The organism is Chitinophaga filiformis (genome assembly GCF_023100805.1).
Lineage (GTDB): Bacteria > Bacteroidota > Bacteroidia > Chitinophagales > Chitinophagaceae > Chitinophaga > Chitinophaga filiformis_B.
Genome location: NZ_CP095855.1, coordinates 1,614,799 through 1,672,469 on the forward strand (window position 1 = coordinate 1,614,799; position 57,671 = coordinate 1,672,469).

The 57,671-nt window shown below is 45.9% G+C and carries 50 protein-coding genes and 2 tRNA genes (2 of these 52 only partly in view); 21 read left to right on the plus strand and 31 right to left on the minus strand.

The window, feature by feature from the left end:
- The 6 genes from MYF79_RS06745 to MYF79_RS06775 form a co-directional block, all read right to left on the minus strand.
- A protein-coding gene (locus tag MYF79_RS06745; protein ID WP_247813141.1) for a SufE family protein crosses the window boundary here: on the minus strand, positions 1–72 show its beginning. 354 nt of this gene lie to the left of the window's left edge; the window shows 72 of its 426 coding nt (coding positions 1–72); the start codon lies at positions 70–72; its stop codon lies beyond the left edge, outside the window.
- 158 nt (positions 73–230) lie between these two features.
- The gene (locus MYF79_RS06750) at positions 231–1,121 is read right to left on the minus strand and encodes a DUF4349 domain-containing protein (RefSeq protein WP_247813142.1); all 891 of its coding nucleotides are present in this window, start codon (positions 1,119–1,121) and stop codon (positions 231–233) included.
- A 66-nt stretch (positions 1,122–1,187) separates the two neighbouring features.
- A complete protein-coding gene (locus MYF79_RS06755; protein ID WP_247813143.1) occupies positions 1,188–3,323 on the minus strand; it encodes a type IA DNA topoisomerase in 2,136 nt (711 codons plus the stop codon).
- Positions 3,324–3,368: 45 nt separating this feature from the next.
- Entirely contained in the window at positions 3,369–5,039 is a 1,671-nt protein-coding gene (locus MYF79_RS32465; RefSeq protein WP_317233107.1) for an FAD-dependent oxidoreductase, read from the minus strand.
- 54 nt (positions 5,040–5,093) lie between these two features.
- Entirely contained in the window at positions 5,094–6,500 is a 1,407-nt protein-coding gene (locus MYF79_RS06770; RefSeq protein WP_247813144.1) for an ATP-binding protein, read from the minus strand.
- A 298-nt stretch (positions 6,501–6,798) separates the two neighbouring features.
- Positions 6,799–7,803: an alpha/beta hydrolase gene (locus tag MYF79_RS06775; protein ID WP_247813145.1), complete on the minus strand. Its 1,005-nt coding sequence runs from the start codon at positions 7,801–7,803 to the stop codon at positions 6,799–6,801.
- Between the two features lie 419 nt (positions 7,804–8,222).
- Between MYF79_RS06775 and MYF79_RS06780 the strand changes: the two genes are divergently transcribed.
- On the plus strand, positions 8,223–9,320 hold the full coding sequence (locus tag MYF79_RS06780) for a radical SAM protein (RefSeq protein WP_247813146.1): 1,098 nt from the start codon (positions 8,223–8,225) through the stop codon (positions 9,318–9,320).
- A 3-nt stretch (positions 9,321–9,323) separates the two neighbouring features.
- Complete coding sequence (locus MYF79_RS06785; protein ID WP_247813147.1) at positions 9,324–10,370, plus strand: Gfo/Idh/MocA family protein; 1,047 nt, start codon at positions 9,324–9,326, stop codon at positions 10,368–10,370.
- Here the strand turns inward: MYF79_RS06785 and MYF79_RS06790 are convergent.
- The 4 genes from MYF79_RS06790 to MYF79_RS06805 form a co-directional block, all read right to left on the minus strand.
- Positions 10,358–11,746, minus strand: coding sequence for a porin family protein (locus MYF79_RS06790; RefSeq protein WP_247813148.1), 1,389 nt, complete (start codon positions 11,744–11,746; stop codon positions 10,358–10,360). The two genes, MYF79_RS06785 and MYF79_RS06790, sit on opposite strands and share 13 nt — an antisense overlap.
- A complete protein-coding gene (locus MYF79_RS06795) occupies positions 11,733–12,737 on the minus strand; it encodes a FecR family protein (RefSeq protein WP_247813149.1) in 1,005 nt (334 codons plus the stop codon). Before MYF79_RS06795 ends, MYF79_RS06790 begins: the two co-directional genes overlap by 14 nt.
- 26 nt (positions 12,738–12,763) lie before the next feature.
- On the minus strand, positions 12,764–13,318 hold the full coding sequence (locus tag MYF79_RS06800) for an RNA polymerase sigma-70 factor (protein WP_247813150.1): 555 nt from the start codon (positions 13,316–13,318) through the stop codon (positions 12,764–12,766).
- A gap of 111 nt (positions 13,319–13,429) precedes the next feature.
- Positions 13,430–14,767, minus strand: coding sequence for a Gfo/Idh/MocA family protein (locus MYF79_RS06805; RefSeq protein ID WP_247813151.1), 1,338 nt, complete (start codon positions 14,765–14,767; stop codon positions 13,430–13,432).
- Between the two features lie 199 nt (positions 14,768–14,966).
- On the opposite strand from MYF79_RS06805, the gene MYF79_RS06810 reads away from it, so the two are divergent.
- Positions 14,967–15,740, plus strand: a complete 774-nt coding sequence (locus tag MYF79_RS06810) for a CHAD domain-containing protein (RefSeq protein ID WP_247813152.1) — start codon at positions 14,967–14,969, stop codon at positions 15,738–15,740.
- Positions 15,741–15,796: 56 nt separating this feature from the next.
- On the opposite strand, the gene MYF79_RS06815 is transcribed toward MYF79_RS06810, so the two are convergent.
- Complete coding sequence (locus MYF79_RS06815; RefSeq protein WP_247813153.1) at positions 15,797–17,689, minus strand: chloride channel protein; 1,893 nt, start codon at positions 17,687–17,689, stop codon at positions 15,797–15,799.
- 109 nt (positions 17,690–17,798) lie between these two features.
- On the opposite strand from MYF79_RS06815, the gene MYF79_RS06820 reads away from it, so the two are divergent.
- Positions 17,799–18,470 carry a Crp/Fnr family transcriptional regulator gene (locus MYF79_RS06820; protein ID WP_247813154.1) on the plus strand — a complete coding sequence of 224 codons (672 nt, stop codon included), beginning with the start codon at positions 17,799–17,801 and terminating at the stop codon, positions 18,468–18,470.
- A 150-nt stretch (positions 18,471–18,620) separates the two neighbouring features.
- Here the strand turns inward: MYF79_RS06820 and MYF79_RS06825 are convergent, their stop codons facing one another.
- The 5 genes from MYF79_RS06825 to MYF79_RS06845 form a co-directional block, all read right to left on the minus strand.
- The gene (locus MYF79_RS06825) at positions 18,621–19,220 is read right to left on the minus strand and encodes a hypothetical protein (protein ID WP_247813155.1); all 600 of its coding nucleotides are present in this window, start codon (positions 19,218–19,220) and stop codon (positions 18,621–18,623) included.
- Between the two features lie 136 nt (positions 19,221–19,356).
- Positions 19,357–20,031, minus strand: a complete 675-nt coding sequence (locus MYF79_RS06830; protein WP_247813156.1) for a Crp/Fnr family transcriptional regulator — start codon at positions 20,029–20,031, stop codon at positions 19,357–19,359.
- A gap of 94 nt (positions 20,032–20,125) precedes the next feature.
- On the minus strand, positions 20,126–20,920 hold the full coding sequence (locus MYF79_RS06835) for an SDR family NAD(P)-dependent oxidoreductase (RefSeq protein ID WP_247813157.1): 795 nt from the start codon (positions 20,918–20,920) through the stop codon (positions 20,126–20,128).
- Between the two features lie 657 nt (positions 20,921–21,577).
- Positions 21,578–22,168 (minus strand): hypothetical protein, encoded by a 591-nt coding sequence (locus MYF79_RS06840; protein ID WP_247813158.1) that lies wholly within the window; start codon positions 22,166–22,168, stop codon positions 21,578–21,580.
- Between the two features lie 482 nt (positions 22,169–22,650).
- Positions 22,651–22,725, minus strand: a tRNA-Glu gene (locus MYF79_RS06845).
- Positions 22,726–22,825: 100 nt separating this feature from the next.
- Here MYF79_RS06845 and MYF79_RS06850 point away from each other — a divergent pair.
- Together MYF79_RS06850 and MYF79_RS06855 are read left to right on the plus strand one after the other, a co-directional pair.
- Positions 22,826–23,212, plus strand: coding sequence for a response regulator (locus MYF79_RS06850; protein ID WP_199654944.1), 387 nt, complete (start codon positions 22,826–22,828; stop codon positions 23,210–23,212).
- A gap of 486 nt (positions 23,213–23,698) precedes the next feature.
- Positions 23,699–24,997 (plus strand): hypothetical protein, encoded by a 1,299-nt coding sequence (locus MYF79_RS06855; RefSeq protein WP_247813159.1) that lies wholly within the window; start codon positions 23,699–23,701, stop codon positions 24,995–24,997.
- Positions 24,998–25,083: 86 nt separating this feature from the next.
- Here the strand turns inward: MYF79_RS06855 and MYF79_RS06860 are convergent, their stop codons facing one another.
- Positions 25,084–25,926: a dienelactone hydrolase family protein gene (locus tag MYF79_RS06860; protein WP_247813160.1), complete on the minus strand. Its 843-nt coding sequence runs from the start codon at positions 25,924–25,926 to the stop codon at positions 25,084–25,086.
- Positions 25,927–26,073: 147 nt separating this feature from the next.
- Between MYF79_RS06860 and MYF79_RS06865 the strand changes: the two genes are divergently transcribed.
- Positions 26,074–27,681 carry a PAS domain-containing sensor histidine kinase gene (locus MYF79_RS06865; protein WP_247813161.1) on the plus strand — a complete coding sequence of 536 codons (1,608 nt, stop codon included), beginning with the start codon at positions 26,074–26,076 and terminating at the stop codon, positions 27,679–27,681.
- 4 nt (positions 27,682–27,685) lie between these two features.
- Here the strand turns inward: MYF79_RS06865 and MYF79_RS06870 are convergent, their stop codons facing one another.
- The 4 genes from MYF79_RS06870 to MYF79_RS06885 form a co-directional block, all read right to left on the minus strand.
- A complete protein-coding gene (locus MYF79_RS06870) occupies positions 27,686–28,090 on the minus strand; it encodes a response regulator (RefSeq protein ID WP_247813162.1) in 405 nt (134 codons plus the stop codon).
- Between the two features lie 176 nt (positions 28,091–28,266).
- Positions 28,267–29,058 carry a DUF5995 family protein gene (locus MYF79_RS06875; RefSeq protein ID WP_247813163.1) on the minus strand — a complete coding sequence of 264 codons (792 nt, stop codon included), beginning with the start codon at positions 29,056–29,058 and terminating at the stop codon, positions 28,267–28,269.
- Positions 29,059–29,179: 121 nt separating this feature from the next.
- Positions 29,180–29,953, minus strand: a complete 774-nt coding sequence (locus tag MYF79_RS06880; RefSeq protein WP_247813164.1) for a glycoside hydrolase family 16 protein — start codon at positions 29,951–29,953, stop codon at positions 29,180–29,182.
- Positions 29,954–30,427: 474 nt separating this feature from the next.
- A complete protein-coding gene (locus MYF79_RS06885; protein WP_247813165.1) occupies positions 30,428–30,991 on the minus strand; it encodes a Crp/Fnr family transcriptional regulator in 564 nt (187 codons plus the stop codon).
- Between the two features lie 125 nt (positions 30,992–31,116).
- On the opposite strand from MYF79_RS06885, the gene MYF79_RS06890 reads away from it, so the two are divergent.
- Together MYF79_RS06890 and MYF79_RS06895 are read left to right on the plus strand one after the other, a co-directional pair.
- Positions 31,117–31,899, plus strand: a complete 783-nt coding sequence (locus MYF79_RS06890) for a type 1 glutamine amidotransferase domain-containing protein (RefSeq protein ID WP_247813166.1) — start codon at positions 31,117–31,119, stop codon at positions 31,897–31,899.
- Between the two features lie 326 nt (positions 31,900–32,225).
- A complete protein-coding gene (locus MYF79_RS06895) occupies positions 32,226–33,815 on the plus strand; it encodes an RICIN domain-containing protein (RefSeq protein WP_247813167.1) in 1,590 nt (529 codons plus the stop codon).
- Here the strand turns inward: MYF79_RS06895 and MYF79_RS06900 are convergent, their stop codons facing one another.
- Positions 33,816–34,316 (minus strand): hypothetical protein, encoded by a 501-nt coding sequence (locus MYF79_RS06900; protein ID WP_247813168.1) that lies wholly within the window; start codon positions 34,314–34,316, stop codon positions 33,816–33,818.
- A 71-nt stretch (positions 34,317–34,387) separates the two neighbouring features.
- Complete coding sequence (locus MYF79_RS06905) at positions 34,388–35,533, minus strand: papain-like cysteine protease family protein (protein WP_247813169.1); 1,146 nt, start codon at positions 35,531–35,533, stop codon at positions 34,388–34,390.
- A 399-nt stretch (positions 35,534–35,932) separates the two neighbouring features.
- On the opposite strand from MYF79_RS06905, the gene MYF79_RS06910 reads away from it, so the two are divergent.
- Both MYF79_RS06910 and MYF79_RS06915 read left to right on the plus strand, forming a co-directional pair.
- The gene (locus MYF79_RS06910; protein ID WP_247813170.1) at positions 35,933–36,697 is read left to right on the plus strand and encodes a DJ-1/PfpI family protein; all 765 of its coding nucleotides are present in this window, start codon (positions 35,933–35,935) and stop codon (positions 36,695–36,697) included.
- Between the two features lie 209 nt (positions 36,698–36,906).
- The gene (locus MYF79_RS06915) at positions 36,907–37,365 is read left to right on the plus strand and encodes a DUF6934 family protein (protein WP_247813171.1); all 459 of its coding nucleotides are present in this window, start codon (positions 36,907–36,909) and stop codon (positions 37,363–37,365) included.
- Positions 37,366–37,756: 391 nt separating this feature from the next.
- Here the strand turns inward: MYF79_RS06915 and MYF79_RS06920 are convergent, their stop codons facing one another.
- Positions 37,757–38,566, minus strand: coding sequence for an alpha/beta fold hydrolase (locus MYF79_RS06920; protein WP_247813172.1), 810 nt, complete (start codon positions 38,564–38,566; stop codon positions 37,757–37,759).
- A gap of 79 nt (positions 38,567–38,645) precedes the next feature.
- On the minus strand, positions 38,646–39,665 hold the full coding sequence (locus MYF79_RS06925) for a helix-turn-helix domain-containing protein (RefSeq protein WP_247813173.1): 1,020 nt from the start codon (positions 39,663–39,665) through the stop codon (positions 38,646–38,648).
- A 102-nt stretch (positions 39,666–39,767) separates the two neighbouring features.
- On the opposite strand from MYF79_RS06925, the gene MYF79_RS06930 reads away from it, so the two are divergent.
- Positions 39,768–40,001 carry a hypothetical protein gene (locus MYF79_RS06930; RefSeq protein WP_247813174.1) on the plus strand — a complete coding sequence of 78 codons (234 nt, stop codon included), beginning with the start codon at positions 39,768–39,770 and terminating at the stop codon, positions 39,999–40,001.
- A 245-nt stretch (positions 40,002–40,246) separates the two neighbouring features.
- On the opposite strand, the gene MYF79_RS06935 is transcribed toward MYF79_RS06930, so the two are convergent.
- A tRNA-Glu gene (locus MYF79_RS06935) sits at positions 40,247–40,321 on the minus strand.
- Positions 40,322–40,489: 168 nt separating this feature from the next.
- Here MYF79_RS06935 and gap point away from each other — a divergent pair.
- The 4 genes from gap (at position 40,490) to MYF79_RS06955 (ending at position 47,332) form a co-directional block, all read left to right on the plus strand.
- Complete coding sequence (gene gap, locus MYF79_RS06940; RefSeq protein WP_199654962.1) at positions 40,490–41,506, plus strand: type I glyceraldehyde-3-phosphate dehydrogenase; 1,017 nt, start codon at positions 40,490–40,492, stop codon at positions 41,504–41,506.
- Positions 41,507–41,622: 116 nt separating this feature from the next.
- Entirely contained in the window at positions 41,623–42,819 is a 1,197-nt protein-coding gene (locus MYF79_RS06945; protein ID WP_247813175.1) for a phosphoglycerate kinase, read from the plus strand.
- A gap of 82 nt (positions 42,820–42,901) precedes the next feature.
- Positions 42,902–44,164, plus strand: coding sequence for a C4-dicarboxylate transporter DctA (gene dctA, locus MYF79_RS06950; RefSeq protein ID WP_247813176.1), 1,263 nt, complete (start codon positions 42,902–42,904; stop codon positions 44,162–44,164).
- A gap of 15 nt (positions 44,165–44,179) precedes the next feature.
- Positions 44,180–47,332, plus strand: a complete 3,153-nt coding sequence (locus MYF79_RS06955) for a sensor histidine kinase (protein ID WP_247813177.1) — start codon at positions 44,180–44,182, stop codon at positions 47,330–47,332.
- Positions 47,333–47,395: 63 nt separating this feature from the next.
- On the opposite strand, the gene MYF79_RS06960 is transcribed toward MYF79_RS06955, so the two are convergent.
- From MYF79_RS06960 to MYF79_RS06970, 3 genes are read right to left on the minus strand one after another with little or no spacing between them, the layout of a single operon-like run.
- Entirely contained in the window at positions 47,396–48,193 is a 798-nt protein-coding gene (locus MYF79_RS06960; protein ID WP_247813178.1) for a TPM domain-containing protein, read from the minus strand.
- A 37-nt stretch (positions 48,194–48,230) separates the two neighbouring features.
- Positions 48,231–48,686, minus strand: a complete 456-nt coding sequence (locus MYF79_RS06965) for a TPM domain-containing protein (protein ID WP_247813179.1) — start codon at positions 48,684–48,686, stop codon at positions 48,231–48,233.
- A 12-nt stretch (positions 48,687–48,698) separates the two neighbouring features.
- Positions 48,699–49,289: a LemA family protein gene (locus MYF79_RS06970; protein ID WP_247813180.1), complete on the minus strand. Its 591-nt coding sequence runs from the start codon at positions 49,287–49,289 to the stop codon at positions 48,699–48,701.
- A 427-nt stretch (positions 49,290–49,716) separates the two neighbouring features.
- Here MYF79_RS06970 and MYF79_RS06975 point away from each other — a divergent pair, with 427 nt between their 5' ends.
- Entirely contained in the window at positions 49,717–50,181 is a 465-nt protein-coding gene (locus tag MYF79_RS06975; RefSeq protein ID WP_247813181.1) for a response regulator, read from the plus strand.
- Positions 50,182–50,193: 12 nt separating this feature from the next.
- On the opposite strand, the gene MYF79_RS06980 is transcribed toward MYF79_RS06975, so the two are convergent.
- Both MYF79_RS06980 and MYF79_RS06985 read right to left on the minus strand, forming a co-directional pair.
- Positions 50,194–51,426, minus strand: coding sequence for a FecR family protein (locus MYF79_RS06980; protein ID WP_247813182.1), 1,233 nt, complete (start codon positions 51,424–51,426; stop codon positions 50,194–50,196).
- A 58-nt stretch (positions 51,427–51,484) separates the two neighbouring features.
- On the minus strand, positions 51,485–51,844 hold the full coding sequence (locus MYF79_RS06985; protein WP_247813183.1) for a hypothetical protein: 360 nt from the start codon (positions 51,842–51,844) through the stop codon (positions 51,485–51,487).
- A gap of 167 nt (positions 51,845–52,011) precedes the next feature.
- Here MYF79_RS06985 and MYF79_RS06990 point away from each other — a divergent pair, with 167 nt between their 5' ends.
- The 4 genes from MYF79_RS06990 to MYF79_RS07005 all read left to right on the plus strand — a co-directional run.
- A complete protein-coding gene (locus tag MYF79_RS06990; protein WP_247813184.1) occupies positions 52,012–53,382 on the plus strand; it encodes a dipeptidase in 1,371 nt (456 codons plus the stop codon).
- A 76-nt stretch (positions 53,383–53,458) separates the two neighbouring features.
- Positions 53,459–53,857, plus strand: coding sequence for an RNA-binding S4 domain-containing protein (locus tag MYF79_RS06995; RefSeq protein ID WP_199654973.1), 399 nt, complete (start codon positions 53,459–53,461; stop codon positions 53,855–53,857).
- 98 nt (positions 53,858–53,955) lie between these two features.
- Positions 53,956–55,176, plus strand: a complete 1,221-nt coding sequence (gene lysA, locus MYF79_RS07000; RefSeq protein WP_247813185.1) for a diaminopimelate decarboxylase — start codon at positions 53,956–53,958, stop codon at positions 55,174–55,176.
- A gap of 220 nt (positions 55,177–55,396) precedes the next feature.
- Positions 55,397–57,671, plus strand: partial view of a GAF domain-containing protein gene (locus tag MYF79_RS07005; protein ID WP_247813186.1) — the 5' portion only. 62 nt of this gene lie beyond the right edge of the window; the window shows 2,275 of its 2,337 coding nt (coding positions 1–2,275); its start codon is at positions 55,397–55,399; its stop codon lies beyond the right edge, outside the window.

Below are 57,671 nucleotides of genomic sequence, written 5' to 3' on the forward strand. Positions count from 1 at the left end.
CTGGCGGCTTTCTTCATCTTCCAAAAGGAGTACATCCTCGATCAGTTTATCCTGTGTTTCGTTTATTGACATAGACTCTCGTTTTAAGGTGACAATATGAAATTAAGAATATATGCCGAGGATGACCACTCTAAAACGGAAAATGTTTTTACGGTGACAGTTAATGTACGTATGATCCAAATTCTTAATTCAGGTAAGGATCCATAATGTTCTTAGGGGTGTAGGCCTCCTCACTCTTCCAGCTTTTTCGCGATCTTACTAATCAATTTTAGTCTGTCAATAATCACCAGCAGTACAAATGCTCCGCACAATACACCCAGGGCAGCAAACACCAGATAAGTGAAATAATGTATTGTCCACTCCAGTGATATTCTTACTCTGTGTATAAGACTGATCTTCTTTTCTGTTGCGCCTTCATACAATGACAGTTTTACCGTGCAGAACTCATTCTCTGTATCAAAATTGCCCAGTTCTACGCCCAGATCCTGCAGCTTACCTTCTGTCTCAAGTATCTTGTCGTGCAGCGACACGAGATCTGTAATAGGTCCCGGTTTTGATTTTAATTCATTGAGCGATTCCAGTGTTTTCAACAGGGATGCTTTTTGCGCATTGAGCTGGCGGTATTCGTTGGTCTTGTCTACTTTGGTGATCTGGGTTGCCCTGATGACACCAATTTTCTGAACGGCCAGGTAAAAGGAATCGAATGCCTCAGGATTCACGCCGATCATCAGGTGCAATTCCCTGCTGCCTTTCAGGCCCAGGGCCTGCTCATATTGTACAATGGCCTTAAAGGCTTCCGTCTGTGCAGCAATCTGTTTGCTGTCCTGTTCAAAATGGGAGGACTTTGTTTTAACAGAGGCTGTTTTCTCATATTTCTGACTGGGAGAAACGGCCATGTCAGGTTGATGCTGTGTGGTAGTGCCTTGAAATTGCATCTTTTCGGAAGCATAGTTTTTCCTGAGATTACTGATGCTCTCAAAGAAATCATTGCTGTAGTCGCCTGACTGGCGGCCATCGGGGGCTACATAGCCGTAAATGAACCTGAAGATAAACAGTATAAGGAAAACAAGGGCTGCCAAACGTACCAGTCCCCAGATACGGGCTTTAAAACTTTTCATCATATAGGGTATAAGTTATGTATGTAAGTTAAGGTAATTTGGTGATTGCGAAGCAGCCGTTGGTAGCTATTATTGCTCTATTGCCAGCTCAAAGGCGGTATTGAGGATAAGTTTACCTTCTGTTTCACCTTCTGCGCCTGTCAGTTTCCAGCCTTTTATTTTACCGGTTTTGCCTTTGGTTAACAGGTCTGCTATCTGTTTGTCTGTCAGCTTTTTCCCAAACACCTCGAAAGGCACCTTAAATCCGCATACTTTGAAATTAGCACAGCCATAGGCTGTATTACCCTTCTTCAGCGGATGCGCTTTACATTTCGGGCACTGCTGTTCTTCTATTACGACAGCCTTTTTAGGCTCTTTGGGTTTGGCCTCTTTCTTAGGCTTTTCCTCTTTCTCCTTTTCTTTTTCTGCCGGTTGATCAGGAGCTATGGTAATTACCTTATAATTGGCCGTCTTTACCTCTTTGGTCAGATCGATGACCATCTGGATCAGTTCCTGTTTGAACGTTTCCATGGTATATTCACCCTTTTCTATGAGGCGCAGCTTACGCTCCCATATACCTGTCAGCTCCGGACTTTTCAGCAGTTCAGTCTGAATAGTATCGATAAGATCAATGCCGGTTTGTGTGGCATAAATATTTTTCTTCCGCTTCTCTATGTACTTTCTGCGGAAGAGGGTTTCTATAATATTCGCACGTGTGGACGGACGGCCAATACCATTATCTTTCAGCAGTTCGCGCATTTCCTCATCATCTACCTGCTTGCCCGCAGTTTCCATTGCACGCAACAGCGTCGCTTCAGTAAACGCTTTCGGTGGGGAAGTTTTACCCTGATGTATCCTGGGCGTGTGTGGCCCGCTTTCTCCTACCACAAATACCGGCAGGATCTTTTCTTCTTCTTCTCCCTCTTTTTTAGGAGCAACATCATTGGCATATACTTCCTTCCAGCCTGGTTCCAGGATCTGCTTACCTGTCACTTTAAATTCTACCTGTCCTACCTTACCGAGTACGGTGGTATTGGATATCTTACACTCGGGATAGAAGGCTGCAATGAAACGCCTTGCCACAAGATCGTAAATACGTTTTTCCTCCAGTCCGAGGTTGGCCGGATAGACCCCTGTTGGAATGATGGCATGGTGATCTGTTACCTTTTTATCGTCGAAGACAGTCTTCAGTTTGGGAATAGGCTTTGCAAGAACAGGTGCGGTTAATGCAGCATAAGGCGTCATATCCTGCAAAATGCCCGCAACCTTCGGGTGCAGATCTTCCGAGAGGTAAGTAGTATCTACCCTTGGGTAAGTGACCAGCTTTTTCTCGTAAAGGTTCTGGATATATTTCAGGGTATCATCCGCAGAATAAGCATATTTCTTATTGGCCTCTACCTGCAATGCCGTGAGGTCAAACAAGCGGGGATTGCCCTCTTTGCCTTCTTTTTTCTCGAAGGAAGTGATCTCAAAAGGATGTTCTTTCAGGTAGGCCAGTCCCTTCTGCGCTCTGTCCAATACCTTGATACGATCAATGGTAGCGGTGAATTCCGTTTCCCGGTATATGGTCTTTAACTCCCAGTATTCTTCAGATACGAAGGCATTGATCTCTTTCTGGCGGGCTACGATCATGGCCAGGGTAGGAGTTTGTACCCTTCCAATGGAGAGTACGGTTTTCCCCATCGCAAATTTCTTGGTGAACAGCCGGGTGGCATTCATGCCCAGCAGCCAGTCACCGATTGCCCTGGCACTGCCGGCAGCATAGAGGTTATTATACTGATCAGCGTCTTTCAGTTTCTGGAAACCTTCACGAATGGCTTCTTCTGTCAGGGAGGATATCCATAATCTCTTAACAGGAGCGGTACATTGCGCTTTGAGCAAAACCCAGCGCTGGATAAGTTCCCCTTCCTGCCCGGCATCCCCGCAGTTGATCACTTCTTCACATTGCTGCACCAGTTGTTCTATAACTTTGAATTGTCTCTCGACACCGCTATTGTTAATAAGCTTGATACCGAAGCTGGACGGGATAATGGGCAGGTCTTCCAGGCGCCAGAACTTCCATTGTTCTGTATAGTCATGCGGTTCCTTCAGGGTACAGAAATGCCCGAAGGTCCAGGTTACCTGGTACCCATTGCCTTCATAATATCCTTCCTTACGTTGTTTAGCGCCGATTATCTCTGCGATATCTCTCGCTACGCTTGGCTTTTCAGCAATGCAAACCTTCATAGTCAATTGAACAGGGATGCAAATGTCGTATAAATAGACAGAAAGCTACTTAACTTCTGCCAGGTATTTATGCACAAAGCTGATGGCCATAGAACCTTCACCTACTGCCGCGGCTACCCTGTTCATGGCATGGGCGCGTACATCGCCGGCGGCAAAGATGCCGGGACAGCTGGTTTCCAACAGGTAAGGATCACGGTTCTGTTTCCAGATCTTATTGAAAGAGTCGTAGTTTTTGAGGTCCCTGCCGGTTTCAATAAACCCTTTATCGTCTTTGATGATGTCCAGCTCAATCCAGTCAGTGAATGGTTTAGCGCCTATGAATATATAGAGGGCATCAGCGTTCACCTGCCTGCGCTCTTTGGTTTCAATATTACAGAGGCAGAGTTGTTGCAGCTTTTCTTCACCCATTGCCTCAGCAATTTCTGTTTTCGGCAATACGGTGATATTTGACGTACCGGCAATCTGTTCTATGAGGTAGGCAGACATGGTACTGGTCAGGTCCTCTCTGCGGATGATGATATAAATGCTCTTCGCAAATTTAGACAGGTACATGGCGGCCTGGCCGGCGGAATTACCACCGCCTACAATGTACACTTCTTTATCTTTACAGGCGGCTGCCTCAGTGGTGGCTGCACCGTAGTAAATGCCTGCGCCGGTGAAGTCTGATACACCTTTTGTTTCCAGCTGGCGATAATCCACACCCGTAGTGATGATCACACTGCGTGTATTGATCTCCGTACCATCTTCCAGCACGATCTTCTTATAACCGTCTTTCTGTTTTATATCTTTCACTGATTGCGGTGTAATGAATTCCGTGCCCAGCCTGGTAGCCTGTGCAATAGCACGCCGGGTCAGTTCTGCGCCGCTTAGTCCGCTGGGGAAGCCAAGGTAGTTCTCAATACGCGAGCTCGTACCTGCCTGCCCGCCGGGAGCCCGTTTTTCTATCAGTAATGTTTTTAGTCCTTCAGAAGCACCGTACACGCCTGCCGCCAGTCCCGCCGGACCGGCGCCAATGATCACCACGTCGTAAACATCCAGCTTCACCTGTGGGTTAAGCCCGGCTTTGCGTGCTATGTCCAGGATCGACGGACAGGAAAGACAACCCCCATCGTCAAAGATCACCACCGGGAGGTCTTTGATGGAAAGGTTGTTGACATTCAACAGCCGTGTAGCTTCTTCTGAAGCCTGTACATCGAGCCATTGGTAGGGGATGAGGTTGCCTGCCAGGAAGTCCTTGATGGCATGCGACTTTGGTGAAAACTGGTAGCCCAGCACCTTGATGCCCTTAAAATCCGGGCGGTATATAGCCTGCCAGTTATCCAGCAGGTCATCGATGATTGGATATAATTTCTCTTCCGGAGGGCTCCAGGGTTTCACCAGGTAATAGTCCAGTTGTACCGCGTTGATGGCCCGGATAGCCGCATCTGTATCAGAATAGGCTGTCAGCAGCACTCGTCTCGCATCCGGATAGTATTCCATCGCTTTTTCCAGGAATTCCACGCCTTCCATTTCAGGCATACGCTGATCTGAAATGAACATGGCCACCGTCTCACCTTTGTTCTTTAACTCCAGTAAAGATTCCAGCGCTTCACTAACTACGGTTGTGCTTATTATTTTATAGTTATCGCGGTATTTCTGTTTGAGATCTCTCACAATGGCACGTAAAACTTGTGCATCGTCATCAATACAGAGAATATATGGCTGATTGTGATTCATATTATTCGTTCTTAGAATGGCATAAGTCAATTCAAAATTAACTTATAAATGCGATTATCCATGAATGGGGAGCGACACGATAAACCGGGTTTCTCCCGGTTTAGATTCTACACTCAGATAGCCTTTATGCTGGCGGACGATCTGTGATACTATATCCAGTCCAAGGCCTGTGCCTTTACCCGGGTCTTTTGTCGTAAAGAAGGGATCATATATTTTAGCGATGATACTTTCCGGTATACCGGGGCCATCGTCAGTGATGATAACTTTCAGACAATCTTTGTCCCGTTCCGTTTTGATGGTGAGTTTTCCCTTTTTATTCACCTCCATCGCATCCAGCGCGTTATCGATCAGGTTGGTCCATACCTGGTTCAGTTCTCCGATCAGTGCACGAAGGGGAGGCAGGCTGGTATCATATTGCTCTACCAGTTCAATGTTCCCTTTGCGTAATTTATACTGCAGGATGGAAAGCGTATTACGGATGCCATCATGGATATTGGTAAGTTGTTTATCATAGCCCTTATCCATATGGGTGAATGATTTTACGGAGCCTACCAGGTCTGCAATGCGTTTGGATGCTTCTTCAATATCGGATACTATTTTTTCTGTAACCAGGTTATTATTGATCCAGTTGAACACAGGTGAAATATCATTGGCTCCCAGGCGGTGTCTGAACTCGTCGAGCTTTTCCTTGGTAAATCCAAACTCCACGAAGTTCTCTGCCAGTTCCACGCTATTCTCCACATTGAGCTCGTCGAGCCATTCGGTCAATTCATCTTCCTTCTGGGAACGTTGTACAAGCGTGAGACTGGATCCCTGTGATTTGTGCTGTGAGAGCACCTCAAACATCTTCTCCTTGACAAGATCGATCGCTGCTGCGTCCATACGGATCTCCATGATCCGTTTGAAGAACTCCGGCTGTAATTGCAGGTGTTTTTTCATGGAATAGGCGCCCCTTACAACGGCTGCTGCCGGATTATTCAGTTCATGTGCCAGCCCTGCAGACAATTTACCCAGCGCCATCATCTTTTCACTTTGGCGCAGGAAAGAGGTGTAGTCCCTCACCCGGTTAGTCATAATATGCACAAGGGCCTGCGTCAGCTCAAAATGATTGCGGATCAGTTCCTGTATTTTCTCAATAGGAAGATTGAGGACTACCGTATCTTCAATCACTTCTCCTGTTACCTGGTATACTGTTCCCCTGGAAAAAGGAAGATAGCCTACTATTTTGCCAGGTTCTACTATAAGGAGTTCGCGCAGCTCATTGTTCTGCATCTGGCATATTCTCACCAAACCGGATACAATAAGCTGGGTGCCGAGCATCATGTCATCGACTTTGAACATATAAGTACCGGCGGCATATTCTTGCCGTTCACTATTATCTATGAACCATTGTAACTGGTTGTCGGGAACGCCCTGAAGTGTCTCAATGGAGCGCATCCATTCAACGGTGATATTAGTCATGGAAGGATGATTATTGACCAGAAAGATACTTATAATTCAGCTAGGTTCCCAACTGTGATAGTTGTCGGATTTCTGTTGAAATAGGTCTAAATCATCAGATGGAGCGTCTTACAAACATGGTTCCTAAAACAGATCGCCCTGAGGGGGCTGGTAATAACATCCAATACGTATTACAAATAATACCTGATCACTATAAATGCTGTTCCCTGCAACCGGCGGCTGACTGAAATCAACCAGATGGGTGAAAGCATAAGGTTTTGCAAGTGGGAACTACCCACCTGCAAAACCGCTATGAATATTACTTCAACGCATTCCTCAGCTCATTCGCTGCATGCCTCAATGCAGACTGCACTGCCGGTACATTTGCGATTGGGTTCAGCAAACCATAGTCATGTATCATGCCCTGCACACGAACAAGTGTAACCGGTACCCCTGCCTCATCCATTTTCCTTGCATACGCTTCGCCTTCATCCCGCAACACGTCATTCTCTGCTGTTTGCACCAGGGTAGGAGGTAAGCCTTTCAGTTCTTCTACGCTCGCCTGTAAAGGAGACGCGTAGATCTCATTACGCTGCGGCCCCTCCGGCATATAATTATCCCAGAACCAGATCATCATATTCCTTGTCAGGAAACGGGAAGTCGCATACTGGTGATAGGAAACCGTATCGAAACTGGCGTCCGTCACCGGCCAGAAAAGCACCTGGAATTGGATCTCCGGACCTTTCTTGTTTTTTGCCATCAATACGGTAGCGGCAGTCAGATTACCACCAACGCTGTTGCCTACCACCGCCAGGCGTTTCCCGTCTATATTCAGCTCTGCGCCATTAGCTGCGATCCATTTGGTGGCAGCATATGCTTCATTGAGCGCTACCGGGTATTTGGCTTCGGGAGAGCGTGTATATTCCACAAATACGGCAACAAGCCCTGAATAGACCACCAGGTCCCTGACAAAGCGCTGATGCGTTGGGAAATCTCCCAATACCCAGCCGCCACCATGAATGAACATGAAAGCAGGTAGCACGCCGGTCTGTCCTTCGGGACGTACAATGAACAGTTTCACACTAAGCCCATCTTCAGTGATCGTTTTTTCAGTTACTGTTACTCCGGAAAGATCTACTTCCACAGATTTTTGCGCTCCTTCCAGTACTTTACGGGCATCGCCAGGCGTCATGGTCTCCATAGGATCACCGCCGGCACTGTTCAACACATTCAGAAAGGCTTTGATGTGCGTGTCAATAGCCGGGTCAATAGCAGGATCCAGCACTGCAATGGTATCGCCAACAGCAATTAATTGTTCATTCATATTGTTATCTTTTTATGGATGTTAATAATATGGGTTACCACAAATCTATTATATAGGTATGCCGGCATCAATGGCGGAATGACGGCGTCTGTTGTATAATTACGGGAAAAGAAACGGATGAGCAGGCTATGCTGAGGCCCTGCTGAATTTAACTGACATTCCAGATCCAGGAACATTTCACTTGTTCCCTCAGGGGATAACTTTTTTTTCTCACGCATAAGGGTATACATTATACATGGTGTTGTTATAGTAAAGACTGCCTGTTAATTACAATTAATGACTGACCTATGGAATATGAAGAACATCAGAAGCATGAGGTGCTTGCGAAAATGCTGTGTTACCTGGTGCTGCCTTTTCTAAGCCTTATGTTTATTATAATCATAGCTATTCTTATTTATTCGCTCTCTTAAGCAACATTCATGTATACCACTGCCGACTATGTGTCACGGGCTACAAGGTTCGTGCGTAACCAGCTACAGCCTGCTTCAAAGAAATTATCTACCCTTATGATCTATGCTACGGATCTTTGCCAGTCCCGTTGCAAGCATTGCCTGATATGGGCCAAAAGACCGGTTGTACATCTTCCTATGGAAAAGATCGTGGAGATTATGCAGAGTGATTGTATCAGCAAATCTACCAACATAGGCCTGGAAGGAGGTGAATTCCTCCTGCATCCACAGGCTTTTGACATCTTACAGTGGTTCAGCAGGTTTCATCCCGCATATGATCTTTTATCGAATTGCCTGGATCCTGCAAAGGTTATTAAAGCCGCAAAAGAATATGCCCCTAAGCGCCTGTTCATTTCACTGGACGGTAACAGGGAAACGTATCAGTTCATGCGGGGAAAGGATGGCTATGATAAAGTGCTGCGTGTGATCAAAGAGCTGCATCAGGAACAGGATATTTCCATTATGTTCACGCTGTCACCCTACAACAGTTTTGATGACCTGCGACACGTAATGCAGGTATGCTCGGAGTATGGCACAGATCTGCGTATTGGTATCTACAACAATATCTCTTACTTCGACACAGTAGAAACAGCGCATACAGATGCTGTTATTGCCAGTGAAGTTCCCGCCGCTACTGCAGCCAGGCTGGAAATACCTGCTGATATTATTCATAGCCTGCAGGGGTTTGACGAGAACCTTGATTTCCTGCAACTGTATCAATACTGGCAGCAGGGAGAATTGAAAATGCCCTGTTATTCTATTTTCGACAGCCTTGTAGTACTGCCAAACGGAGATGTGCCCATCTGTCAGAACCTGGACCTGAAGCTGGGGAATGTTTATAACCATACACTGGATCATATCTTTAATGATGCTGCTACCAATGCTGTGCAGAAACATCACTGCCATAACTGTAATGGCTGCTGGATCAACTTCCATCGTAAATACGATATTACCTTGCTCCGGCAATCAGAACGCTTACTGGGCAACCTGATCACGGAGAAATTGTTTGGGGATTATCAGTGGAATAAACAGAAAGAAAGTTTTAAATCTGTAATGGCAAAAGTGTAGAACATGTTGGAGCTGGTTATTGATACATATAAGCAATGGCGAAGAACGAAGATGTTAGGCGGGCTGTTTAGTGAAGGCCCGTCCTTCGCTTTTATTGGAGTAGGGCAGCATAGCTTCGACAATTTGTATCCTGTAATATTGAATATGGGCGTCCGTATCAAATACCTTTACTCCCGTCAGCCAGCGGTCGCAACACAGGCGGCACGTCTTTTCCCGGGATGCACAGGCGTATCAGCTCTTTCTATGATATTAGAAGATCCGTTGATTCAGGGCGTTTTTATCTGTATGAAGAATGAACACCAGCTCCCGGTGGTAAAGGCTTGCCTTGATGCAGATAAATATGTGTTTGTGGAAAAGCCGGCAGTTGATAGTTATGCTGCCCTGCAGCAGCTGATGACCCATCCTCACGCTGGTAAATGTATGATCGGGTTCAATAAACGTTTTTGTCCCTTGAACCGGCAACTGAAGAAGAGCATTCTTGATGCCTATAGTTATCAGGCCCGTTATATCACGGGAGCTTATCCTGAGGGCGATGCTGTGATGGAGTTATTCTGCCATCCTATCAGCAATGTATTGGAGTTCTTTGGACCAGTAGAGCAATACACACTGTTACATCATGCGGGTGTAAACGGAGGCATACATCTGCAATTGCTTTTGAAGCACCGGCAGGCAAGCGGCATGTTGGAACTGTCCAGCTGTTATTCCTGGTCATTATTTACCGATACGCTGCAATGCCTTACTTCGCGAAATGTAATTGAAATAGATTACCCGGGTAATTTCCGGATCACGCCATTAGGCCGGCAGTTTGCAGGAGTGCCGTTCGACAAGATCTTCAACAACAGGCGGCAGCTGATTGAAACCAATTATACCACTACAACGCCCGTAGCAGGGAACAATCCTGTTGTACAGTATGGCTACCGTGACGAGATCCATTATTTCGTAAAGCAGGTGCAAGGAGGTAAAATGTTGCACCGTGCAGCGCCGGCCACCTTTGCCGATACATTCCGTTTGCTGGATGAACTGAAACAGGCAATGGGTCAGAGCCGGTAACTGATACCGATCTGAAAACCGATCCATGTCCTGATATCTTCCATTTTCTCAGGCGGAGATCGATGGAGTGTATAGGGGGCCCTGACAGTGACGTACTCTTTTTCCGGTGTTAATAATATCGCCTGGAGAGTGGCCGGGTTTAAGGGCCAGGTTGTTAGCTGATATGTACTTCTCAGATGATTGAACACAGGCCCTGCATATACTGACAAGCGGGGTGCTATGCTTTTCTGTGCAAAAAGACTGATCCTTTGCAGACGGCTGTTTGCATAAAGGATAGGCTTTGTTGTAGTGGTGTCATCATCTATTTGTACAGGCGTTTCTTTGAACAGCTTACCGGTTGTGGCTTCCAGCTCTATTAGCCAGCCATTGTTCAAAGGATAACTGATGCCTGCACCATAGCGAAAACCTGATACGGAGAAATCAGTTCCCCAGGAAAAAACACCATATACCAATGTGATACCGGCCTTTGCCTGCAGGTTAGCGTAAAGCCCTTCATCTGAGGCAAAGCCTGCCTGTACAAATGGCTTGAAAAGACCCGGCTTCTCATATACATATCGTTCTTTTTCCCGCTTTGCAGATGGCGTTACCTGTGGTAATACCGGCAATGCCGGCTTGATGACAGGAACAGGAGCGCTTAACGGTATTACGTCAGACAACGAATTGTCAGCAGTTTTGCTGCTGTCTGCAATTGACTTCATATCCTTTCGCGTCAAGATCCTGATCGTATCGGGTATGCGCGCCGCTGCCGCATCTGTAGGGAAATTTGTTGTTGCGGCGCCGGACGCAATGCCAGCCTTGATACCTGTTCCTTTATTCGTAGGGGTTGTGACAATATCCCGCTGAATATTATTTTTTTCATCGGATGCTTTTCCGGATGGTAAAGGTCTCTCGGGCCTTTTGTTCGCTCTTGTCTGGCCGAGCGTTGGGATGCGGATCTGTTTTCCTGTTGCACCTGCCGGTTGCCGGTTGGTAATTGCCAGGTGCTTTTGTATTAACAGCTGTGAGGTATGACTGCCTGCAGTCTGCCGGCTGGCGCCGCGATTGTTATTTATCCGGTGGAAGATGATATGATCCTGGTAGATGGTGTAATCAGCGCCGGTGGCTTCCCTGATCATGGTAAGTAACTGGTGAATGGAGTAAGAAGGCTGCCGGAGTTGGAGCTGTTGCCGGGCTAATATTTTTTGCGCGTTAAAGGAAAGGATGAAGCCTGTCTGCGCTGTTATCATATCCCCCAGGGTAGTAATATTTACTTCCTTTAATGGTACGCGTACTGTTTTGTTTAATGATGGCGGCGTTGTCTGCGCCTTTGCACCGCTCGATATTATGATGCATGCCATTACCAGGCATGCCTTTCGAAATAACTCAATTACATTCATTCCCTTGCATATAAATAACAGACCCTTCTATGCGATACTGTATGGACAATGATGCGGCGATGACCTCCATTACATATTCAATTGGCATATTGGTAAATGAGGTCGTGATCGTACAGTCAGCCAGTTTTTTATTTTCCAGTACGATCTTTATGTTGTAGGCTTTTTCCAGGGTGTTCACTACTGATTCCATACGGGTAGCCTGGAAACGAAATGTCCTGGTGGCATAGGAATAGTCATTGTTGTCATTCATCTTTGTTGTGGTGAAGCGATGTGTGGCTACCTGGTACATACCCTGCATGCCACCCTTTACGATGACACTGTCATTACTATCGAAAAATAGTACAGCACCATTGTCCACTTGTACTGTAATGCTGTCTTTGTTGCTCCTCACGTTGAATGCCGTGCCAATTACCCTGATATCTGCTGCATCCGTATGTACAATAAAAGGCTTATCTGCGTTGGGTGCAACAGAAAAATAGGCTTCTCCCTGCAAGTGTACTGTTCTGTCAGGACCATCAAATGAAGCGGGGCGCTCAAGCCGGCTGCCGGGCGTTAAGACTGCGCTTGAATGATCCGGCAAAGTATCCCGGAGAATATCATGTGAAGCTGTAAGCGCCAGCATAGGAGGGGGGCTCGTTGTTTTCCGGGGAAGGAAGAATACAAGAAGGGCCGCTCCGAGGGCTAATATGAAGACAGCTGCTACTGCGCGGCGAATGAACAGCGTCCGTAATAAAGGCATTTCGCGATGCGCAGGAGGAGCCGCCTCATTGATATTGAGCCGGTGTAATTCCCGCTGAAGATCCGGGGCCTTGTATACTCCGTTCTCGCCGGCATGCGACCATAACTGCAGATATTGTTGCAGCAAACGGTTATTGTCCGGAGTTTGCGCTACCCATTCGTCAACGGCGATAGCCTCTTCCGGGCTTGCCTCTCCGGCCAGGTATTTTACCAGCAATGCTTCAGATATCGGTATGTGTTGTTGTTCGCTCAATAGTAACAGTTATTTCATGCCAGCTTTTACAAAAGATGATGTATATGCAATATCAGCACAATTGTAAGGAGGTAATCGGCCAGTTTTTCCCGCATCAGTTTTAAGGCCTTGCTCATCTGTGCTTCCACTGTTTTAACTGAAATACCCAGTTCTGCGGCTATTTCAGCATACTTTTTACCTTCTTCCCGGCTTTTCAGGAATATGATCCTGCATTGTGCAGGCAGGGCACCGGTTGCCTGTAAAATGCGTGTTTCAAGTTCCCTGGCCAGCATTTGTTGTTCTGCGCCCCCCTGCATGAAGTGGTCCCTGTCGCCGGTTTTGTAGGACATATACCTGTCCCTTGCCCCTTCCTTCCGGATGTTGTTCATGCAGCCGTTATAAACAGAACGATACAGATACCCTTTTATATCTTCTTCAAAGACAAGGGTATCCCGTTTCTCCCATAGCCGGGCAAATACAGTTTGTACAACATCATTGGCCTCTTCACTGTTCCTCAGTAATGTATAGGCATACCGGTGCAGCTTTTCATAGCAGGTATGAAAAAGCTGCAGGAACAGTTCAGATTTATCTCGTTTCTCCAATACCGTTAATTACCCAATGCTTGTTGGCACAATGATATAATAGTATAACACAATGGGGGCAACATACCCTTATGCGAACTTTAAAAAAAGTTTTCAGGCCACCTGCTGCTGTTAAACCTTAGGCGCCCATCCTTTTTCATACTCTCTTTTCCACAATTTCATGGCTTCGGCGTCATTGAGAATGTGTCCATTGGAGGGATCTGTATGCAGTACCCTGCCCGTGCGCTGGGCAATATTGCCGAGCAGGGGCAGTAATGTACTACGGTAGGCGACATTTATTTCAGCATTCAGTTTGGCGTTACCGCGAATGCTTTCCAGGAAATTATTGATATGTATTGCATCATAGAATTCTCCGGCAGGGCTAACCGTGTTAACAGCACTCTGGTTGGTGTTTGTGGCCTGTTTCACCTCTTTGATGGTCTTGCCTTTTATGTCTACTATCCTGTAGCTGTCGCCTCCACTGTTGTACAGGGTGCCGTTATCTCCGAAAATGGCGAAACCGCGGTCGCTGCCTTCCAGGTTGAATGAGCTGCAGCTGCGTCCTTCCCAGGAAATGGCCTTGCCGCCTTCGAATTCAAAGTTGAGGGTCTGGGTATCTGGTGTTTCCCAGTCATCTTTCGGATAGGCATAACGCCCGCCGGCAGAGGTCACTTTGGTAGGGAATTCAAGGTCCATAAACCAGCGAAGGCAATCCAGTTCGTGGGTGCCGTTGTTACATGTTTCGGAGGTGCCCCAGTGCCAGCGCCAGTGCCAGTTATAGTGAACGATGTTGTCCAGGTAGTCGCGGCGCGGAGCAGGGCCTTGCCACAGATCCCAGTTCAGAGTATCCGGCACGGCTATTTTTTTACCAATGCCAATAGGCTGGCGGTTATTGGTATACCAGCTTTTCCCGTAGTATATCTTCCCCAGTACATGCTGTTCTTTCACCTCCTTTATAGCCTGTTGCATATTTGGCCAGGAACGGCGCTGGCTACCCATCTGTACCAGGCGATTATATTTCTTTGCCGCTGCTATCAGTAATTCTCCTTCTGCCGGGTTGTGGGCGCAGGGTTTTTCCACATATACGTGCTTACCTGCCGCTGCGGCCATTATTGCTGCTGGCGCATGCCAATGGTCGGGAGTGGCAACGAACAAAGCATCAAAGTCTTTGCGTTCCAGTAACTGGCGGATGTCTTTAATGACTGTAGGTTTACGTTCCTGTGCGCCGGCAACCGCCTTTAGTCCTTTGGCAATGGCGCCGTCTTCCACGTCGCAGATATAGCCTATTTCTGCACCAGGGAGCTTTGCTGCACATTGCGCCAGCCAGTTTCCCCGGGAATTGACACCCATTACACCTAATACCAGCTTATTGCTGGGAGCATTTTTCCCAAATACGGGAAAGTTAAGAATGGTTAGGCCTGCTCCTACGCCAGCAAGGCCGCCGGTTTTAATAAATTCTCTCCTTTTCATAACGATGTGACCTGTTTATAGTTTAATGTTTTTTGCAGATGGAAATTTAGAATAGGCCATCTAATGTAAAAAAATAAAAATGGGGTTTATGGAAATTTTGATGAGTGAAAAGACGGAGAATTTTGTGGTGTGCTGAGACAATAGCGGCCGCGGCATCAGTGGGGAATTAGTGGTAACTTTGATTGTAAACCAGTGGGGTATGCTTAAACGGAAAAGGCAACGGAAATACCTTGTCAAACGGTGCCTGGAGCTGCGGGACCAGTTACATACGTTTGCCGCATCGGGAAGCCAGGAGGCATTGCATAAACTACGGGTAGAGATCAAAAAGCTAAAGGCGTTCTCAAAACTGACAAAATTGTATAGGGGAGAAGGAGATGTCACTATTAAAAAAGATATAAAGCAAATATTTCATCGGGCCGGAGTTATCAGAGAAGCAAGTATTAACCTGCAAATGATAAAGCAGTTCGATATTCATCAACCGGTATTCAATATAAAAGCAACTAATATCATCCAACAGGAAACCGGAAAGTTCCGGTTAAATAAAACCCATTATGACCATGATATCACCAATATGGTCAAATCATTTCTAAGGTCATTACGCCCTGTTCATAATCGCAGCATCAAACATTGGTTCACAAGGCAACTAAGGAAAATAGCGGCTGTTTTTGCTACGGCATCCACCGGTCAGTTTCATGAGGCCCGCAAGAGAATAAAGTATCTCGTATATGTTCACGGGATACTTCACGGCCGGTTGACCGCCGCCTTGTCGCTGGATATTGACTATCTGATTCAGGTGCAGGATGCTATCGGTAAATGGCATGATACTACAGTGGCTGTTGAACTGCTGACTGCTTACAAGGCCTCTAATAAAACAAAGATCAGCAGGTTGCGGAAAGAACAGGATAAAGCAGCTAAAGCCGTTCACGCAATTGGTAACGGATTTTGGGATAAGGTCCTTAAGCGGGATGGCTGAGACAAAAACGGCAACAATACATCTGTACTGCTGCCGTCACTCCTTAGTATGGCTGATTACTTTGTTCCCCTGGAAAATCTTTTAGCCTGTTCCTGTCTCAACCTTTTCGTTCTGGCCAGGAATTTATAACCGCTTCGCTTTATTGAAATTTCCTGTTGATGTTCATCGCTATCTTCACGCCGCCTGCGATAAGCAGAAAGTATCAGGTCCTTTGTGATAACGCCCAGTACTTTTTCCCTGTTTTGCCTGGATACCACAGGTAACAGGTCCAGTTTATGCTCTTCCATTAAGGTAATGGTGGTGAGTAAAGTGCTGGCGGGATAAACAACCACCGTTTCATATTTCAGGTCAGATATGGCGGTATGTCCTTTGAGTACGCCCTGATACAGATCTTTTAGGTTGATAGCTCCCTGTACTTTATCTTCTTTATCGAAAATGATCACGCCATATCCGTTTTGCACTTTTGCAGCAGGTTCTTCCAATATGTCCTTGATGCCTGCATCCAGTCTTACTGCCGGAACGTTTTTATCCATCACTTCTTCCACATTCAGTTCCCGTAGTATATCCGGTTCATATGCATCTGGTGTTTGTACGCCCCGACGGTTTATTTTTTCCGTCATGATGGTGCTTTTCATCATAAAGAAGGAGACAAAGTAAGAGGCAGTGCAGGCGCCCAGTAATGGGAGTAAGCCATGTGGCTGCAGGGTAGTTTCGAAGGCAAAAACAATAGAAGTGAGCAGGGCCCTTGCCGATCCTGCAAACATGGCGGCCATGCCGATGAGCGCACAGGTAGGCAGGCTAATGTTAACCTGGGGAAACAGTGATGTCACAATAATGCCAAGTCCCAGTCCGGTGGCTCCTCCGATGGTTAAGAGCGGTGCAAGTGTTCCTCCTGAGGTACCACTGCCTAAAGAGATCGACCAGGAAATGAATTTAAGAAAACAAAGTCCCAGTATAAGCTGAATGGTGATATTGCCGCTCAGCAATTGAGAAATGTTACTATACCCTACTCCCATTGTATAAGGAGCGAAATAGCCTGTTATACCTACTGCAAGAGAACCTATTGCCGGCCACCACATCCAGTGTACGGGCAATTTTTCAAACAGGTCTTCGATAAAATACACGCTTTTGGTTACAAAAGCGGCAATCAGTCCTATAACTGCACCCATGGCTACATAGCAGATCATCGCCTCTGATCCTGCAGAAGGAATAGCAGGCATGGCAAATACCGGAGCATCGCTGAAAAGCGCATAATGCATAGCAGCGCCTGTTGCACAGGCCAATGCCACAGGTATAATAGAGCGGGGAGAAAACTCGAATAACAGCAATTCTATAGCCAGCAATACTGCCGCTACCGGTGTACCAAAAATGGCGGCCATACCGGCTGTAGCGCCCGCGGTCAACATGATCTTCCGCTCATTGGGTGAAATGTGCATGATCTGTCCGGCGAGGGAGCCAAATGCACCACCGGTGGAAATGATCGGTCCTTCGGCTCCAAAGGGACCGCCGGTACCTATTGAAATAGCGGCAGAAAGTGGCTTTAACAGTGTAATGATAGGCTTTATACGGCTTTTATTGGTAAGCACCTGTTCCATGGCTTCCGGTATTCCATGGCCGCGGATGGCTGAAGACCCGATACGTGCCATAATACCCACCACTAAACCACCTATCACGGGTATAATGATGACCAGCCAGCCAAGCTGATTGTGGGCAGGGCTGCTTTCTTCAATTGAGAATTTTCCGTAAAACGAAAGATTGGTGATAAGACTGATCAATGCGACCAGCGCCTTTGCGATGAACCCTATTACAATAGCGTTTAATATTACCTGGACGCTCAGGTATAAGACCCTTTTTGACACAAGGGGCCGGTTCCCGTCCTGTTCCCTGTCGATGGTCAGGTCAAGGGACGGTGCTATGGAAATGGATTCATCAATATCTTTACCGTGCATAAATTGTTATTTTCATTGCAAAAATATTGCGAAAACAACATTTTATTAAATTTATTTAACAAAATAGTTGATAAAACATTGCCTAAGCAATGTTTTTGTACCTTTGCTTATGCATCAACATACCAATTGCTTTCTTAGAAAATATGCTTTACCGGAATGGGAAGTTGCTATTGACAATAATTCTAAACTGTTGAATTTCAGAAAAGGCCAGGCCATTTTCCGGGAAGATGAGCCTGTTACAGGATTTTATTTTCTGCATGAAGGAAAGGTCAAAATACACAAGAAGTGGGGCGAGGATAAGGAGCTGATCATCAAATTGGCAAAAGAAGGAGATGTGCTTGGACACAGGGGAATAGGAGCGGATCAAAACTATCCTGTTTCTGCTACGGCCCTGGAAGATGCATCTGTTTGCCTTATCTCCACTGAATTCCTTAAAACCACCCTGAGAGTAAATCCTGAACTCACCTATCAGTTAATGCTCTATTATGCCAAAGATCTGCAGGAAGCTGAAAAAGGTATGCGGAACATGGTGCATATGGATGTAAAGAGCCGCATTGCGGATACTATATTAAAGATCGCGGAAGTGTTTGGCTGCGATAAAGAGGGTGCTATTAAAGGTACACTCACCAGGCAGGATCTTGCATCGTATGCAGGAACGACATATGAAACAATATTTAAGGTGATGAACGAGTTCACAGCTGATCATATCATTGCGTTTTCGGGGAAGACGATCATTATTAAAGACAGGCAAAAATTAGCGTCAATTATAAAGCAGGGGTAGGATGAGGGCTCAACAAATGAATGGACACAACTATCCTGAGAAATGCATTCAAAACTGAATAAAAAGCGAAAAGGGCTGCTCTGTGAAACAACCCTTTTATGAAATCCACCGGACAAATATCTCATTGTCGGTAGGTGATTTTTTCCCGGTTTATCCTGCATTGGAAATAAATACCAGTTTCATCTGACCATCTAGCATTTTAAATTCAAGACCTTCAGAGCCGCCTAGTGGTGTTTTGAGCAGGTCGCCATTCTTGTCATATTTTGGCTCCTCTCCTTCGGCCATATTACTTGATTCGTAATTGATCAGCAGTCGCTGTTCTGCCCTGTAGAAGTAGACGCTGCATTTGTAATACCATTTATTGTTACCCTGGTATTCTGGTGATTGAACGAATTTTTTTTCGAATACTTCCTTTGTTTTGATCTTTAAGAATACAGTAACGAATTTCTTGTGGAAGATCTGGTCAAAGTAAAGCATGAATAGTTTTTCGCTCAAAGGTGTTGCATTACTGGCTAGTTGGTTAATGGCATTCTGTGTCAGGGAATCATTCGCGTCATTGTTTTCCTGTGCGAGGTACCAAACATTGCTGGCACTGAACGGGAGATCAAAAAACTTTTTGACGGTTTCTTTATCACGTTGATAGATTGCGTCGCGTAAAGTGCGGAGCTGTTTGAGCCATATGCTGTCTGGTGTTTGTGCATAGGTCTGCAGCGTGGTGAATAAAAGCGATAGGATAAGGATGTGTCTCATTATTTAAACTTATAGGGTAAATATTTTTCCATCCTCCAATATGGAGTGATATAGGGCATATAAATTAATGTGTCATGAAGGTAAACAATTTGAGCATACAGTGGAGAGCGGAAATTTTTTCCGCAGGTTCCAAATACTAATGTGTTTTAGAATATTGGTTACGGATCCGGCTGAGCGTTTCTCTGGAAACACCAAGATACGAAGCGATCATGTGAAGCGGAACGCGGTTAAAAATATCGGGATAGGATTTCATAAAGTTTAGATATCGTTCCTCAGCTGTATCACTAATATTGCTCATGATCCGGTTCTGGCTGACGTCAAAACTTCTGGCCTTTAGTCTGTCTATGAATTCTCTGAACCTGGTAATAGTATTGAGAAGCTGGTCGAAATCTTTTTTTTCGATCAGCAGCAGATCGCTGTCTTCCAGCGCATCAATATTGTTTCTGGTAGGGGTACCGTTATTATAGCTTTCTGTGTCGCTAAGCCACCAGTTTTCGACGGCAAACCGCAATATATGCTCTACACCGTCCTCGCTGACCCGGTAATTTCTAAGGCATCCTTTGGCTACGAAACAGTTGTAATGACAGATGTCACCTTCTTGCAGTAAATATTGTCTTTTACGAAGACGTTTATTGATTGTCACCGCGCGCACCTGATCCAGCTCTTCATCAGTTAGCCCCGCCTTTTCCTTTAAATACGCTGCGAAAACTTCGAACATAGAAACGCCATTTTTGACAAAAATATCAAAATTAGAGGCAAACGGGGAAATTGGAGTATCATCGCCATAAAAAGTCCCGGTAACTTTAAGCAACCGGGACTTTTTCGAAAACATGTTGTGCGACGATCAATCATTTGATCTTAATACTTCAACTATATGCCTGCGTTAAAGGTTGGACATCGTTTTATTAAAACGCCGATTTGATCACACCGCCATCGGCACGTAAGGCCGCACCGTTAATAGCAGCCGAAAGCGGACTGGCAACAAAGGTTACCAAACTGGCGATCTCTTCCGGTTTGATAAAGCGTTTAAGCAGTGAGGTGCCTCTCATGCTGGTAAAAAAAACTTTTTCCATTTCTGTTTCACTAATTCCTTGTTGTTCAGCAGTGACTTTAAGGAAATTGGTAATGGCCTCTGTCGAAGTGGGGCCTGGCAGTATAGTGTTTACAGTTACAGCAGTACCCTGCGTCATTTCGGCCAAACCACGCGACAAAGCCAGTTGGGCTGTTTTAGAAACGCCGTACTGGATCATCTCGGCAGGGATTTGTACGGCTGATTCGCTTGAGATGAAAATAATACGTCCCCAGTTTCCTTTCAGCATATTTTCAAAATAGGCCCGTGATAAACGTACTCCGCTCAGCACGTTTACATTATAGGTATCTAGCCATTCCTGGTCCGGAATATCCTTGAATTCTTTTGGCTGGCCAACCCCGAGATTATTGACCAGAATATTAACGTCCGGGTATTGACTTACAATAAGTTCGACGCCTTCAGGAGACCCAAGGTCTGCAATTACCTCGAATATGTGGGGGTTACCGGTCTCGGATTTGATCTTCTGAACGGCTGCAGTAACACGTTCCGGGGACCTTCCGTTCACTATAACTTTAGCACCTTCGGTTGCCAGAGACTTTGCGATGGCATATCCTATTCCTGTTGTTGAACCGCTGACAAGCGCAGTTTTATCTTTTAATTTGAGATCCATAATCTGTTATTTTAAATATGATAATACTTTTTTGGGAGCACGATCCGCGCGCCATTTACCTGGTTATGCATAATTTTTATTGCATTTTTCTTCACCAAAGTTCCGTTAACCGGTTACTCTCAACGAGGATATTTGACATGATTTTTGCGTGATAAATGTCACGCTCATGTACCTATATGCTGACGGTTTGCCATTTATAGTTTACAATGTTTTTCCCTGATCTGAAGACGCTTATACTGTATTGAAAGGCCGGGTTATGGAAAGGTGGTAGGGGAAGATAACTAATCCCGGTCACAATCAGTATAACTGATGAATGTAATGAATGGTATGACGGGAAGTTCAATTTTAGGAAAAGTAACGAGAGTAAAGACGCAAGGCTGGATAAAACAAAAAAGGGGACATCATCAGATATTCCCTTTTTATTTGTACAACGGGCCGGACAGGTGTCGAACTATTGGATGGGTGATTTTGTAATGATTCAAAAAACTTGGCGTTGATTTAACAGGAAAAATTTCGTTTTTGCTTAACAAGAGAATATAAATACCAACGCATTTTCTCTAACATTGTGTCCCTGTACCAGCAGCCCGATGGTAATAGCATAGCTGGGAAAAGACGTAAAATGAGAACTCACTACTCTTTGATGCTGGGGAAACAATCTTACATATTCCTTATTGGTGGCGGCGGCGCGTTTTCGGCCTCTTTTAGGACATTTGTAGTTTTTATATTGTGTACGATTTTTAACTGCTTGATAACGGCAATGTACTTTTTAAGCGCTTTTGGATCAGAGATATAGATGATATCGAGGATTTTTGGGGAAACTCTTTCTTTCCCGGCATCATTGCCCTCAAAAACCACTTTTAGCGCAGCTATAGGTTTAATGTTCCCCTTGCTATCTTCTTCAACGTACACGTTTTCAAACCAGATGCGTCCTTCCTCATTGGGCCTCGTATCTAGTGTAATAACCGGAACACCTTGACTCCAGTAGTTTTTAGGAAATGCTTTACCGAACCTGATGGCTTCTAGATCCAGACTATCTAAATTGAGGTGGCTATCAGGGCTGAATTTGAGCGACAGATTTTTCTTAAGTGATAACTCTCCTTTGCACGCGTACAGGACACTGGTTATCTGATTCATAAATAGTAGGGTCCGACGCTCGCCGTTACAGTTTGCTATTTCATACTGAATTGATTGCGAAAAGAGCTGCACTGCCACAAGTTGCAGAAGGATGATACAGAAAATTTTTTTCATATTGGTTAGGGAATGTTAATATGAAGGCAAGATATGGATAATTATGTTTTTAAGCATGCTCCCTAACCGAGAGCCACAATCGAAAGGCGCATTAATTCTTTCGTTCCCAATAGACTGAGATTTTATTTTACCTGGGTCTGCCCACTACCATGATAAAAAGGCAACAAACCTTATTGGAGAACGGAAGGCGGCTTCAGAGGAATTGGGGAAAATGGGAAATGAGGTGTCGAACTTTGATAAGTGTGTAGATAAGATCATTAACTACGCCTCCAACCTAGCTACCACATGCGATTTAGCCGCCTACGCAGAAAAACAACAACTTCAATTCTTACTCTTTCCAGAAGGAATGTCCTACAACCGGAAAAACGACCAGTGTCGAACCACGCGCGTAAATGAAGTCTTCCTCTCCATCGCCCAACTAGCCCACGAATTGACTCAAAAGAAAAACGGAGATAATACTTTCGTACTATCTCCGTCATCTCTGGTACCGCGTACGGGAGTCGAACCCGTCATTCCTCCGTGAAAGGGAGGCGTCTTAGCCGATTGACCAACGCGGCCTTTCCCGTTTGGGATTGCAAAGGTAGTGAAATAGTTTATTCCGCAAAATTTTTTTTAAATATTTTCAAAAAGCAGAGAATACCCCACCTTTGTACTACTATGGGAAAACTAAACATACTTATAGCAGAAAACGATGCAAATGGTAAGGCCCTGATACAGGAATCATTTGCCGATACAGGGCTATTTAATGTAGTGGCAGTGGCAGAAGATGGAAAGATCCTGAAAGATATCATGGAGGAATCTGATATCCTGTTCCCTGATGTGATCCTGTCTGCTGCGGGACATGGCTATGATGTCCTGTATTACATTAAAAGAAGTGATGCTTTCCGGGAAATTCCGGTTGTAACCTACTCTGCCTCCGACAGTGGCAGCGAGGAAAAGAAGTGCCAGCAAATGGGCGCTTTAAAACACTTCATTAAGCCCGATAACGCTCCCGGCTATCAGAAAATGGCCAAAGAACTGTATGAGCTGTTGCTCGGCGAATAGATCGTCCCGCTTACCGCACCACTAACCAACCCTTTCGGGTTGGCCTGCAATATCTTTATATCAATTGCATTAGCCATGACGTAAGTCATGGCTTTTTTCGTTTGTATCCGGTCTCAAAGCAGGCTACTATCCTTATCGTTTATTTATAATAACCCGTACATAAACCATAGACAATCCATATATAACCCATATACAAGACATATCTCTTAAATATGGGTTATATATGGGTTATCTCAGGAAATATACTATAGTAGCGTGCTCACAAAACTATACTGAAATGTATATTGTGTTAGATATTAATTAAGAAGCGAATTGATAATAGCTAATAATGCTATGTGTGAAGAATACGTGGGAATAAATCTTTATATGAGTCGCTTGGAAAACGGCTTGCCATTAAAATAAAGTAGTGATATACACCTGCGTCCGGGATAGAACAATTGAGAAAGTTATGTAATTTGGCCCCTCCTCAATAACAAATCACTACTTATGAATAGGAAGAACCTATTTCTGCTTCTTTTAGCACTGTTTATTTTCCGGGTTCTTTATGGACTGTGCTCGGAATTCTGGTTCCCTGATGAATTACAAATCTACCTGATCGGATTAAAATCCTATACCACTGGTACCTGGCCCACCTACGGTCCGGACGTTGTGTACACAAATACACAGATTCCCGGCGCATTACAGGGATTGCTGGTCAGCGCGGGATTCTATATTGCGAAACTGCCCGAGATGCCGACCCTGATCCTGAATATTTTGTCTTTTGCCAGTCTTTCCCTGCTGGCTTACTATATTACCCGCCGGGTAAAGGGCATCCCTGCCTGGATGGTATGGGTGTTATGTATGACCACTCCATGGGCCTTATATTACCCCACCAGGGTGGTGAACCCTTCCTATACAATGGCGCTGGCTATTCCCTTCTTTATCTGCCTGCTGGAAGTATTGCCTATGAGCAAGGACAAGTTTATTCCTCCTGCACTGGCTTTCTTTGTGATGGGCCTCACCACGACGATGATCATGCAGCTGCATCTGTCATGGGTACTGTTATTGCCCTATGCCGGCGTCGCAATGCTGTTTTCTTACCGGCTGGCGGGAGTAAAAAGTACTTCCGTACGTGTGATGGTGTACCTGGCAGGAATGATAGCAGGGGCGCTGACGCTCATACCGACCTGGCTGCACCCGGATGCCGAAGCGGGGAAGGTGGCTTCTAATGTCGTATTCAACTGGAGGAACATAGAAAACGTTGTAACCATCCTGACAAGATACTGGTCTTTCGCTTCTTTTGAGGTACCCTATGTGGTAGGCAATTCGGAAGAAAAATGGCAGCTCATGAAAGAACAGATGTGGGTCGCTCCATTTTTCTTTTTCCTGCTGCTGGTGGGTTTTGCACAGGTAGGATTGTTCATCCTTTCCTATTTTATCAAAACGGATAATGAGGAGTGGAAGAAAATGAGATGGCTGAACCTGTTCACCTATCTGCTGGTGTTTGCCAGTTTCTTTTTCTCCATCAAAGGGCCGTCCTCCCATACTTTTTGTATGCTGCTGCCATTACCAATGATCTACTCCTTTTATTGTTATGAGTGGCTGGTATCGAAAAAAGCCTTTGTCATGAAATTGCTGCGGATCATTATCATCAGTGGCATTTTCTTCCATATCGGCTTGGGGATCTTTAATTTTCAACACAGGTCATTGTACAAAGACAGGGCTAAGGTGGTGGAAGCCCTGGACAAAATGGACTATAAAATATTGGGAGAGAGGCGGTCCGACAAGTTAGGGTATGGTTATTAAGCCAGTTTCTGCCGATCAAACAAAATGTGTGTATAAAAAAAGGAGCGCCCCACCCGGGACGCTCCTTTTTTTATATCGTTTGGCTATTATTTGAATATTACGCCGAAGAAGTTGCGCATATCGTTCCATGACGCTGTATCAGCAGCGGCATTATAGGCAATCGGCAGGTTGAACTTTTTGCCGTTTGCAGTAGACGCGGGGTTGGTGAACGCATGAGTGGCGCCGGCATATTCCTTGAAGGTATAAGGAATATTCAGGGAGTCCAGTTGCTTTCTGAAGGTAGCCACGTCCTGAGCCGGTACGAACGGATCGGCACCGCCATGACATACCAGGATCTGTGCTTTCGTCAGATCTTTTACAGGAGTAACGCCCTGCAGTCCACCATGGAAACTTACCACTCCATTCACAGGGAGGCCCAGTTTTGCACCGTTAAGTACCATGGACCCACCGAAGCAGTAACCGATCGCCGCAATGCGGGTGGTATCTGCCTGGGGATAAGTTTTGGCTTTTGCCAATGCAGCCTGCAGTCTTCCGAAACCCAGTTGTGGATTGGTATAGAAGGGCATAGCATATGCTTTTGCCTGGTCAGGATTATCGGCATGTTTGCTGCCGCCATACATGTCAATACCAACAGCGAGGTAGCCCAGTTCAGCAAGCTGTCTGGCCCTGCCTTTTATATAGTCGTCCAATCCCCACCATTCAGGAACTATCAGGACGATCGGCTTTTTTGCAGTGGTGTCATCGCTGAAAGCAACGAAACTGTTCATTGTTACACTATCTGCCTGGATAGCAACAGTTTCTTCGGTAATGGTTGGCTGGGTGGCCGTGCTGTCAGCAGCATGTTCGGAAGCCGCTGGTTGATTATTGCACGCCGTCATGCAGAGCGCTATAACCGCAGGCGCGATAATTGTTGTAATGTTAAATTTCATGTGCTAGTTATTGAGTTAGTTATATTGAATAACAAAAAAAACAAATAAAGGTAGGCATTATACAGTTTAGGCTGGTAGCCGTTTATCAAATAATGCACCTTCTGTAAAACGTACTGAAATTACCTTACTATTACCTAATTTCAAGGAATGGATCGTGGATTTAATACAGCCATATCGAACGCTTTTCTTACTGACGCGGGAATATTACAACTTGATCTCCTGCAGTTATTGCCTATGGCTACCTGTATTTACAACGGCAGCGGCAGAATAATTTTTTATAATGAAGCTGCTGCCAGGCTATGGGGAAGGAACCCTGAACTGATAAAAGCAAACGATATTTATGATGATGCTGCTCCGTGTTACACAGCAGATGGGATATATCTGTCGCACGATACGGCTATGCTTGCTGCATTGATAAAAGAAGGAGCCCCCTGCAATGACTGGCAGGTGGTGCTGGAACGCCCCGATCAATCAAAGATCTTTCTTAAAGGGAACCTCATTCCCCTGAAAAATAAGCTGGGAGTGACAATCGCTGTTCTTCATTGCTTCCAGGAAGTTACCGGGACCGGCGCCGCTTTACAGGAAATCGACGAGCATATTGTTCGTTATAAAAAGCTGAATGAAGAGCTGAAAAGGAGCGAAGAGCGGTATCATAAAATGATCGAAGAGGTGGAGGATTATGCTATCCTGTTGCTGGACAGATCGGGCATGATCCAGAACTGGAACAAAGGCGCGGAAAAGATCAAGGGATATCAGGAGTCAGAGATTATCGGAAAGCATTTCAGTATTTTTTATCAGCAGGAAGACAGAGCGAGACAACTGCCCGACAGGTTGATCACAGAAGCAACGCTGACAGGGAAAGCCGTACAGGAAGGCTGGCGTGTACGAAAAAACGGCACGAGGTTCTGGGGAAGTATTGTGATAACAGCCTTACACGATGCGGAAAACAACGTTATTGGTTTCTCCAAGGTAACGCGCGACCTGACAGAGAAGAAGCTTGCGGAAGACAAGATCAGGCAGTACGCCAATGAACTTGAGTTTCAGAATAAGGAACTGGAACAGTTTGCCTACGCAGCGGCACATGACATGAAGGAGCCGCTCAGGAAGATCCAGTTTTACAATAATTATATTTTCGATGTTGCCGGCCCGCAACTGCCGGAGAAAGCCCAGGAATATTTGAACCGGTCTATCAGTGCAGCCTCCCGGATGCGTGGGCTCATTGACGATCTGCTGACGTATTCCCAGGCGTCGTCCTTCTCACAGGAAATGGTGGAGACAGACCTCAATGCCATTATCGATGAGGTGATATCTTCCCATCATGACACCATTGAGAAAAATGATGTGATCATTGAGGTTGATCGCCTCCCCGTTATGCGCGTTATTCCCTTCCAGTTCGCCCAACTGTTTGATAATCTGCTGGGAAATGCCCTGAAATACCGTAGTGTGGAACGCCAGCCGCATATCACCATTAGTGTTGAAAAAATGACAACACTCCCCGAAGGCATAAATGCAGCGTCTTCCGGGGCCTGTTATTACAGGTTTTCGCTGACTGACAATGGCATTGGTTTCCAGTCTGACTATACAGACAAATTGTTTGAGCTTTTCCAGCGATTACATAGTCAACCCGGTATTACCGGCTCAGGAATAGGGCTGGCTATCTGCAAGAAGATTGTATTGAACCACCATGGCGTTATTAAGGCATACGGCAATCCCGGGCAGGGGGCCAGGTTTGATATTTATATTCCCTGCGAATAAGCGCTTAGCTGTTGCCCGCTTCCAGCATTTGCATGGCGATGCTGTTTAATTCCTCTATTCTGGTAGGCTTCACGAAATACTGAAGCGCGCCTTTCTCCATACAGCTCCTGACATGTTCAGGCTGGTTGGAAGTGCTCCATACTACTTTAGGGATAGATTGGAGACGAGGGATGTCCTGGATCTTCTCCAGTACCTCTATTGCATTGAAAATCGGCATTTTATAGTCAAAAATGAGCAGTTCCGGTAAACAGTTGTCCGGGCAGTTGAGTAGATATTCAACGGCTTGTTGCCCATTCACCACCGAATGAATGTCCGCTGTTGGGTCAAGTCTTAAAATTGCATCTTTCAGAATTTCCTGGTCTTCAGGATCATCGTCTGCTAAAAAAATAATTTTAGCCTTACTATCCATATTCTTTGTTACAGTTTTACAGTATTTAAATTAACAGATTCTTTTTTAAATAAAGCGTTTTCCTGGCAAGATTGTTTGCCGGAATGCCATGACGGTGAATTCGCTATATCCCGGCGGGATGTATTCTGTGCTTTTACTACTGGCAGAGTCCGGCGCCACCGGAAATAATTTGAGCCTTATGCCGGTTGAGCGGACACCCGTATATAAGTCTTTTTTGATTTGTAAAGTGTTTCTATGATCTTCCGTGGATTTTTCCATTCAAACAGGTGAATCACCCAAACTGTGAACCTGATCAGTTTTCCCGCAGGCTTTAACAACCCTGCTGCAAGTTTCCGGATGTTGGTATCCCTGGCCGCAATACATGCGGTATATTCTGCTCCTTTCTTGCCTGATAATTCTTCAGCGAAGCTCCAGGCGCCATCCCGCGCATTACTGATGCTGAACTGGATCAGGATAGACTGGTCATTGCCGGCATTTAACCCTAAAAGTGACAGGAAGGGAGATATGCGGTTGATCTCTGAAATGACCTCTCCTGTCAGAGAACCGAGGATGTTATTGATGGCATTGAAATCTTTACGGATAAGCTCAATATCCTGATCGCCTGCAGTTTCAACCGCTGCAATGCCCAGGTCCAGGTTAATGTGGGCGTTCATACCCAGCAGGAGTTGTTGCAGTACCAGTACGGAGGCTTTCTTTGTGCCTTCAAAAGCGGTAAGCCAGGAGCCGCTGGGACGCTGATTGTTTTTGTATTGTGTGACCGCTTCCAGGTAACGGTTGGCAAAGATGACGTCCAGCTTTTCCATGCGTGCGCCATCTTCGAATTCATTATTGAGGATGCCTTCCTTAACGCGGACGGTGACTTTGTGGTAGAGGGCTGCGAAGTAGCCAAGCCTGTTGTTTGTGTGTATAGCGGAGGTGATAATTTCTTCCAGTTGCTCAATGACTTCGTTGATCGTGCGGGCGGCCATGATAAGTATTTTGGGATAGCAGTAAATGGCCGTAAATGTAAAGTATTTTCATAAGAAAAGGGTTAACCGGAAGGTAGAAACCTTCCTGGCGTAACCCTCTCCATTACAAGACTTACAACACTTATCCAGCGATAAATGTGAATGAGTGTATAATAATTTCAACTTCCTGCTGATTAGATGGTGCATTACCGTTAAACAGCCAGAGGTTCATGTGTACTGGTAAAGATAAGGTGCTTACATTATATCCGGATGGCGTTGTCCATGGGAAGAATGAATTGGCTTCATCCAGGTTGTGACCATGATAGCCCTTGTAAGACACTGCGCTGCTGGTGCGTGTGAACTTATAGGAACTATAAGTGCCGTTCAGCCCCAGCTCATAGGTCTGTGATACATTACCTGAGCCGGAAGCGGGATACACGGTATAATTGAAGTTATTCCATGCATTGTTTCCCCAGCGGGCAAACTCGATGTCTACCTCATGGTGGCCGTCATCACCTGCTTTGTAATTGAACAGGCCCAGTACGATGTTTTTGTCCAGTTTATCAACAGCGCCTTCTATTTTCCATATATAAGAACCGTACCCGAAATTTTGCAGGGAAGTTACCTCAGCGCATAACCACCTGCCGGTAGCCGCATCTTTCCTGATCTTCAGATGCAGGTGCCCTTCGCTGTCTACCCATACATTGCTGGAACTCCAGTAGTTAGGGCCGGGACCAGAAGAGCCCTGGTCTCTTACTTCCCAGGTATAACCGCTGAAACTAAGGGTAGTGGCAGCCTTACGGGCCCCGCCATCTGCGGTTGCAGTTGTCAATGAGGTATCAGTTTTCGTGGCAGCTTCTTTGCTGCAGCTTGTAAAAATGGCTAATGCCGCAATAATGATTGTGAGCTTTTGCATAAAATAATGGTTTATTTTAAGGATCTAAAATTTTGGCATGCCAGTATTATGACATTTGGAGAAGGGGTATACTTTGATGCAAATGAGAAATTTTTTTATGAAAATAGCAGGCATTCATTTACAATAAGTTATAAGTCCGGGTATCATAAGGTAATAAACAGGACCGTGTACATGATGGTTTTACACTGATGAATAGTTGCTGTATGTAATTGCGGATGACCGGATGCTATTAGCTTCACCCCGCTATCTGCCATGCTTAGTTTTGCACGGAAGTGTGTAACCATCCCGGGTACCTGTGTTAAAAATCCAACTGCTGAAGCCCCAATAAACATGATATGTCCTGTATTAACCTGGTTACTGTTGCTGCTACCAGCGATACAGCAGACGACCTGCATGCGAATCGGCAAAGGCTGTATCCAATCCATTATTTCGACATGTCTGTATGCACAATTATGGAGTAGCAACTGTAAATGCCTAGACTTGTAAACGGCTCAATGTCTCTCTTGATACACCGATATATGCAGCAATAAGGGCTTTAGGTACACGCTGGAACAGGGAGGGATATTGTTCGAGCAATTGCTGGTACCTCGATTGGGCATCATTCTTCAATAGGGCCATTACTCTTTTCTGCATGCTGACAAATCCGGCCGTGATCTTCAGGCGGCAAAAACGTTCGAACTGGTGTATCTCATCGCATAGTCGTTGCCTGTCGGCGTACGATATGTATAGCAACTCCACATCTTCCAGGCACTGGATAATAAAGGACGATTTACCATCGGTATGTAATGCTGTATAATCAGACACCCACCAGTTTTCCATGGAGAATTGCAGGATATGTTCCTTCCCGCTGTCATCGATCGTGAAGGTTTTCAGTAATCCTTTTAACACGAAATACTCGTGGTTAACAATATCTCCTGGCTGAAGGATGATGGAATGTTTTTTAAATTTCCTTGGATGATAACAGGAACCTATACGCTCAGCTTCCGCATCGGTCAATTTGACTAACTCCTCAAAGTGTTTTCTAAGCGCAGGATGCATACAGATCTGTTGAATGGATCAAACTTAACAAAAAATATGGTGTGATCTACATCACATCAAATGTGTGAGCCAGGTCCTTGGGTGGTGGACCCGCATGAACCTAGCTTTGTAAAAAAAACAAATATATGAAAACGAAGATCAAATGTGTGGCAGCATTCCTGGGCTTGATAGCATTGGCTTTTTCCAGTATGACGGTAAACGCCCAGAACAAAAAGTCTAAGAAGGTGCTGATGGTAGTGACCTCTTTTCAAACGGTGAACGCTGATGTAAAAACCGGTCTCTGGATGGAAGAATTTGCTGCTCCTTATTATTATCTCGTAGAACATGGAGTGCAGGTAACAGTGGCTTCTCCTAAAGGAGGAAAGACGCCTATTGATTCAGCAAGTATCAGCGAACAGCTGATCGCACCTGTTTCAAAAAGGGCACTGAATGATCCGGAAGCACAGCGATGGTTGAACAATACTGTTAAACTCAGCACCGTAAAGGCAAAGGATTATGACGCTGTATTCTACCCCGGCGGCCATGGACCCACCTGGGACATGCCTGACAATGCAACCTCCATTGCTTTGATCCAGTCATTTGTAGAACAGCAGAAGCCAACTGCTTTTGTTTGTCATTCTGCTGCCGCCTTGAAAAATGTAAAGACCAAAACCGGGGAATACCTGCTGAAAGGTAAAACTGTTACAGGCTATTCCAACGATGAGGAAACAGCAGGACAAACAGGCGCAAAAGCCGCTTTCCCGCTGGAAGACATGCTGAGAGAACGTGGTGCCAACTATCAAAAGGCAGCCGAAAAATGGACCTCTTTTACCGTGCAGGATGGTTTACTGATCACAGGTGAAAACCCAGCTTCATCGGAGGCTACAGCAGAAAAACTGGTGGCTGCGCTTAATATTAAAATTAAATAACCTGCCTGCCAGTTTTTAAGTATACCGGGCGGCCTGCAGGTAGCCCGGTATACCAGGTCTGACCGTTAACGTGAACAAGTAAATATGAACTTCACTGTTATAAATAGATTCGGGAGTATACCCTTTTATTGAGAGAATGATGTAAGTGGTTCCTGAACCGGGGCAGGTATTGCCTGAAGGGCAGCAGCGTATAAATATGCTGGACCGGGTTAGGCGAGGATTGAGTATATTCCCGATTAGATTGTGTGTAAACAAAAAGCTGTCATCTATGATAGCTTTTTGTTTTTTATCTTGTATACCATCAACCCTTCAAAATACCACGTGCTATGAAAATGTTAACTGTATTACTATCCATTTTGATCTGTGCCCATCATCTGGTACAGGCCACCAGTCTTCCTGACTACCTTACTGTTACACTCAGAAATGCCAAGAGTAATAAGTACCTGGAAGTTAGCGGTGATCCCCTCCGGAACGAGAAATATAAAGACAGCGTTGCCCTGCAGCAATGGGAACTCTCGATTTCCCGCGGCGATACGGACCGCTGGCAGAAATGGCATTTGATCTATCAGATCACTGTTAACGGTACCAGGTACTATCATATCCGTAACCTGCACAGCGGTAAACTGGCCGATGCGAATGGAACCATTGTTCAACAGCTGGCAGCGCTTCCACAAACAAGTGACAGGCAGCTATGGAGATTGGAAGACAAGGGCAACGGACGATATATGATATTCAATAAAGGCAGCGGACTGGCTTTATCACTGGAAGGAGGAGCGACGGGGAACGGCGTGAAAGTGATTCTCGACAGACTAAATACTGATGGCAGGCAATCCTGGATGCTCAGCGTAATTGCAAACGATACCTATCGTGATGATGAGGTGGTGCGTTTCTTTAACCGGAATAATACCACACAAGGTTCAGCCGCTTTCGATCAGGGAAATAGTATTCCGCTCATCTGGGGCGCTAATAACGGAAAAGTGCTTTGGGTAACGCAGGATGCCTGGGATGGCGTTCAGCTGCAATCCAATAACATGTTCCGGTGTGGCGATTTCCACAGGTATAGTAATTCCGTGTTGATCCAGCCGGCCAGAGCAGATTGGAACCCGGAGCATACGCCGAATATGACCATCAATAGCAGTACTTCCGGTAAGCCCCGGCAGGTGTTCAATATACAGCCAGGTACCTCCTGGAGCTGGGCTGGTCCGGGCATAGAGATCAATGATAAGGTGTATGTGCATTGCGGGGAAGGACAAGGGTTGGATATTACCGGGCAGTCGCTTTACCAACTAACACAGAGCACAGGCACTGAATGGAAAGTGGAGCGTAACATGCCGAACGGATTGGATAGCCAGAAGATCATCACTTATTCCTGTGGTATGGTGAAGCCGGGAGATGGATATGTGTATGTTTTTGGTAAGGAGGGTATCAGCTTCAACTATGCGAGTTATGTGCATGTGGCCAGGTTCCCCGAGGGCAATCCGCTGCTATGGGAGTATTATAATGGGAGCGGATGGACGGGGCGTCCCAGTCCGGGAAGTACAGCTAGAATTGCGGATGGGAGAGGAACTGTGAGCGTTGCTTACCTGAATGGTAAATATATCCTGATGACGATGGATCAGGGTTTTGATTGTGACACTGCCAGGAATATTTACATCGCTACTGCCAGTTCCCCGACAGGGCCGTTTTCAGGGGAAACGCTGGTATACACTATCAAAGAATATTTTAAAGGACAATATGCACGATACTATACACCTGTTATTCATCCGGAGTTTGACAATGGCAGAAATGAACTGCTGTTGTCTTATTGTCTGAACTTTTCGGCGTGTAAGCTGGAATCCTGCGAAGGGGAGTGGCTGGATCCTTATTATTACCGGGTAAAAGGAATAAGGGTACCATATGCAAAGATCGGCCTTTGATTATCGTCTGCTACCGGATACTGGTTTTGCAGCAATGAAATAGCATATGGCTAAATAAACCGCTGCATAAACAAGGATATATAAGTCGGAGGCACTGCGATAATAAGACCAACTGGAAGGCAGATAATCCCTGGAGAAGCTGGTAAAAAAGACATATATAGCTTCCCTGAAGAGGCAGAATGTGTAAACCGCGATCAGCATCAATGTAAAGAAGACAGATCGCCGCAGCTTGGGGAAAAACGTTAAGAGGCCGGCCGCCAGGTGAAGAGCGCCGATCGGCACTAAACTGGTGGTATTAGCGCTATGTGCCGGGGCTTTGCGAAGGTCAATGGCCAGGAATACAAGCATAAGAATACCAGCAAGTGCCACAATAATGTTTGCAGTGGACAGGTATCTGGGCCTTATTTTTCTTAAATGCCTGTTAAAGCCGGACATCAGGAGAAAGCACAGGCTGGAGATGCAATAGGCCAGGAGTAGGGTAGCCAGGATAGGGATTATCATATTCTAAAAATAAGCAAAAGGACTTGATAAAACATAATCGCCAGCCTCTTTCAGGCTGGCGATTTTTAATATTAGGCGCCCATAAGGTCGTCTTGTTTTTCTGTGACAGCTTTCTGTCTGAATACCAACTCTTTGAAACTACCTTCATTGAGTACGGTATCTTCCTGGCCAAAGTGGCGAAGCATGTAGTAGCGGTCATTCTCCTTATTTTCTGTACGCAACCAGAGTGCTTCAAGGTTGAGCGCCGGGAATTTCAGCACGCTCAGTTCACCTTCTATCTCTTTTTCCTGTAAGCTGGATTTTATTTTTTCCATGCCATGTTCAATACGATGGAAGTAATTGTCGTCAGTGCTTACTTGTAATACCTCCGGATTTTCTTCCGAGGTAGCAAGGTCGTAAAGTGCTACCGGCTTTTTCTGATCCAGTTCTATCACACGAAGGGAACTGGGTCTTTCGGGAATGGCAATGTCCCTGTCGATGTCTTTCAGTCCGATGACATATGCATGATGGGCAAAGCTCAATTCCAGCTCGGCAGCGCTCTTGTCGGCCTTTAGATTAGGACGCTGTAAACGGATCAGCGGGCGAACCTCAGGGATTGGCTTGAGTAATTCCGGTTTGAATACGAGGTCTTTGATCCACATAAAGTAAAAGTGTTTTTTCGTGATGTAGCTATGTGTCCAGGAACCGCTGCCCTGATAGTTGGTGGAAAACTGGCTAACGGTGAGTACGCTCTTGCCATAGATCGGGTCGTCAATATGGAAATACTTCGTGTTTAATATTTTTGACACACCGTAAATGGCCATAAAATGTCCACCACCGCCAGACCAGCCTATGCGGGTACCCACCACAAGGCCGGCATCTATTTGCTCTTTAACGGCTTCCCAGGTCATTGTACCGCTTCTCAGTTCGACGAAGTTCTTGGTACGTGTCAGCGCCTTGTCGAGGTACCAGGGTACATTACAAGGGCCGGGAACCGGTGATGTACAGCAGGTCTGTCCGAGTTCGGCAGAGGCGATCTTACATTGTGTCCACGGATTTAGCAGTGCTGAATAGAAGAAGGACACACTTTTGGAGGTCGCCGCCCAGCACCAGTTGGACTGTGTCTGTGCTTCCATATTAAAGTTAAGCACTGTACTTGAGTAAAAGATGTTCCAGAGGTATAATTCATCTACAAAAGGTTTGTGAATTACCTGCTCCTGAAGATTTGTGAAATTCATGATGTATAATGTTTGGGGTTGAAAAATCAGTAGCTCGTTGTGGAATGTGAGAACAAAATTACCTGCTTTGGTAATTTTTGAAAAGCGTAAAAATACCTGATTTATATAGGTGTTAACCGTACATTCAGCGCACACATCTATGGCGGCTGTGGTTTCACGGTATGGCCGACAGTTATCTCAGGCAATAATACTTTCGTTCATATCGACATACCGGGCGGAAGAATTGTCCTGACAAAATTCAGCGGAATTTGGCGGTGAAGCCTGAGCGATCCGTTCCTGGGAATCGTTGGATGTGCTACAGGACGCAGATTTAATTAATTGCTGATGGCAGTATTTGTATAAATTTTGTCCTTATTTGCCCTGGTGCCAGCGTTACTTTTACACAAAATCATATAAAACATGGGAAAAGATGATACTACTCTCACTGTTGCTGATACAAAGAATGGTGAGCACTACGATCAACCTTTGAAGGTGGGATTTTTGGTGTATGAAAACCAGGACCAGATCGACTTTACAGGGCCTTTTGAAGTACTATCCCGGATGACGGACATTGAAATATATGTTATTGCTAAGTCGCTAACCCCCGTGAAAGATATCAAACGATTGACAATAACTCCCGATACAGCAATTGCCAATGCCCCGGAACTTGATCTGTTGGTGGTTTCCGGCGGGTTTGGACAGCATGATCTAATGCATGATACGGAGGTGTTATCTTTTATCCACAAACACTATCTGTCCGGAAAATATATCATGTCCGTATGTACGGGAGCGCTTTTGTGCGGTGCTGCCGGAATTTTGGAGGGAGTACGGGCAACGACCCATTGGGCATCATGGGAGTTCTTAAAATATTATGGAGCGATACCGGTGAAGTCGAGATATGTGGTTGACGGCAAATTGTTAAGTACCGCGGGCGTCACGGCTGGTATTGACGGCGCATTGAAACTGGTATCAATACTCAGAGGTGAGGCGGAAGCCAAAGAGATCCAGCTGGAATTGGAGTATGCCCCTGATCCTCCTTTCAACAGCGGCACTCCTGAAACAGCGGAGCAAGCGACTATTGAGGCTTATTACCGGCGGTATGGGCATATTAAGCAATTGCGTGAAGAAGATGCGATACAATTTGCTGCCGGAGCGGAAAACAATCCTGGGTATAGGATTGGTTAATTGCTGGGGCAAAGATCTTACCCGACGCTACATGATATGCTGCTAAAAAAGCTGCTCATAAGGGCACAATCACTGGTATGTACGCCAGACAAACCGAACTATTTTATGCAGGATTTCAAAATAACAAGCGGCTGATTAAAATGTATATCGCATTGATATGTAAGCAGTAATGGTGCTTTTTGTGTTGGTTTCCTCTGTATATTGCATTTATGTTTGGGCTTGATAAATATCAATATACAGCTGACAAAAGCTTTATGGCTTATCATTTTATTAGTAACGGGCCACAGGGTGCAATACAAAAGATCGCTAAATTTAATCTGCTCGATGAGCACCTTTACAATTTTGGGTTCGGTGACTTAGATCCTGCAACAGGAGATATTTCCGATACTGCTATAAGCGATAATAAAGATGTAGATGTTATAATGGGGACACTTGGCTCAATCATTTATGATTTTACCAATTTGTTCCCTAATTCACTTATCTCTGTTCAAGGAACTAACAAGGCGAGAACCCGGTTATATCAGATGAATATAAATAAACATTGGGAGCGAATTGAACCGGTCTTTGAAGTATACGGATTAGTAGAAGACGATCACTGGGAGCCTTTCCAAAAAGGAGTAAATTATCAAGCATTTTTAGGATATCAAAAAGGGAGTTTTAGCTTTTGATCACCAGGCAATTAGATAGGTTTTTAGAAGTAGGTAAAAATAATTAACTTCGTGTTATGTCAAATAAGTCAAAAAAGAGAGGAATTACTAAGGTCGGTATCAAGCCATTGGTTGCCGTAGATCCTACATTGCCTTCATTTGAGGGACATCCTTTTTTTGAGAAAAAGGCCCAGGCTGTAAAAAGACTTCTTAAAAAGGTAGGGCTTCCTTCGCACCTTAATCCCAGGCTCCGTTAATAACAGTCTGCTTGCTGTAGCGAATCGTTATTGTGGGCGTGGTAAATTCATCTGCGTAAAAAAAGCCATCCCGTTTAAGTGAGACGGCTTTTTAATACTTTGCTTATCGTGCTATCTCCTGCACCAATACGCAGATATTCCCTGCGTATCTGTATCTACGCCACATGTCCCGAAAAGGGCATTGCAGCCTGTTCACTTCTGCAAAAATCATGAATTAGTTCAGCCACTTTTTCGGGTTGTTGTACCATTATCAGATGCCCTACCCGTGGAATAACCACCATTCTGGAGCCAGGTATTATTGCTACCAGTTCAGCCTGCAATCGTGAGGGGGAGTCTACAATATCATTTTCGCCGGCAATTATCAGTGTTGGTATATAAATAGATGATAATCCGGCAGACACATCCTCCGTCAATGCTGCGGCAGGCCATCCCAGCCGGGATGCTGTATTGTGCCGTTGCATATCCTCCACTATGGTTTGTCTGACAGTTGGTGTTAAATCCGGGGCGTTAAATACGTGATCGATTGTCTGATTGATATTATCCAGGCTGGTATATGCATTTTCCATGCCCAGTACCATTTCCGCTGGCAGGATAGTGGAAACGGCGGGAGATGGAGCGACCAGGATTAATTTTTTTAGTCCGGCAGGCTTTTTTGCCGCAATTGCCTGGGCAATCTTTCCACCCATTGAATGACCTACTAAAATGTAATTGTTCAGTTGCAGCTGACTAATGAGACCTGATACGTCATCTGCCAAAGACTGGATATCATATCCGGTTTGTGGTTTGTCTGATTCGCCCCATCCGCGCAGATCCATTCGAATACAGCGATAATCTTTCTTTAATAGATCAGAGACTTGTTTCCAGGTCCTTGAAGATCCACCCCAAAAATGAAGGAATATTAAAGCGGGATGGTTGTTCCCTTCACTTTCTACCAATAGCCGGACATCATTTACTTGATAATACATATGATCTTAGTTTTTACAGATCAAAGGTCAATTTAATGGCTAGGCAGAAAAAGGTGTAAAAGTCCCATTTAGTGGTAAATTATTGCCCGTCAGAAGGGTGATGAAACTTCCGGAATGCAGTAGGGCTTTTCCCCGTATGTTTTCTGAAAAACTTGATAAAGTTAGTTGGATCTGTGAAGCCGAGAGAATAGCCAATGCTTTTACCAGCCTCATTATTGTAGATTAATAATCGTTTAGCTTCCAGCAACAATCTCTCGTTTATTAACTGCTTTGGAGTTTGCCCGGAAAGTCTTTGTGTGACACGGGCGAGCGCTTTCCCTGAAAGATTTAGTTGTTCAATGTAAAAGGCAACTGACTGCTGCTCCTTAAAGTGTTTCTCCAAAAGATCTTTAAAATTAAAGAAAACTTCAAGGTGGTTGTCTGAAACAGTAGCCTTATTCGTAATCAGGCCAGCTTCACGTTCTGCCTGTAATAAAAAGTTTGCAAGGTGATTTCTCAATATCAATGGCTTATAGCTGTCGAGTACTGTTTGCTCTTGCTGTTCAATCAAATTCCAGAACTCTTTCAAGGTATTTGATTCCTCTAACAGGCAATATTTGTTATTATCATATTGATTGAACAATGAAGTTCTGGTTAAAAAATTATTGTCACTAACAGTAATAGAAAAGAAGGTATCTGTAAAAAGCAGCACTTTAGCTTTAAAGTGGGTATGCTGATCAAAGAACTGCAACCTGTTTTTCCCTACAAAAAGAAAGCTGCCGGGCTTAATTGTTATAGGTATAAAATCGATCATGTGTGTTGGAGTGCCTTCAATGAACCATAGCACACAGAAAAAGGACGCTCTGTGAGGCGAGGTCAGGCTTTGGCTTTCCAGCACATAACGATTGTCGATAGGGATGGTCTCTATACCGATGGGCATAGTATCATCAAATTGAAGAGGTATGATTTTTCCTGGTTGCATATAATGTGCAACGATACGAAAGTTCAACCTATTAAAGCCAGAACCTTGCCTGAGTGCTTTTGACGATTGAAGAGGGGCATCACTTGATGTATCGTTTTCCGGTGCAACAGGCCGGACATATGTTCGATCTGGTATCATCTTTGGGTGGTAAGAACAGTTGGCGGAGGGCTGCAACTATTTGCCCGCAGAGGTATGGCAGCTTCGAATTGCAGACTTAACATAATTAAAATCTTGTTACTAATGGCAACTTTCATCAAATCATCAATTGAGCAGACATCCGGACGGGTTGTTAATCTTGATCTTGTGACGCATATTAATGCAGGAAACGGCGAAAGCGGAGATTACCAGATACGGTTTTACTTCAGTAAGGAGCATTACGAGATCTGGTCCTATGAAGATGAGTCAGCGCGGGACAGGGACTATGACAATGTTCTTTCTGGACGGGTTAAAACATTGAATAGGTTGGATATTTAAAATCACTCCATTAATTTTCTTCCTGCGTACGTTGAGGTGGGAGCCTTTTCGAGTTCATTTCATGTGTAAAAGGCAGGCAAACAATCCTTTCGTTTCCATGCTGAGATGCTATCAAATTATGCCACGGCGGCCGGCAAACTGATTTCTTTCCTTTATATCGGAAGGAGGATATGGGATTTTTTTGAAAAGTTAGTATTGTATAAATAGAAAAGGGAACATCATCCGATGTTCCCTTTTCTTCGTGTTGGTACCGCGTACGGGAGTCGAACCCGTCATTCCTCCGTGAAAGGGAGGCGTCTTAGCCGATTGACCAACGCGGCTAATCCCCCTTTTGACATGATCTCATGTGTTTAGAGGACTGCAAAGGTAATCGCTATTTTGATATTTTCAAAAAAAACTTGCTTAACCTAAATTTATATTGCTTTATCCCGCTATAGCTTGTAAATTCGCTACTCAATTTTTTTCAATCTCAACAAACTCAGTGTAAAATGGGAACTACTCTTAAAATCGGTATTAATGGTTTTGGTCGTATCGGCCGCTTAGTATACCGTCAGATCTACAAGATGCCAGGTATAGACGTGGTAGCTATTAATGACCTTACAAGTCCCGCTGTATTAGCTCATCTGTTGAAGTACGATTCTGCACAGGGTCGTTTCGATTCAGAAGTTAAACATTCTGATAACGCGATCATCGTTGATGGTAATGAAGTAAAAATATACGCACAGAGAGACCCTTCACAGATTCCCTGGAAAGAGCATGGTATTGATGTGGTGATTGAATCTACAGGTTTCTTTACAGATAAAGATAAAGCAGCCGCTCACCTGACTGCCGGCGCTAAGAGAGTAGTGATCTCTGCTCCTGCTACCGGCGATCTGAAAACAGTAGTTTTCAACGTGAACCATGATATCCTGGATGGTAGCGAAACTATCATTTCCTGCGCTTCATGTACTACCAACTGTCTGGCGCCAATGGCTAAAGTACTGGATGACAGCTTCGGTATCGAACTCGGTACTATGACCACCATCCACGCTTACACCAACGACCAGAACACACTGGATGCTCCTCACCCGAAAGGTGACCTGCGCCGTGCACGTGCTGCTGCCGCTAATATCGTTCCTAACAGCACCGGCGCTGCTAAGGCGATCGGCCTGGTTCTGCCTTCCCTGAAAGGTAAACTGGATGGTAGCGCTCAGCGTGTTCCAACTATCACCGGCTCCCTGACTGAACTGGTTACCGTTCTGAAGAAAAAAGTAAGTGTTGATGAGATCAACGCAGCAATGAAAGCCGCTTCCAGCGAATCTTTCGGTTACACTCAGGACGAGATCGTGAGCAGCGATATCATCGGTATCACCTACGGTTCCCTGTTTGATGCTACACAGACCAAGATCGTTGCTGTGGGCGACAAACAACTGGTTAAGACCGTATCCTGGTACGATAACGAAATGAGCTATGTATCTCAGCTGGTACGTACTGTTAAGTACTTCGCCGGTCTGATCAGCAAATAAGCTTATTGCTATACTGTAAGTGGTGAATGGTAAATGGTGATTCTATACACCATTCACTGTTCACCATTTATATTTTATTCTCAGATTTACTTCTCCATCTTTTAAAATAATTGCAAATGAGTCAATTCTCCGACTTCAATTTTAACGGCCATAAGGCAGTGGTACGTGTTGATTTTAACGTGCCCCTCAATGATAAATACGAGATCACCGACGATACCCGTATGACGGCTGCCGTGCCAACTATCAAGAAAATCCTGAAAGATGGCGGTAGCGTGATCCTCATGTCTCACCTGGGACGTCCGAAAGATGGTCCTACCGAGAAGTATTCCCTGAAACACCTGGTTTACCACCTGGTAAAACTGCTGGATGGCGTTACCGTGAAGTTTGCTGAAGACTGCATCGGTCCCGTAGCAGAATCCGCAGCCGCTAACCTGCAGGCCGGAGAAGTGCTCCTGCTGGAGAACCTGCGTTTCTATAAAGAAGAAGAAAAAGGTGATAAAGCCTTTGCAGAAAAACTGTCCAAACTGGGCGATGTCTACGTGAACGATGCCTTCGGTACCGCTCACCGTGCACACGCTTCCACAGCTGTTATCGCTGAGTTCTATCCTGCTAACAGGCGTATGTTTGGTTTGCTGATGGAAGCAGAAGTAGGTAACGCTGAGAAAGTGCTGAACGGCGCCGGCAAACCTTTTACCGCTATCCTGGGTGGCGCTAAGGTGAGCGACAAGATCCTGATCATCGAAAACCTGATGGAAAAAGCCAACAACATCATCATCGGTGGCGGTATGGCTTATACCTTCCTGAAGGCACAGGGTAAAGAGATCGGTAACTCCCTCTGCGAAAATGATAAGCTGGAACTGGCGCTGGAACTGCTGGCTAAAGCAAAAGCGAAAGGTGTTCAACTGATCCTGCCTGTGGATTCAGTAGCTGCTGATAAATTTGCTGCTGATGCCAATACCCAGGTGGTAAGCAATGATAACATTCCTGCCGGATGGATGGGACTGGACATAGGAGAGAAATCCGTAGCGCTGTTCAGCGAAACGATCCAGCAGTCAAAAACTATCCTGTGGAATGGTCCTATGGGTGTTTTTGAAATGCCGGCTTTCCAGAAAGGTACTAAAGCAGTTGCTGATGCTATCGTAACCGCTACTGCACAGGGTGCATTCTCCCTGGTAGGTGGTGGTGATTCCGTAGCTGCGGTAAACCAGTTTGGCCTGGCTGAAAAAGTAAGTTACGTATCTACCGGTGGTGGCGCTATGCTGGAATTCTTTGAAGGTAAGACCCTTCCAGGTATTGCTGCTATCAAAGGATAATCGTTACATATCATATTGTAAAACGCTTGACGCCGTATGCAAATAGCATGCAGCGTTAAGCGTTTTTTTGTATCTTGACTGTATGAGCAAACTTTACAGGCATCTATACTTCCAGGTAGTCGTTGCAATTATCCTAGGCATACTCGCCGGCGCCCTATTCCCCTCCATCGCTGCTACAGGTAAATTAATGAGTGAAGTCTTCATTAACCTCATCAAGATGCTCATCGCACCGATCATCTTCCTGACCATCGTACTGGGCATAGCCCGCATGGGAGACATGAAGAAAGTAGGTCGTGTAGGAGGGAAGGCAATATTGTATTTTGAGATCATTACCACCCTGGCCATTGCCATAGGCTTGCTCGTAGCAAATGAACTGAAGCCGGGTGTGGGAAGAGCCTTTGAGAACATCAATACCGCTGCTGTTGCGAAATACCAGCAACAGGCCGAAGAGTTTAAGTGGTCAGAGTTCCTCATGCATATCGTGCCTTCCAACGTGGTGGATTCTTTTGCAAAGGGAGACATCCTGCAGGTACTGATCTTTGCCGTATTGTTTGGGTATGGCCTTACCAGGATGAATAGCGCCGGGGCTTCGCTGTTGCTTACTTTCGAGAAATTGTCCGAAGTGTTTTTCAACATCCTGAAATTTATCATGCGACTGGCCCCGCTGGGCGCCTTTGGCGGAATGGCCTATACGGTAGGCAGCTTCGGATTGGCGTCTTTGTACCCTATGCTGAAACTGATGGGTTGTGTATACCTTACCATGCTGCTGTTCATAGGCATAGTACTGGCTGGTATTGCGCGTATTTACCGTTTCAGCCTCTGGCATTACCTTAAATTTATCCGCAATGAGATACTGATCGTACTGGGCACTTCGTCTTCCGAATCCGCATTGCCCGGTCTGATGGCACGGCTGGAACAATTTGGATGCGCCAGGCAGATAGTGGGACTGGTAGTGCCAGCCGGCTATTCCTTCAACCTGGACGGCACCAGTATTTACCTTTCTATGGCTGTGATATTCCTGGCTCAGGTCTATGGTGTAAATTTGGACATCTGGCAGGAGTTGACGATCATCGGCATATTGATGATAACCTCAAAAGGAGCTGCTGGTATTACTGGCAGCGGATTTATTGTACTGGCATCTACCCTTACAGCTATAAAGGTGATCCCCATCGAAGGGCTGGGCATTCTGATCGGTGTAGACCGCTTTATGTCTGAGGCGCGGGCTATTACTAACCTTATCGGCAATGGTGTGGCCACCATCGTGATGGCCAAAAGTGAAAATGCTTTTGATGAAGAGAAATACCGTGCTGCTATTGGTATAGCCGGGGTGCAAAAAACAATTTAACGCTTTCACCACTTGATGAAACTGCATTTATCGAAACGCTTATCTGTCTCAGCCCTGCTGTTATGGCTGATGACATGGTATTGTTCGGTTGTGCAGGCGCAGGGCACTGCTTATACTTTCTCACACCTGGACCGTAAAGATGGCCTGGCCAGCAATCATGTTTCTGCCATCCTGCAGGACAGTAAAGGCTTTATATGGATCGCCAGCACTGCCTTACAGCGCTATGACGGTATCAACCTGGTGACCATTGCCAGTTTCGATAAAGTACCGGGCTCTATTTATTATGACGATATCTGTCTGTGTGAAGACAACAAAGGAAGGATCTGGATGGGGGCTCCGGATAATATCCGGTACTATGACCCTGCTTCATCGGCCGTATCAGTGCTCAAGATCGACATTCCTCCCTCTTTACATGGCAGCCTGAGTTGTAGCCGGATCATACAGGACCATGCCGGTGTGATATGGGTCACTACGCAGGAAGGGCTGTTGCAGTATGACGAGGTAAACCGTCATTTTATCAAGCCTGCCAACATTCCTGAAGCAATACGGGGTGACCTGTACAGTACCATCATAGAAGATGCTGAAGGCAATTTGTGGATCAGTGGACGCAGCGGTATCTATATGTTTGATCCTCCCAGGAAGAACCTCTACTATCATGCAAATAATCCCCGGCACAATCCTTTGCTCACTATCAGAAGCAGTGTCAAACGCTTTTATATAGACCGCCAGCAACGTATATGGGTGGCTGCCAGGGGAGGCGATACGCTCTATCAATATCATCCGGATACAGGTGAGCTGAAAACTTTCTCCTTTTCATTCCCTTCCGGCGATGGAAATATGGTGACAGACATCGTGTCTGACAAGGGGATGAATATATGGGTGGCTACCGAAAATGGCGGGATCTACAGGTTTAATGAAAGTACCGGCAAGTTCACTACGAACATCCGGGCGAATAATGAAGACGATCAGAGCCTGCACTACGATTTTGAGGTGAATTGTTTCCTGAACGACCGTAATGGCCGCCTTTGGATAGGAACAGATCTGGGTGTTAACATTTTAAATATGCCGGACAATTCCTTCCGCATTATGGATCATCGTACCGGGTTCAAAGGCACTACTGAGCGTTTGCCCAGGGCAGAGGTGACAGGCCTGTTCCAGGACAGCAGGGGGAATATATATGCCGGGTACTGGGGGAAGGGTGTCAGTTGGTTAAATCCCTCACTGGAGCTGAGAGGACAATTTCTGCACAGTGGCAGAGGCCCCGCTTACCAGCTGCCGGAAGAGCGGAGCCTGGTCTGGAGCTTTGCGGAGATGCCGGACGGAAAAGTACTGGTAGGGCAGGAAAATGGTCACCTTTCTGTATTTGATCCGGAAAAAGGCATTTTCGTGGATCACTATCAATCGCCGGTCTTTGGAAAGCAAACCCTGATGACGATGTTGCCGGAAAAAGATACGGCCGTCTGGATAGGATTGTATAAAAGAGGGCTCGTCAAATGGGATACCCGTACCAATGAGTTTATGCGGTATACGGCGCTGCTGGAATATGTAAAACGGCCTATAACAGTAATGGATATTGCCCGGCAGCACGATTCGCTGTTGTGGATGGCCACCAGCGATGCAGGATTGATCCGGTTTAATATTAAAACCAGGAAGGTAAGCAGTTCTACACTTTTCATGCAGGATAAATTAACTGTGAGTAATATCACCTGCATTGAGTTCCTGGACGACAGCACCCTCATTGCAGGAACGGATCATGGCCTCTGGATATATAACACCCTTAGCGGGAAAGGAAGACCCTTAATGATCAATGGCGCCCTTTTCGATGAATGGGTGCTGAACCTGCAGGTGATTGGAAATACAGGCGTATGGTTCACTACCCAATATGGTTTTTACCGCTTCAACCGCCAGCAGGGAACTATTGAGACATTTGTGCAGTCGGGAGATATCATAGACAATAACAGGAAGGTGCGGCGTTCCGTAAGCCAGTTGCGGGATGGCCGGCTGATGGTTGGTGCTTCGGATCATTTTGTCATATTTGATCCTGCTGCCCTGGAGGTGGCGCCACCTCCGCCGGATGTGACGATCCTGAGTTTCCGGGCCATGGATAGTGTGATCAATATAGGAGCGGAGGGGGGCCGGTATTCGCCGCTGACCTTATCGCACCGGCAGAATTTTATCAGTATCGAATTCAAAAGCCTGCAGTATCATCATGAATCGGTCGGGTACCTGTACCAGATGGAAGGCGTAGACGAAGAATGGGTGAAAGCGGAAGGCTTGCTGGTAGCAAGATATACCAATCTGCCACCCGGCAGTTACCGGTTCAAGGTACGCAGCGTAAATCCTGCCGGCACATTTTCAACCGGTATCACTACCCTCACAATCAACATATTGCCGGCTTTCTGGCAAACGGCCTGGTTCCGGGTCTTATGCACACTGCTCATCATAGTGCTGATCTATATCTATTTTAAACTGCGGGTGAATGCTGTGAAGAAAGAGGCCCGCCGGCGGGCGGTTATCCAGCAGCAAATTGCGCAGCTGGAAATGAAGGCGCTGCGGGCGCAGATGAACCCCCACTTTATTTTTAATGCCCTGAACTCTATCCAGACCTTTATGATGAAGCGGGAAACAGAGCAGGCATTGTCCTATCTGAGCCGTTTTGCGAGGCTGATCAGGAATGTACTGGACAATTCCCAGTTGAACAGCATTCCTATATCAAAAGAACTGAAGATGCTGGAAAATTACCTGGAGCTGGAGAAATTACGGTTTGGCGATCAGTTCAGCTATATCATTACGGTAGACGATGCGCTGGACCCTGACTTTACTGATATTCCCACCATGATCCTGCAGCCATTTGTGGAGAATGCCATCTGGCATGGCTTGTTACATAAAAAAGAGGATGGCAGGCTGTCTATTACATTCCATCAGCGGGAGGGAAGCCTGCTGTGTGTGATAGAAGACAATGGCATTGGCAGGGAGAAAGCTGCTATGCAGCGGCAGCAGGGAAATGAGCATCATTCGCGCGGACTACAGATCACCAGAGACAGATTGGCCTTGTATAACAGGCGCTTTAACCTGGAAGCCACCTTCGATATAGAGGACCTGTACGATGAGGCGGGGCAACCTGCCGGCACAAGAGTGTGTGTCTGGTTCCCGCTGACAGAAGTATAAAAGCAAGAGGCTGCCTCGCTCATATGCGGACAGCCTCTTGCTTTTATACGGTATTGAACGTTGTTACCAGTTTCCACTGGCGCCGCCTCCACCTCCGGAGCCGCCGCCGAAGCCACCAAAGCCTCCGCCACCACCGCCGCCCCAGCCTCCGCCGGAGCTGCCACCACCACCGAAACCGCCAAAGCCGCCGAAGCCTCCAAGTCCCCCTACAGGGCCTATCCAGCCACCGGAACCTCTTCTGCTGATGGTAGTGCCGCCACCCCCACCACGATTCCTCATGATAAGAATAATGATGATGATAACAAAGATGATCATAAAGAGGGCGTTGCTGCCTTTTCCTTTGCCTCCGCCGCTGCCCGGAGCAGCTTTATACTCTCCTGCGGCAGCTGCAATGATCTTGTCAGTTGCTTCGTCTAAGCCCTGGTAATAGTGCTGCTGACGGAAATTAGGTTTAATCGCTTCGTCTATGATACGGTTGGCAATAGCGTCGGGCACTACGCCTTCCATGCCATAGCCGGTCTCTATACGTATTTTCCTGTCCTGGATGACAGCCAGTATCAGGATCCCATTGTCTTTGCCTTTGGTACCGATGCCCCAGTCGCGCAGGATCTTTAAACCCACTTCACTGCTTTCGTAGTCGCCGATGGTGTTCATCGTTACGATCGCGATCTGGGTGGAGGTACTATCGTAGTAGGCGCGGAGCTTGCGCTCCAGCGTTTCTGCCTCATCGCCTAACAATACGCCTGCCAGGTCGTTTACCAGCCGTGGAGGATTAGGACGGGGAGGAATATCCTGCCCCTGTACTTTCCATCCGGTGAACAACAGTATAACCAGCCATAACCAGCATATTTTCCTCATCATATAAAATTTTACAGTGCGGTGGATGATCAGCCGCCGCTTATCTTCCAATCACGATGTCGTCGGGTAATTCGTTTTCGTCATCCCCTTCAAAAGGAAAATACTTGCAAAGCGATTCTCCTATTTCCCGGATACAGGCTTCAATGCCGCCAACGTAGTCATTCTTACGGAAATAACTGATCAGCAGTTCGCCTTCCTTTACCCAGAAGTCGCCGCCTACTTTCTCATGAATGCCCCGGTCTCCCAGGATGGCAAACTGGCGGTCTTTCATGGCAATGTAGAGGATAACGCCGTTACTGCGTTTAGTCTTATCCATGCCCAGCTGCAGAAATACCTCCTGAGCGCGGTCCATGGGATTGACATACTTGCAATGGCTTTCCACGTACAGCCTGATCTCTCCGCTGGTAAGCCTTTCCGAATCGCGTATAGCCTGTACCAGTTGTTGTTTCTCAGCTTCTGTGAGGAGTTCCTTTTTTTTGAATGGGAATATGCTCATACAGGATTGCGTTTAGAATTGCACTTTTGGAGCATTCTCTGCGCCTGCCTGTGCCTCGAAATAAGGTCTCTGCCGGAAGCCGCCGAAGCCTGCCACGATATTGTTCGGGAAAGTACGGATGGTGCTGTTATATACTCTTGCTGTTTCGTTGAAATCTTTACGGGCAACAGCGATACGGTTTTCAGTACCTTCTATCTGCGCCTGCAGGTCACGGAAGTTCTGGTTAGCCTGCAGCGTAGGGTAGTTTTCGGTCACCATCAGTAATCTTCCAAGAGCAGTGCTGAGCTGACCCTGTGCCTGCTGGAACTGCTGCATTTTTTCAGGAGTCAGGTCGTCCGGGTTCACGTTGATGGACGTTGCTTTGGCACGGGCTTCCACTACTTTGGTCAATGTTTCCTGCTCGAAGTTGGCAGCGCCTTTTACAGTTGCAACAAGATTCGGGATCAGGTCTGACCTGCGCTGGTATTGGCTCTGTACGGTACCCCAGGAGGTTTTTACGGCTTCGTCCAAGCCAACGATACTGTTATATTTAGAAACACCACAACCGCCGAGTATCACGATGACAGCTATAATAATTAAGATAACAAGCGTGTTTTTTTTCATGTTGAAAAGGATTTAAGTTTAATCTATGGTTTGCAGTTTTAAATACAACAGTACTATATCACTTTGGTTTATCGTAACTTAGAATGCAGTTTGGGGGCATCCGGTCAAGACCTCCATGAAATAAACTGGATAGCAAAAGCAAACATAGTGGCTTTTTTTTAATCTTCAAGGATGTAGGGGTTAAACGATAAAACGGCGTTATTTCACTTTCACAGAAAAGATATCGTCATTGTCAAAAAAAACGGCAGCGGTATGTGCGTTTCTCTATAATTTTACTATTATTTCCTGGTAGCAAGGTACGGAACAGCTTGTATATGAAGAAGTTATCCATGAACGGGTCAATATAAGCGCTTGTTTTTCAGTGTCTATCCTTCTTTCATTCGTTTGTAACGCGTTTTTTTAATTATTTGAATCCAAGGCAGCGTCAATGAGTGCACAACACATCCATATCCTGTATGTTGATGATGAGATACACAATTTAAATGCTTTTAAGGCATCATTCCGTAGGCTCTATACAGTGTATACAGCTACTTCGGCAGAGGAGGCGGAAGAGGTGCTGGCCAAGCAGGAAATACACATCATCATTTCCGATCAGCGGATGCCCAAAATGACGGGAATTGAGTTCTTCGAATCGATTCTCGATAAATATCCGGAACCTATCCGGATGCTGTTAACCGGTTATGCTGATATCAATGCCGTGATAGATGCCATCAATAAAGGGCAGGTATACAAATACTTTTCAAAACCCTGGAATGATGATGAGCTGAAGCAGAATATAGATAAGGCATATGAAGTTTACTCCCTCCGGAAAGAGAATAAAGAGTTAACAGCCAAATTGCTGGATGTGAACGAGAAGCTTGAATTCCTGCTACGGCAGAAACTGATTTCCTGATTTGTTCTCCGCCTATTTTTTCTGTACGCTAAAGTGAATGGTGCCGTCATAGATCTTGCAGTCAAGGCCTTTTTCCCGGCAGATGCCATTCAGAAAGTCCGCAACGGGTTTATCCTTGTCAAGATCACCGGAAATAAGCAGAGCAGCGATACCGGGACTTGCAAATGATACCTTCAGGCCAAACCAGCGCTTCATAACGGGACTTATATCTTCCAGCGGTTTATTCTGAAAACGGAAGATCCCATCTCTCCAGCCGAGGGTAACGTTCTCGTCGAAACGTTTTACCTTAAAGCGTTCACCCGGTTTGTAAATGGCCTCATAGCCCGGTTTCAGGGTTACATCCAGACTATCGCCTACATCTGTTACCACACTGCCTGTGACAAGGGAGGTTGTGATAATGTTATGATCGTAAGAATTTACGTTAAACTCCGTGCCCAGCGCGATCACGGATGTGGTGCCCGTATGTACAATAAAGGGGTGCTTCGGATCGTGCGCCACGGTGAAAAATGCTTCTCCCTCCAGGTACACCTCCCTGGTCCTGCCGGGGAATATGAAGGGAAACCGCAGGGTGGAACTGGCGTTGAGATGTACTTCCGTTCCGTCGGAGAGCTCGATCCTGTAATCCGTCCTGGGAGGCACTGTCAGCGTGTTCCATTCTATGGCGCTGCTTTGGTAGATGCTGTCGTGTGTGATCTGTTTGCCGGGTAGCAAATTATTATCGCCGGTTGCAGTATCTGATGAAGATGCTGAGGGCTCATTACCCGCCAGCGGCGCCGGGTTGGTGCTAACGCGAACGGTGGTATCGGCCGGTAATACAATGGATGCCGGGGCAGCTTTTTGTACCGGCGCCGGCGCCTGATGGTATACCATAGATGCATACGCCGGGGCTGTAGTAGGCTGCTGGAAATAGCCCTGTTGGTAGGCCAGCCAGCAGGCCGCACATGCAACGCCCATAACAAAAGCCGCTGCAACAGCGCTGTTCCGCTTTGCAAACAGGAAAATCCTCGTGTGTAAGGGTTTAGGGGCAAGGATAGCTGCTACTTTGCACCAGTCATGTTCTACCCGCAGATCGTCAAGAAAAGCATTGTCAGTATACAGTTTAGCTTCTTCCTGTTCATAATAGCATTTACGGACCTGTTCATCGGTGTGTATGACCTTTTGCAGCAACGTATCTTCCACTTCACTTAATTCGCCCAGTTGCTTACGCAGGAGTAATGTGTATATATACTCTTGGTCGTATTTCATTTTGTGCTAAGTGGATTATAAGAGGGTAATATAGATGTTGTGTTCTGATAATAATGGGTCATGAGTCAAGCAATACTGCCAGTTGCGAGGATAATGCCTGGGGTACAAGAGCAGGTCCCGTCCGGCATGGCGGACAGGTACTCGGCGCTGCTGCCTGTTGTATCCCTTGGCATCGCTCGTATAATAGCTGATAAAAAAATCCTCCGGGAGAATGGGCTATTTGCCTGTACGTCTTCTTTTTCCATACTTCTATAAATAGTTGCTGCACTACCTCTTTCGCACGCTCCTGATCGCCCAGCATCTGGCAGGCTTTAAAGCAAAGGGGCTTATAGTATTTCATAAAGAAGTATTGGTAAGCCTCAATTCTGTTATCCTTCTGGAGGGCAGATAACATTGTGATGTCCTCGCTGATTTGCATACTGTTTGGGATTGGTGTACCGGTTTTGTGTAGTTAAGTTCGATCAAAAGTTCAACAAAATTGTTAATGCAGTGTTAACGTATGCAAATTGACCAGCTGAAACAGACAAATCAATATTTCTGACTTTCCCTTAAATTGCACCTTTCTAAAAGTTAATTTACTGGAACATGCAAGTTTGGAAAGATTATCAGGTTACACACAAAGATCGTTTCCTCGAAGAACTGCTGGAATTGCTGCGCATCCCTTCTGTTAGTGCTGACTCCTCCTTCAGCAAGGATGTTAAAGCCTGTGCGGAAGCTGTGAAACTGCGCCTGGAAGAAGCCGGCGCCGACAAGGTAGAGATTTGCCCTACTGCGGGTCATCCTATAGTATATGGTGAAAAGATCATAGATCCTGCACTGCCTACAGTACTGGTATACGGGCACTATGACGTACAGCCTGCGGACCCGCTGGAACTCTGGCACAGTGGTCCCTTTGAACCCGTTATCAAAGACGAAAAGATCTATGCCCGTGGCAGCGCGGACGACAAAGGACAGTTTTACATGCACGTGAAGGCCTTTGAAACCATGTCCAAAACCAACACCTTACCCTGCAATATCAAATTCATGATCGAAGGAGAGGAGGAAGTTGGATCTGCAAACCTGGGGATCTTCATCAAAGACAATAAGGAAAGACTGAAAGCTGACGTAGTGCTGATCTCCGACACAGCCATGCTCAGCCTGGAAAACCCGTCACTGGATACCGGCCTGCGTGGCCTCTCCTATATGGAAGTGGAAGTGACGGGCCCTAACCGTGACCTGCACAGCGGCGTTTATGGCGGCGCGGTAGCCAATCCTGCCACCATCCTGTGTAAGATGATCGCTTCCATGCACGACGAAAATAACCACATCACCATACCAGGCTTCTACGACAAAGTACAGGAACTGAGCCAGGAAGAGCGTGCTGCACTGAACGCCGCTCCTTTCGATGAGGCGGAATATAAAGCCGACCTGGGCGTGGATGACCTGTGGGGTGAAAAAGGATATACCACTATCGAGCGTACCGGCATCCGTCCAACACTGGAAGTGAATGGTATCTGGGGTGGTTATACCGGTGAGGGCTCTAAAACAGTACTGCCATCAAAGGCTTCTGCCAAGATCTCCATGCGCCTGGTGCCTAACCAGGACTGGAAAGAGATCTCTGCATTGTTCCAGGCACATTTTGAAAAGATCGCTCCGAAAAGCGTAAAAGTAAAGGTAACCACCCATCATGGCGGCAGCCCTTATGTAACACCGACCGATCACGTAGCATTCAAGGCGGCCAGTGAGGCCATCAGGGCTACCTTCGGTAAAGGCCCTATCCCAATGCGTGGCGGTGGAAGTATTCCTATCGTAGCACTGTTCGAGAAGGAACTGGGCCTGAAGACCATCCTCATGGGCTTTGGTCTGGACAGCGACAACCTGCACTCTCCAAACGAAAAGTATGGCCTGGCCAACTTCTATAAAGGAATTGAGACCATTCCGTACTTCCACAAGTATTTCGCAGAAATGAGCAAATAGCCTGATAACGCTATTTATTGATAAATTTGAAGGCCGGCTCGTTACTAACGGGCCGGCCTTATACATATCCAAGAAGATGAAAGAAGTAGAAAAAGTACGTATTGACAAATACCTCTGGTCTATCAGGATCTTTAAGACCCGTTCCCTGGCCTCCGCAGGCTGTGAATCGGGAAGGGTAAAAATGAATGGCGCGGCGGTAAAAGCTGCCCGGTCTGTGGCCATTAACGATGTTTATGAGATCAGGACCGAGGGACGCAAATGGGTGATACAGGTGACCGGCCTGCTGGCGAACCGTGTACAGTACACTGAGGCTATCAAGTATTATAATGATATCACTCCCGAAGAAGATAAACATGAACAACGTCAGGCTTCCGTATTCCAGACCGGTAAACGCCCTAGCAAGATCGGCCGCCCCACCAAGAAGGAGCGTCGCGAGCTGGACGACTTTATGGGAGGAGAAGAAGAAGATTTCTAAAAATCTCCGGTTTCAGTAGTAAATTCGCAGACTTTTCAGGCAGCCTTTGCAGAAAATCAGCTGTCTGCGTGTGAAAATTTGTAAATCATTATCCATAAATGTCTAAGCAAAGCGATCTTCTCTCAGCCGACTTCCTCGTGAAAGTGGCAGAAGAATTTGGAACACCGGTATATGTATATCACGCCGAAAAAATAAAGATCCAGTACGAAAAGCTGCAAAACGCTTTCCAAAAAACGGATGCCCGCTTTTTCTATGCCTGTAAAGCACTTACCAATATCAACATCCTGAAGTATATCAACTCCCTGGGTTGCGGACTGGATACTGTATCCATCCAGGAAGTGCTGCTGGGCCTGAAAGCCGGGTTTGTGCCTGATAACATCATCTTCACCCCTAACTGTGTGGACCTGGACGAGATCATCGCTGCAAAAGAACTGGGAGTTCATATTAACATCGACAATATATCCATCCTGGAGCAGTTCGGTAACCGTTTTGGTGATACTTATCCTATCTGTATCCGCCTCAACCCACACATCATGGCCGGTGGGAACTATAAGATCTCTACCGGGCACGTGGACAGCAAATTCGGTATCTCCATTCATCAGCTGCGCCATATCGAGCGTATCGTGAAAAGCACCAGGCTGAAAGTGACCGGCCTGCATATGCACACTGGTTCCGAGATCAAGGATGTGGACGTATTCCTGCGCGGCGTGGAGATCATGTTCGAACAGGCCGTGCATTTCCCCGACCTGGAATTCATTGACCTGGGTAGCGGTTTTAAAGTAGCTTATCAGTCCGGCGACCCGGAAACAGATATTAACCTGCTGGGTAAAAAGCTGTCAGAAGCTTTCAATAAATTCACCAAGACCTATAACCGTCCTTTGCAGGTATGGTTTGAGCCGGGTAAATTCCTGGTGAGCCAGTGCGGTTATTTCATCGTAAAAGCCAATGTGATCAAGCAAACAACGGCTACCGTGTTCGTAGGCGTGAATTCAGGTTTCAACCACCTGATCAGGCCAATGTTCTACGACGCTTTCCACCTTATCCGCAATATTTCCAATCCTAAAGGAACAGAGCGTATCTATACCGTGGTGGGAAACATCTGTGAAACAGATACTTTTGGCTGGGACCGTAAGCTGAATGAAGTAAAAGAGGGGGATTACCTGGTGTTTTACAATGCCGGCGCCTATGGCTTTGAAATGTCCTCCAATTTCAATTCACGCCTGAAACCGGCTGAAGTACTGGTGAAAGATGGCAAGGCGCAGCTCATCCGTAAGCGGGATGTACTGGAGGACCTGTTACGTAACCAGATCGAGTTATAATAACTAAATAGTTAATACTTAAACTAACTAATGCAGATTTGTATAAGCAAATCTGCATTTTTTTTGAAGTGTTGTAACAAGTTTTAACATAAATTTGTAGGATAATTCACCGCAATCCTGCTTTTACCTGCACACTGTCTATTCTGCTAGCCATAAAATAATTTATTGTCACATTCGTCTGTTATAGTATACGATGAGTATTTTTTACACATTATAGTTTATGAAAGTTTTATCAGCTAACTCCGAAGTGTTCAAGGAAGAGGAAGTAATGATAGACAGCCATATCTCATTTGGACCTTACGTTAAGTTTCTGAAAGAAAAGGCTGCTAAAACCTCGGATGCGCGTGCTGCTTACTATCAGAAGATAGTTAAACAGTTTGAAGGTAACCCTGCTCTACTAGGCCCCATAGCCGGTGCCGACGACCTGTCTGCTTACCAGGAATATCTCGATCTGATCATTGCAACCATTTTCCCTGTCACTGTCGACATGGAAAAAGATATATATGGCATAGGCGTTCCACACAAGTTTGCCATCTTTTACTACTCTGACCTGTTCAAGAAGCTCTTTGCCGCCAATGGCGATAAGCTGGTGGCAGTACCGGAAGGAATCTCCGTCGAGAAGGTAAAAAGAGACAAACTGGAATGGTTATACAAGCTCTTACTTGAAAAAGTATATGGGTTCCCGATGGATTATCAGAATGAGATCATCCATCATGTGACCCTGCCCGACAGTAACGGGCTGAAGAAGTATGTTAAATTACATATTGATGCACGTTTCGTAGATGTAAAAGTAAAAGGAGAAATTCCCAACCTGAAGTATGATAACATCTGCCGGCAGCATTTCTCTCTTGAAACTTTACAGGAACTGCTGCCACTGAGCAATTTCGCACTGGAAGGTTTTGTGATCTGGACCATACAGGATGTTACAAAAGATGAAGTGCAGAACACCATGAAGAACCTGATCCTTAACATGCACGACGGTAATGAGCAACAGACCTACCGCCGCATGGAAGAGGAACTGGAATCTTTGATACAGCAGGAGGACGTGAGCGTGCATATCGTTCCCATTCCCAAGATTAATGGCCGGTATGTACTGGAATGTGAGCTCTGTGAAAGTGGCGTCATGTTGGGTGTGATCAATAATGGCAAACAACAGCAGCAACTGTTTCAGCAATTGCTGGAACACCTGGAGCGTAGTAAAGATCCTTTACTGATCCCGGATGTGACAGATGCTACCCTGTTGTCTTACCCTTTCCTGCGCTACCTGCCGCTGAAAGGTATCAGGAGCTACCTGATGGCGCCTGTATGGTATGAAGGTCAGTTACTGGGGATTGTTGAAATAGCGTCTTCCCAGCCTAATAAGGTCACCGCGGAAACGATCGGCAAAGCATATCCTGGTCATCCGCAGATCATGATGCTGCTGACAAGAGGCGCCGATATCGTGAATAACCGCATCGTCCAGGTGATAAAGGAGCAGTTCACTGCCCTTCAGCCTTCGGTAGAATGGAAATTTACGGATGCCGCCTGGCATTACCTGCATACACCGAAAGAAGATCGCAAGGACATCGGCAACATCTCTTTCGAAGATGTCTATCCTTTATACGGTGCTGTTGATATCAGGAACTCATCTACAGAACGCAGCAATGCGATCCATGAAGACCTGCGCGAACAGTTGCTGCTGATCAGGGAAACGCTTGATTATATCGGTAATACGATCTACCTGCCATTGCTGGAAGAACTGAAGTTCAAGAATGATGAGCTGATCACTGGTATCACCAGCGGCATGTTGTCTGAAGACGAGCTGAAGACGAACAATTACCTGGATGAAGAGATCGGGCCATTGTTCCATCACCTGCATGACAGTCACCCTGAATTGCAGCCGGTACTGGAACGGTATTTCTCCCTGGTAGATACTTCAGAAGGCCATATCCTGCATCACCGCCAGGAGTATGAAGAGAGCCTGGCAAAGATCAACGCGAAGATCAATAAGTACCTCGATAAAGAGAAGGAGAATATTCAGCATTCCTTCCCCTGCTATTTTGAGAAGTACCGTACCGATGGCGTAGAGTACAATATTTACATCGGACAGGCTATTGCCCAGAACCGTAAGTTCGACCTGTTGTACCTGCGTAACCTTCGCCTATGGCAGCTTTCTTCCATGGCAGAGATCGCGAAAATGACGAATAAGCTGAAAGATACGCTGAAAGTACCTTTACAGACCACACAGCTGATACTGGTACACAGCAATCCGATAGATATCAGCTTCCGCCAGGATGAACGCCGCTTTGACGTGGAAGGTGCTTATAATATCCGTTATGAGATCATGAAGAAACGGATAGATAAAGTGCATATCCGTCAGACGGGTAAGCGCCTGACACAGCCGGGTACTATCTCTATCGTATACGCCTATGCGAAGGAAATGGAAGAATACCTGAAGTATATCACTTTCCTGCAGAATAAGGGTGTATTGGCGGCTGAAGTGGAAATGCTCGATC

Coding starts and splice junctions, on each gene's coding strand:
- MYF79_RS06995 (WP_199654973.1), top strand. CDS start 53,459: ATGAAAGAAGTAGAAAAAGTACGTATTGACAAATACCTCTGGTCTATC.
- MYF79_RS06865 (WP_247813161.1), top strand. CDS start 26,074: ATGGATCGTGGATTTAATACAGCCATATCGAACGCTTTTCTTACTGAC.
- MYF79_RS06835 (WP_247813157.1), bottom strand. CDS start 20,920: ATGGATCTCAAATTAAAAGATAAAACTGCGCTTGTCAGCGGTTCAACA.
- MYF79_RS06930 (WP_247813174.1), top strand. CDS start 39,768: ATGGCAACTTTCATCAAATCATCAATTGAGCAGACATCCGGACGGGTT.
- MYF79_RS06990 (WP_247813184.1), top strand. CDS start 52,012: ATGCAAGTTTGGAAAGATTATCAGGTTACACACAAAGATCGTTTCCTC.
- MYF79_RS32465 (WP_317233107.1), bottom strand. CDS start 5,039: ATGAATCACAATCAGCCATATATTCTCTGTATTGATGACGATGCACAA.
- MYF79_RS06895 (WP_247813167.1), top strand. CDS start 32,226: ATGAAAATGTTAACTGTATTACTATCCATTTTGATCTGTGCCCATCAT.
- MYF79_RS06875 (WP_247813163.1), bottom strand. CDS start 29,058: ATGGCCGCCCGCACGATCAACGAAGTCATTGAGCAACTGGAAGAAATT.
- MYF79_RS06820 (WP_247813154.1), top strand. CDS start 17,799: ATGCATCAACATACCAATTGCTTTCTTAGAAAATATGCTTTACCGGAA.
- MYF79_RS06855 (WP_247813159.1), top strand. CDS start 23,699: ATGAATAGGAAGAACCTATTTCTGCTTCTTTTAGCACTGTTTATTTTC.
- MYF79_RS06970 (WP_247813180.1), bottom strand. CDS start 49,289: ATGAAAAAAAACACGCTTGTTATCTTAATTATTATAGCTGTCATCGTG.
- MYF79_RS06860 (WP_247813160.1), bottom strand. CDS start 25,926: ATGAAATTTAACATTACAACAATTATCGCGCCTGCGGTTATAGCGCTC.
- MYF79_RS06775 (WP_247813145.1), bottom strand. CDS start 7,803: ATGAATGAACAATTAATTGCTGTTGGCGATACCATTGCAGTGCTGGAT.
- MYF79_RS06770 (WP_247813144.1), bottom strand. CDS start 6,500: ATGACTAATATCACCGTTGAATGGATGCGCTCCATTGAGACACTTCAG.
- MYF79_RS06870 (WP_247813162.1), bottom strand. CDS start 28,090: ATGGATAGTAAGGCTAAAATTATTTTTTTAGCAGACGATGATCCTGAA.
- MYF79_RS06755 (WP_247813143.1), bottom strand. CDS start 3,323: ATGAAGGTTTGCATTGCTGAAAAGCCAAGCGTAGCGAGAGATATCGCA.
- MYF79_RS06920 (WP_247813172.1), bottom strand. CDS start 38,566: ATGTATTATCAAGTAAATGATGTCCGGCTATTGGTAGAAAGTGAAGGG.
- MYF79_RS06985 (WP_247813183.1), bottom strand. CDS start 51,844: ATGCAAATCAGCGAGGACATCACAATGTTATCTGCCCTCCAGAAGGAT.
- MYF79_RS06965 (WP_247813179.1), bottom strand. CDS start 48,686: ATGAGCATATTCCCATTCAAAAAAAAGGAACTCCTCACAGAAGCTGAG.
- MYF79_RS06805 (WP_247813151.1), bottom strand. CDS start 14,767: ATGAAAAGGAGAGAATTTATTAAAACCGGCGGCCTTGCTGGCGTAGGA.
- MYF79_RS06960 (WP_247813178.1), bottom strand. CDS start 48,193: ATGATGAGGAAAATATGCTGGTTATGGCTGGTTATACTGTTGTTCACC.
- MYF79_RS06980 (WP_247813182.1), bottom strand. CDS start 51,426: ATGAAATACGACCAAGAGTATATATACACATTACTCCTGCGTAAGCAA.
- MYF79_RS06815 (WP_247813153.1), bottom strand. CDS start 17,689: ATGCACGGTAAAGATATTGATGAATCCATTTCCATAGCACCGTCCCTT.
- MYF79_RS06975 (WP_247813181.1), top strand. CDS start 49,717: ATGAGTGCACAACACATCCATATCCTGTATGTTGATGATGAGATACAC.
- MYF79_RS06840 (WP_247813158.1), bottom strand. CDS start 22,168: ATGAAAAAAATTTTCTGTATCATCCTTCTGCAACTTGTGGCAGTGCAG.
- MYF79_RS06850 (WP_199654944.1), top strand. CDS start 22,826: ATGGGAAAACTAAACATACTTATAGCAGAAAACGATGCAAATGGTAAG.
- dctA (WP_247813176.1), top strand. CDS start 42,902: ATGAGCAAACTTTACAGGCATCTATACTTCCAGGTAGTCGTTGCAATT.
- MYF79_RS06880 (WP_247813164.1), bottom strand. CDS start 29,953: ATGCAAAAGCTCACAATCATTATTGCGGCATTAGCCATTTTTACAAGC.
- MYF79_RS06790 (WP_247813148.1), bottom strand. CDS start 11,746: ATGAATGTAATTGAGTTATTTCGAAAGGCATGCCTGGTAATGGCATGC.
- MYF79_RS06810 (WP_247813152.1), top strand. CDS start 14,967: ATGCTTAAACGGAAAAGGCAACGGAAATACCTTGTCAAACGGTGCCTG.
- MYF79_RS06905 (WP_247813169.1), bottom strand. CDS start 35,533: ATGAATTTCACAAATCTTCAGGAGCAGGTAATTCACAAACCTTTTGTA.
- MYF79_RS06885 (WP_247813165.1), bottom strand. CDS start 30,991: ATGCATCCTGCGCTTAGAAAACACTTTGAGGAGTTAGTCAAATTGACC.
- MYF79_RS06825 (WP_247813155.1), bottom strand. CDS start 19,220: ATGAGACACATCCTTATCCTATCGCTTTTATTCACCACGCTGCAGACC.
- lysA (WP_247813185.1), top strand. CDS start 53,956: ATGTCTAAGCAAAGCGATCTTCTCTCAGCCGACTTCCTCGTGAAAGTG.
- MYF79_RS06750 (WP_247813142.1), bottom strand. CDS start 1,121: ATGATGAAAAGTTTTAAAGCCCGTATCTGGGGACTGGTACGTTTGGCA.
- MYF79_RS06945 (WP_247813175.1), top strand. CDS start 41,623: ATGAGTCAATTCTCCGACTTCAATTTTAACGGCCATAAGGCAGTGGTA.
- MYF79_RS06955 (WP_247813177.1), top strand. CDS start 44,180: ATGAAACTGCATTTATCGAAACGCTTATCTGTCTCAGCCCTGCTGTTA.
- MYF79_RS06785 (WP_247813147.1), top strand. CDS start 9,324: ATGTTGGAGCTGGTTATTGATACATATAAGCAATGGCGAAGAACGAAG.
- MYF79_RS06780 (WP_247813146.1), top strand. CDS start 8,223: ATGTATACCACTGCCGACTATGTGTCACGGGCTACAAGGTTCGTGCGT.
- MYF79_RS06925 (WP_247813173.1), bottom strand. CDS start 39,665: ATGATACCAGATCGAACATATGTCCGGCCTGTTGCACCGGAAAACGAT.
- MYF79_RS06910 (WP_247813170.1), top strand. CDS start 35,933: ATGGGAAAAGATGATACTACTCTCACTGTTGCTGATACAAAGAATGGT.
- gap (WP_199654962.1), top strand. CDS start 40,490: ATGGGAACTACTCTTAAAATCGGTATTAATGGTTTTGGTCGTATCGGC.
- MYF79_RS06915 (WP_247813171.1), top strand. CDS start 36,907: ATGTTTGGGCTTGATAAATATCAATATACAGCTGACAAAAGCTTTATG.
- MYF79_RS06890 (WP_247813166.1), top strand. CDS start 31,117: ATGAAAACGAAGATCAAATGTGTGGCAGCATTCCTGGGCTTGATAGCA.
- MYF79_RS06900 (WP_247813168.1), bottom strand. CDS start 34,316: ATGATAATCCCTATCCTGGCTACCCTACTCCTGGCCTATTGCATCTCC.